The following is a 44,873-nucleotide window of genomic DNA, read 5'->3' as shown; positions in this document are numbered from 1 at the left end:
TATTTAGGTTCTTTTTTTCTGCTCATGTGAAGATAATGAAGCATAAAAAGGATCGTTCAATAGGCAATTGTAGATCAAGTGATGATCGTCACATTCGCCTGTCAATAGGGTGCTGGTGAACGCTTACAACGTTACACTCCAGAACAAATCGCCAAGCACATTAGCCGCCTATTTAAAGGTTATATCGAAATAGACGGTATGGGTAAGTTTGAGTTCGACAATGCCAAGTTAATGGTTCCAGCTCAGCCAGAAAATAAACACTACCAAACTGTCAAAGAAATTAATTTAGCCATCAACCGTATTCGCACCTTTGCGATGTAAGACCCATCACAGTAAGTTGCTGCTCAGGTATTGTGCATAAAAAAGGCTTGATCGTTTACCGATCAAGCCTTTTTTATGCCATTTTAATTCTATTTCTGATGTGGATATTCGCCCCATTCAAAGCGTTTAATCATAGATCAAAATTGGATACAGAGAAAAGTGTCAAAGGCCATGGATGGCCTTTTCTCAAGCGACCAAGGATGGATCAGCGTCTTTTCGGCGTATTCAAATTGATCAAAGATTAAATGATCTTATTTGACTAAGCTAGGTAACTTCCCAGTAATTCCTAATGCTCGCTTCATCATTTCTTCTTTCATGCCCGGCATATGACCAATAAATTGCATACCTAAGCCTCGAACTAACTTCTTAGCCGGATTGCCACCAGCAAACAAATCTTTAAAGCCTTGCATCGCAGCAATCATTTTGGCCGCTTCAGCTTTACGCCAACGCTCATAGCCACGCAAATTACGATGTAAACCTATATCCTCACCGCTTTGCCATAGAGAAAGCACTTCTTCCGCTAAGCTTGCTGCATCTAGAAAACCAAGGTTAACCCCTTGCCCCGCCAGTGGATGAATGGTGTGCGCGGCATCCCCGACTAACGCTACTCGATTTTGCACAAAATCACGCGCATAACGCATTTTTAATGGAAATGCGCTGCGAGTTCCTTCGACTTGGCATACACCCAAACGCACATCAAATTCAGTGGTTAAGCTTTGATTAAACGCCATTTCGGAACGCTCAACCAATGCATCGGCGCGATTAGGTTCGGTTGACCAGACTAATGAGCATAAATGAGGATCAGACAATGGCAGCAGCGCGATAGGTCCTTGCGGAGTAAAAACTTGGCGTGCAACACCTTGATGCGGTTCAGTGGTACGGATATTAGCTACAATCGCACTATGGCCATAATCCCAATGGGTCAGCGGAATGTCTTGTTGTTTTCTTACCCACGAATTCGCGCCATCTGCACCCACAACTAATTTTGCCGTAAGTGAATCACCAGTCTCTAACGTGATCCAAGCTTCGCTTTCACCAACCACCATCTTGCTACAACGATTAGGCATAAATAATGAGACGTTAGCAAGGTTTTTTACTCGCTCTAATAACGCTAATTGGATCACTCGGTTTTCAACAATATGGCCGATATTCGATTGGGATAATTCATCCGCATGGAATTCAAGGCGGGCAAAGCTGTCTTTTTCCCACACTTCCATTGCAACATAAGGCGCAAGACGGCGGGCAGCGATACCATCCCAAGCTTGTAGGTTCTTTAAAAATAGCTCGCTGGCACGACTTAATGCCGACACCCGTGTATCTGGCATACTGTCGAGTTCTTGATTGGGTTCAACACCTTCAATCACGGCGACTCGCAAGTTAGAGTCGGCAAAAGACGCCGCTAAGGCAAGTCCCACCATGCCGCCACCCACAATAGCAATATCAAAACTTTGCATGTTATCGCTCCACTAATCCCATAGTTCGTTTAACTATAGGCTGTTTAATACAAGATAGATTACCCATTGCCATTAAAGCAAGGTTGCGACCCACCCGCAGGCTAAGCCAATCATTAGAAAATATATTCACTAAACTGGATGTCAGTGACATGGTTTGATTTCGGTCCTGCTCGCGAGATTGACGATATTGCGACAACACAGTATATGCGCCAATATCTTGTCCTTGTTCAAATGCCTGAGTGATGCTCTCCGCTAGGCTCATCACATCGCGGATCCCTAAATTAAACCCTTGCCCTGCAATAGGGTGTAAGGTTTGCGCGGCATTTCCCACTACCGCAAAACGATGCGAGATCACCGACTCTCGATAGCGTAACAATAATGGATAACTGGCACGCACGCCAACTTTCGTGATCGCCCCTAAACGCCAACCAAATTGTTGCTGTAACGCTTGAGTGAATGCCAGCTCATCAAGCGCTAGTATTTGCTCTGCTTGTTGCGGTGGTAAGCACCACACCACTGAACTGCGCTGATCCGACATCGGCAAAAAGGCCAAAGGGCCAGATGAAGTAAAACGCTCAAATGCTTTACCATTGGGTGGCAGTTGAGTAGAAACATTCACGATCACGGCATGTTGTTCAAAATCAACTTCATTGAGTTCAATATCCAGTAACTGGCAACTTTGAGATAGTGCCCCATCCGCGGCAACCAATAGTTTTGCCTGGAGGTGATTGCCATCGTTAAGTTCAATCACTACTTGTTCAACACTACGCTCAATGCGTTTAACTTGAGCGGGACAAAAATAGTCAATGGCGGCATGATTTAATTCGGTGTTGTTTAATTCGGTATTGTTTAATTCAGCTTGATATAATCGCCCAACATCCGCCAGTTCGACCACATAACCAAGTGCATCCACCCCTTGTGATTTAGCATCAATATCAGTGAAACCAAGGTGTCCTCGATCTGAAACTTGAATATCCGTAATGGCGGTTTTGATTGCTGAAAACTTATCCCATAACCCGAGTATTTTTAAGATATTGGCGGTGCCATACGATAAAGCAATAGCTCTAGCATCAAAGCCTGGATGTTGCTCGCTATTAACTGGATGCGCTTCAATCACCGCAATAGAAAGATTGCCGTGACACAAACGATGTAAAGCTAAAGCCAAGGTTGAGCCCGCCATTCCCGCGCCCACAATCACAACATCATACTGCTTCATAAGTCTCTCTGGTTATTAAAAACACACTTTTGATTAACGACTATTGTGGCTGAAAGACCCTGTCGTTAACTTGAACCCGCAAGCATTAATGTAATGTTTTGCTGCTCGAAACTTCTGCGTTTATGGCCGGTTTTGCACCTAGATCAGAATGTATAGTTAAGACACACACTTTCACATGCTCAAGCACTTGCTCAAGTAAAATAGCTTGCTCTTGTAGATCGTCGTCTTCGTCGATACCCAATTTCGAAATTTCTTCTAGATCCGCTAAGGCTTCTTTGGTTTCAGTCGATAATTTGGTTAAAGTCGCGCCCGATAACCCAAGACCAGAAATAAAATGATTCACCCAGTCGGATGTACCGTCTGCGTACGCTAGTAAATCATCATCACTTGGTAATAGTAAATTGAATTCCATGTCAGTGCCGGTCAACTCTGCCACAGAAACCGCATAGACGAGCTCTGCCATTTGCATCGCTTTGCTGCCCCAACCCAAACCTTCATTGGTGTAATCTTGTAGTAAGACCTTCCAATTTTGTCCCTCTAAAGGCAAACCACCGCATAACATTCCGGCGATCAAACCTTGCAATTCAGCAGGAGTAACCGATAACGAGGCGGCAGTAAGTTCAGTTTGGGCTAAGGTGTATTCAGGCAGGCGAATTTGAGTCATGAAATATCTCACTTGGCTATAATGGTAATGAATGAATCAATAAAAAAGAAAGCGATACAAATAAGCAGGCATTCTTTAATGATAATGAGTTCGAGTATATCAATTCCCAGCGGCTACCGAAAACCATAATCGGAGTATAATTAAGTTACTTTATAATCGAATTGCTCAACAATCAGCAAAATCCCCCTTCTATGCACTGAAATGCTTGAACAATAGCAAGGGTTTAGCCTATAGTTTGCCTTTCAATGAGATCAAGTTCATTCACATTATGGATATTAACCATAATGTGAATGAGTTGATTATTTTATCATCAGCAATAAAGAGTACACCATAGTGGAAGTCGAAATATTAGGAAAACTCACTCGTGTCAACTGCCCTTCAGGACAAGAAAAATCCTTGCAGGCTGCCGCTGATGAGCTGAATCAACGCTTGAACAAGATGACTGAACGTACTAAGGTAAGCAACATTGAACAACTACTGATCATTGCCGCTCTTAATGCCTGTTATGAACTTAATGAACTGCAGCAACAAGTGCACAATTCGGCTCAAATCAATGAGCGCTTAGAGCATTTGACCTTAACATTAGAGCAAGCATTACCGAACAAGTCTTAAATCATTAATATTGCTTAATTTATAGTCACAACAAAAAAATTTGCATCCTATTGAATGTTTCCAATAACACTCAGTAAACGGTGCAACAAAATATACCCTGGTGTGTTTGTCAGAGGATTTAAGTCCCTGAGCCGATAAGCAACAAACCAGGATTAGTATTTGAAAGCTATTGTGCAAGCTCGGCTCGTATCGAGAAGCCTACGGTTAACATTACTGATCCGCCTTGAACTCGCTGGTTCATAGGTCCATCGATTCTCAACGGCACATTGGGGTATTCTCTTTTAGAGGTCAGCTATGAACGACGCTCTCTCGCGTGACCAAATCCGCACCTCTATTCGACAAAAACGACAAACTCTCTCTGCACAAGAGCAAACCCAAGCAGGATTAGATCTGCTTAGTCACATTCAACAACTCCCCCAAATAGATCAAGCTCAAGAAATCGCACTGTACCTGTCCGTTGATGGTGAAGTCGATACCATGCCAACCATCCAATGGCTATGGCAACAAAATAAAAAAGTGCTACTTCCGGTTATTCATCCTTTCTCTAAAGGCCAACTGCTTTTTCTTAATTACACCCCGACCACACCGATGATCGCCAATCAATATGGCATATTGGAACCCAAGCTCGATAAAACTCAAATATGTCCGCTTGCCAGTGTCGATATTATTTTCACCCCCTTAGTCGCGTTTGATGATAGCGGACAACGCTTAGGCATGGGCGGCGGTTATTATGATCGCACCTTAGAAAGAGGGTTTGAGACTGGCACAGGGGCAAGCGCCATTGGCTTAGCGCATGATTGCCAAAAAGTCGCTCAGCTGCCAATCCAACTGTGGGATATTCCGCTCGCCACAATTGTGACCCCAAAACAGATTTGGCACTGGGAAAATAATTTTAACGCGTTATAATCCTGCGCAAACGTTTATATCGATCAGACTTAATCCCCCCTCTATCCATAGCTAGGAGCTACGCATGACCCAAGATGAAATGAAAAAAGCCGCCGGTTGGGCTGCATTAGATTACGTAAAACCAGGCAGCATCGTTGGTGTTGGTACTGGTTCAACGGTTAATCACTTTATTGATGCTCTAGCGACAATGAAAGGTCAAATTGAAGGGGCGGTATCAAGCTCAGTTGCTTCAACGGAAAAATTAAAAGAATTAGGCATTGAAGTGTTTGATTCAAATGAAGTGGCAGGCTTAGATGTGTATGTCGATGGCGCAGATGAAATCAACGCCCAACGCGACATGATCAAAGGTGGCGGCGCGGCACTTACGCGTGAAAAAATTGTTGCGGCGATGTCTAAAACTTTTGTTTGTATCGTGGATGGCACTAAAGCGGTCGATGTTCTCGGTAAGTTCCCTCTGCCGGTTGAAGTTATCCCAATGGCTCGCGCTTACGTGGCACGTGAACTAGTCAAACTTGGTGGCACTCCTGAATATCGTCAAGGTGTGGTGACCGATAACGGCAACATCATTCTCGATGTGCATAACCTTGCAATTGTCGATCCTAAAGGATTAGAAACCACAATAAATGGTTTAGCTGGTGTGGTTACGGTCGGTTTATTCGCTCATCGTGGCGCTGATGTCGTGATCACAGGTACCGCTGAAGGCGCAAAAATTGAAGCATAATTAAAGCCAGTTAATTCTGATTATTTATCTCCAAACTTATAACGGCATCTCATTGATGCCGTTTTTTTATACTTTATATGCGAATAGTCTTACCCAAGTTCACATTTTTTTGATACTTTAATCTACACAGACGCACATGGATCACAAAAACTCTTATACTTGCCAATTTTTGTTGGCAGTTTTGGAAAGTGCGCATCTCTTCATTGATAATTAAGGACGACGTTAAATGAGCAAAAACTCTCTCGATAAAGACAAAATAAAAATTCTTCTATTGGAAGGCTTACATCCATCTTCCGTTGAGGTACTTCAAGCGGCTGGCTACACCAACATTGAATACCATAAGGGCTCGCTACCAGAAGATGAGCTGTTAGAAGCAATTAAAGATGCACACTTCGTTGGAATCCGCTCTCGTTCAAATCTGACTCAAGAAGTATTTGATGCGGCAGAAAAACTCGTTGCCGTTGGTTGTTTCTGTATTGGTACTAACCAAGTTAATTTAAATGCGGCAGCAAAGCGCGGCATTCCTGTTTTTAACGCCCCATTCTCCAACACTCGCAGTGTGGCAGAACTCGTGCTTGGACAACTGTTATTAATGCTGCGCGGCATTCCAGAGAAAAACGCACTTGCTCATCGTGGGATTTGGAAGAAAAGCGCTGATGCCTCTTATGAAGCTCGTGGCAAGCGTCTTGGTATTATTGGTTACGGTCATATTGGTACTCAACTCAGTATTTTAGCTGAAAACCTCGGTATGCGCGTTTACTATTACGATATTGAAAATAAGCTGTCATTAGGTAACGCCACCCAAGTTCCGACCATGAGTGAACTGCTTAATAAGTGTGATGTTATTTCTTTGCACGTTCCTGAAACTGCCAGCACTCAAGAGATGATGGGCGCACAAGAATTTGCTCAAATGAAACCAGGCGCAATTTTCATTAACGCTGCCCGCGGCACTGTGGTTGATATTCCTGCATTATGTGACGCGTTAGAATCAGGGCATTTAAGTGGCGCGGCGGTGGATGTATTCCCAACCGAACCTAAAACCAATAACGACCCATTTGAGTCACCGTTAATGAAGTTTGATAATGTGATCCTGACACCTCACATTGGTGGTTCAACCCATGAAGCGCAAGAAAACATTGGGGTTGAGGTTGCAGGCAAGCTCGCTAAATATTCTGATAATGGTTCAACATTATCTTGTGTTAACTTCCCTGAAGTATCACTTCCAGAGCATACTGGCACTTCTCGTTTGCTTCATATCCATGAGAACCGTCCTGGCATCCTAACTCAACTCAACACCATTTTTGCAGATGCAGGTATTAACATTGCCGGTCAATATCTGCAAACGAATGCCGAAATGGGTTATGTAGTGATCGATGTAGAAGCGGAACGCTCTGAAGAGGCACTACTGAAAATGAAAGCAGTACCAGGCACTATCCGTGCTCGACTTCTTCATTAATTTGTCCTAGCAGCATAATCAAACGACAGTCAAAAACAGCGACTATTTCAGTCGCTGTTTTTTTATCTCTATTCCACTTACGATCGGTTCAGTTTGAATACGCCGAAAAGATGCAGCCTCACCCTTGAGCGCTTAATAAAAGGTCACACTATTGTTTGATTTTATACACCACATCGACTTGATCGCGGATCAGCATACTTTGATCTTGATAACTTTGATCGCTGGTACGACTTTTCATCATCATCACTTTAGCGCCAACAGGAGCGGTCATATCACCACGATAATGGATAGAGCGAATACCAAGTAATTGGGTATCAAACCCTTTGGCTAAGTCTTTTGCTTTTTGCTTGGCATCTTCAATCGCTGCTTGTCTCGCTTGTTGCTTATACTTGGCTTCATTTTGAGTTTTTAGTTGGATCCCATCGACTCGGTTTATCCCAGATTTCAATGCAATATCTAAATACTGATTGAGCTTGTCGAGTTGATATACCGACACCGTAATATGTCGACTCGCTTGATAACCACTCAGCTCTGGCTTTTTATCTTTCTCATATTGATACTGTGGTGCTAAGCGTAAATTACCACTCGCAATATCAGCGCGCTTGATCCCTTGCTCATCTAAAGCAGCAACAAACTGAGTCACGATTTTATCGACTGCTTGCTTAGCCGTTTTTGCTTGGCTTCGCTGGGCTTGAATCGCCACCGTAAACTCTGCCATATCAGGCTTGGCAACCACTTGACCAAAACCTGTGGTCGATAAAATGGCATGCGATACCGCACCATCGGCTAAACTCATAGCCGAAAATACACTTAAACTCAGTAATAACACCACACGACGATACATTTTCATACCTACCTCTTTATTAACAATCGTAGTAATACCAACAACATAGCTATCTGGCCAGCTAACAATACTAATTCCCTTTAATATTTGATCAATTTAATACGCCGAAAAAATGCTAATCCGTCCTTGGCCGCTTGAGAAAAGGCCATCCATGATCTTTGACACTTTTCTCTGTACTCAATTTTGAACGATCATTAAATTTATGGAATTGGTAAAATAATAAAAACAGTGTAGCAACAAAAAAGGCGCACGAGGCGCCTTTTGGTATTTTGTTACATCATAAAGAGGAAATTACGCTTCCACTTTATTCATGTGCACATCCATTTGTGGGAATGGAATTTCGATACCCTCTGCATCAAGCGCCTCTTTAATCGCTTGTAAAGAATCAAAGTATACATCCCAATACGCTTCTGTTTTCACCCATGGACGAACCACAAAGTTAACTGAAGAATCTGCAAGTGCAACCACACCAATCGTAGGGGCTGGCGTTTGCAAAATACGACTATCTGCGGCTAATACTTTACTGATAACCTCTTTGGTTTTCTTAAGATCAGAGCCATAAGAAACACCAATTACATGGTCGATACGACGAGTTGCATGGCGAGAATAGTTGACAATTGGACCACCGATAACGCCACCATTTGGCACCACAATCATTTTGTTGTCTGGTGTGGTTAATACCGTTTGGAAGATTTGAATCGATTCAACACTACCTGAAACACCTGCAATTTCAACGTAATCACCAGATTTAAATGGACGGAAAGCAACAATCAATACACCGGCTGCAAAGTTAGCTAGTGAGCCTTGAAGAGCTAAACCAATGGCTAAACCTGCTGCACCAATAACCGCAACCACAGAAGCGGTTTCAACGCCTACACGGCCTAAAGCGGCAATCAAAACAATGACAAATAGAACATAACGTACAAGGGAGCTAACAAAGTCTACAACCGCTTGATCCATTTGTTTCTTTTCGAGCATTTTAGCAACACTGTTGCCGATCTTCTTAACGATAATATTACCGATAAAAAGAATAACAATTGCTGAAAGAATATTGACGCCATATTGCACCAATAAATCAGAATTGTGCGTCAACCAATCGGTTAATTTAGGGGCAATAGCAGAAGCTACTTCTGTCACATCTTGTTCATCCATCGTTACTTCCTTATTCCTGACTAAGTTGTTAAATATTCAATCTTTATGCTGCCTAATTAAGACAAATGCAAATACATTGAACATTCATTTAAATCCTAAAGCTACAACATAATATATCGACTTTTCAGTGCAATGAAAACACTTTGTTACGTCAAAGTGAAAAAACTTCACAACTTCACAATCAAGATCTCATGCTATAAAAAAAGCCTTACTGATTAAAGTAAGGCTTAAATATGTTTTAACGATTAACCGTTAAAGACAAATTATAATACGTCTTTTGCGTTAAGGTCTGAGAATGCTTTCTCAAGACGCGCAACCATAGACGCTTGACCAGCACGTAACCATACACGTGGATCGTAGTATTTTTTGTTTGGCGCAGCTTCGCCAGTTGGGTTACCGATTTGACCTTGTAGGAAATCACGGTTTTCAGCTTCGTATGCACGAACGCCATCCCAGTTTGCCCATTGTGTATCAGTATCGATGTTCATTTTGATAACACCGTAACCGATAGACTCTTGGATTTCTGCTTCAGAAGAACCAGAACCACCGTGGAATACGAAGTTTAGAGAGTTAGCTGGAAGGCCAAATTTCTCTGAAACGTATGCTTGAGAATCACGTAGGATAGTTGGAGTAAGAACAACGTTACCCGCTTGGTAAACACCGTGTACGTTACCGAAAGAAGCCGCGATAGTGAAACGCGGGCTTACTGCAATTAGTTTTTCGTAAGCGTAAGCAACATCTTCAGGAGAAGTGTAAAGCTCAGACTCGTCCATACCAGAGTTATCAACACCATCTTCTTCGCCACCAGTACAACCTAGTTCGATTTCGATAGTCATGTTCATTTTAGCCATGCGCTCAAGGTACTTAGCACAAGTTTCAACGTTCTCTTCTAGAGACTCTTCAGAAAGGTCTAGCATGTGTGAAGAGAATAGTGGCTTACCAGTTTGCGCGAAGTATTCTTCACCTGCGTCTAGTAGTCCGTCGATCCAAGGAAGAAGTTTCTTAGCTGCGTGGTCAGTATGAAGAATAACTGGAACGCCGTAAGTTTCAGCGATTGCGTGTACGTATTTTGCACCAGCAACTGCGCCAAGGATTTGTGCACCTTGACCTTCAAGTTTAATGCCTTTACCTGCGAAGAAAGCTGCGCCACCGTTAGAGAACTGAACGATTACTGGAGCTTTAACTTTAGAAGCCGCTTCTAATACTGCGTTAACAGAATCAGTGTTAACAACGTTTACCGCAGGAAGCGCAAACTTGTTTTCTTTTGCTACTGCGAAAACTTTTTGTACGTCATCACCAGAGATAACACCAGGTTTTACAAAATCAAAGATCTTAGACATGGGTTGAGTCCTATTTATTCTATCATTTAAATTATGTAGTAAACGTTTGCTTGATTAGCGCGCGGGATTGTAACAACAAGCTATCTAGACAACAAGGTATCTAAGAAAGAAGGTACGACAACAACCATAAACATCATCATAAATTGCGTAGCAAACGTAAAAAGCGAGAACACCTGTCCTCGCTTTATTCAATATTATGCTTTAGCACGCTCTTCTAGCATTGCTACTGCAGGTAACACTTTACCTTCAACAAACTCAAGGAAAGCACCGCCACCCGTTGAGATGTAAGATACGTCAGCTTTGATACCGAACTTGTCGATAGCCGCTAATGTGTCACCGCCGCCCGCAACAGAGAAACCTGCAGATTCAGCGATTGCTTTAGAAATACCTGCAGTACCTGCTTCAAAGTTTTTGAATTCAAATACGCCAACTGGGCCATTCCAAAGAATGGTTTTTGCACCCATGATGATATCAGCCAATACTTTCGTTGAATCTGGACCAAGGTCGAAGATCATGTCATCGTCTTGAACGTCAGCAACGTTTTTGATTTCAGCTTCTGCGTTTTCATCAAATGCTTTTGCACACGCAACATCAGTCGCAACGGGGATTGCACAATCGTTCATTAGTTTCTTAGCGGTTTCAACTAAGTCAGCTTCGTATAGAGATTTACCAACATTGTGGCCTTCAGCTGCGATGAAGGTATTTGCGATACCACCACCAACTACTAGCTGGTCAGCAATTTTAGATAGAGATTCAAGTACGGTTAGTTTAGTTGATACTTTAGAACCACCAACGATAGCGACTAGTGGACGCTCTGGGTTATCCATTGCTTTGCCAAGCGCTTCAAGCTCTGCAGCAAGAAGAGGACCAGCACAAGCGATTGGTGCGTTCATACCAACACCGTGAGTTGATGCTTGTGCACGGTGAGCCGTACCAAACGCATCCATCACGAAGATGTCACAAAGTGCTGCGTATTTTTTAGATAGCTCTTCTTCATTTTTCTTCTCGCCTTTGTTAAAGCGAACGTTTTCAAGAACAACCAACTCACCAGCGTTAAGCTCTAAACCGTCTAGGTAGTCTTTTGCTAGTTTAACGTCGCAGTCTAGTGCGTCGTTTAAGTAGTTAACAACAGGCGCAAGAGAAAACTCTTCGTTGTATTCACCTTCAGTAGGACGGCCAAGGTGAGAAGTAACCATCACTTTAGCACCTGCCGCTAGGCAAGTTTTAATCGTTGGAAGTGATGCAAGGATACGAGCATCAGAAGTTACTTTACCGTCTTTTACTGGCACATTTAGGTCAGCACGGATAAATACACGCTTACCTGCAAGTTCCAGGTCAGTCATCTTGATTACAGACATGTTTGTTCTCTCAATGTTAGTGAAGTTTAAATTATAAAAATAGTGAAGATTTTATCCCTTGGTTTTTACCATTTACTGCGGTAAGTAACCAAGCAATGATATTCGTACACGCTATAAAGTGCGCGTGATCTTGGCGGCCGGAGTGACTCAACGGCGGCAGAGCATTTCACTCTCATCTTCCTTTTCTGTCAGGAAGGCGTATTTAATCTACCTCTATACTGGGGTTTAACTTTTATTATTTCAAGGGTAAAAATAATAAACCGCCTAAAATATCAGCGCAAAGCTATTTCTCATTTAACGAAGGTGCTTTTTTGTCGCACCTTATTCAAATGATGTGCAATTTTACAAAAATCGCCCCATCGCGACACTGGTATCCAGCATACGATTAGCAAACCCCCACTCGTTATCACACCACACCAGCATTTTTACTAGCCGGTGATTACTGACGCGAGTTTGAGAACCATCCACAATTGAACTGTGGGCATCGTGATTAAAATCAATCGACACTAATGGCGCTTCGGTGTAATCCAATATGCCATCCAATGTACAACGAGATGCCTCAATAATAGATTGATTTACGTCATCAACTTTTACGTTTTTGTGAACTGTGACACTTAAATCCATCGCAGAGACATTAATTGTAGGAACTCGTACCGAAATTGCCTCAAATTTATCGACAAATTTTGGGTAAATTCTGGCAATGCCTAAATGTAACTTAGTATCGACCGGAATAATTGACTGACTGGCGGCGCGAGAACGGCGTAGATCGGGGTGGTAAGCATCGATAACTTGTTGATCATTCATTGATGAGTGAATCGTGGTGATGGTGCCGGACTCAATTCCAAACGCTTCATCTAATGCTTTAATCACAGGAATAATGCAATTAGTGGTACAAGAGCCATTCGATACCACGTTATGTTCAGCTAATAAGCTGTCGTGGTTAACGCCATAAATAATGGTATTGTCGAGATCGTTATCACCTGGATGTGAAAACAATACTTTTTTGGCCCCTGCTTGGATATGCAATTGACCATCACTTTGATTACCAAACTTTCCGGTACAATCTAATACGATATCGACGTTAAGATCTTTCCACGGTAATAATTTTATGTCTTTTAAATGCAGAATACGAATGGCATCGAATGACGCATCTTGATGATGAATAAAGAGATGTTCTTGTTCATGGGTCACTTTTTTAAAAAAACGCCCGTGGCTTGAATCGTATTGCAGCAAGTGCGCCATGCTTTCAGGTTCTGCCAGTTCATTGACCGCCACCACCTGAATATCTTGGTTTTTACCACTTTCATATAAAGCGCGCAGCACACTGCGACCAATTCGGCCAAACCCATTAATGGCGACTCTTAACATCCGTATTCACTCTTCTATATACAACTAGGGGATTCACGTGCGGCTAAGTTTACCCTATCTATGATGAAATACAAAAATCCCTTCAAACCATAATCTATTTCTAGTTAAAAGCTTAAAGGGATTTGTTCGGGTTTAATTTAGCGATGCAAGTCGCTTCGATTCACCGTGATTACAATTTAATAAACAACAAGTCACATGGCATTTCGCGAACTAGCGGCTCAGAGGGAGATAATAATACCTGACGTAGTAAGCTTGATTTATGGTGTCCCATCATCACTAAATCAATATTGTAAGCTGAGACGGCTTGAATGATTTCATCTTCAATCGCCCCTGTGCTGACTAAGTATTTATCTACCATCACATTCGATTCAGCTAACATGTTTTTGATTTCAACCACAGATTCATGGTGAACACGGTCTTGAAACTCATCGGTATTAATATCAATCACGCCGTCATAAGTATCTAAGAAGTTCGGATCGATATGGATCAGGTTCAACTTAGCTTGATGTAACATGGCGATCTCTTCGGCTCTTTTTACTAATTCTTTTGAATCAGAAGTAAGATCAACCGCTAACATAATATTTTGGTATTTCATCATAAACTCCTCAAATGGATTAGCTAAACAAGCTCAATACGCCAGTCGTAATACCGTAACCACCCACAATCAACCATGCGAATAAAATCACCGCCAAGATAATAGGTTTAATACCTACACCGCGAATTTTAGAAATATTGGTATCTACACCTAGTGCGCCCATTGCCATCGTTAGTAAGAAGACAGACGCTTTCGTTAGATACGGAATGTATTCAGCTGGAATGATATTCATTGAGTTAATACCGGCAACACCAACAAACATAACCGCAAACCATGGAATGGTGATTTTGGCTTTTTCTTCACTTGCTTGACCAGTACTTGAGACTTTTTTACCAAGATAAATACTCAATGCCACAAGGAATGGAGCCAGCATCATCACGCGGGTCAATTTAACAATCACAGAGGTTACCGCAATATCATGATTCATCGCGTTACCCGCGGCCACCACTTGTGCGACTTCGTGGATAGTCGCACCGGTATAGATACCCATGACTTTTGGATCGATATGGAATACATGGAAGATAAGTGGGTAAACGAACATTGCGGTCGTACCGAAGATCACTACGGTTGACACTGCCAATGCGGTTTGGTGAGGTTTCGCTTTTACCACTGGCTCTGCCGCCAAGATTGCCGCAGCACCACAAATAGAAGAACCTGTCGCGGTGAGCATTGCGATTTCACGGTCAAGACCTAACACTTTCATACCGATAAAAGTACCGCCAATGAAAGTCGTTGCAATGATAATGACATCGGTAACTAAGCCAGGTAAACCGACCGCAATAATTTGCTGGAAGGTAATAAAGAAACCATAAAAAATGATACCTAAACGAAGGAGTTTCTGTTGGCTAAATTTGATACCAGGCTCACTGCTTTTAGGTAAGTATTTAGGAAATACATTACCAATAATCATACCAAGCAAGATACAAATCGTTAACGAACTGATTTGATATTGCTTCATAAATTGTAAATCAGCGATTTGAAAAGACGCAATACTCATCACTAACATGATCAATAGACCTGTTGTGGATTGCTTTAATGTGGTGATGAATTTCATGACTTTACCTCTGTATGTATTTTGAATACATATTAAATATTTTCATTGTTTAGAACAATCTAATAAAACAGAACAAAGGTAAAGTTAAACTAAACGTAATTTTAGCAAGTCACTTTTAAAAAAACATCAAAAAAAAAGCCTCGTAACATGTACGAGGCCTTAAATAGCGTGATGAGTTCTACTGTGGAATACTTATTTATACTGAAACCTATTTATACTGAAACCTCGTTATACCGGCTCTTTTCTATGGATGAAATCCGCCAGTAAACCTAGAACCAACACCCCAACCGTTACCATTAGAATCGATTGAAAAACATGATGATATTGAGTTGCTGCCATAATTAAATCGACCGCATTATCACTTTGAGGGGTATCCGATGCGGTTAAAGAAGCAATATTGGCAGCCAAGAAATTCGCAATCGAACCACCAGCCAACATATAGATGCCCGCCAACGTTCCCGTTGCACCTTGTGGGTTTAAGCGAGTGATCGCCGACAACGCCACAGGATCGATAAATAACTCTGCCACCCCAATAAAGAACAAACCAATCAACAGCCAAAAGAAGGTGGTCTTACCGGTTACCATCGCAAGTTTGGCTGACAAAGTGATCAGGCTAAAACCGGCCGTTAATAATAGCAGCCCCATATTGAGCTTAGTTAAGGTTCGAACCGAAATGCTTTTACTGGCTAACATTTTCCATAACCAGGTCACTGCGACTCCGCCAACGATCACTGCGATGGGGTTAATCGACTGGAAAAATGCGGTTGGGATCTGATAACCACCAATATTGGTATTCATATTACGCTCGATAAATAAACTGATAGAACTACCACCTTGTTGATCAAACGCCCAAAACACCATTCCGAATACCATAAAGTACAAGATTGAATTCAAATTTTTACGATCTTGTGCGTTACTTTTTTTGTACAAGCCAACGATTTGAGTAAAAGATACCACCGAAATCGCGGCTAAAATGTAACCGGCCCATAAGTCTTTAAGTATAAAGATCAAGCCAACCACACTGGCGATTAAACCAACAAGCAACCATTGCCAATGTGAAATGCCAGCACTCTTTTTTAATAAAGCGGGCATGTTACCTTTTTTAACATGGGAAAAATTTTCGCTACCTGAAATGAAAAAGCATAAACCGATAAACATGCCAATACCAGCCAAACCAAAACCGACGTGCCACCCCCAACGACTGGCAGCATAGCCACACACTAATGGTGATACAGCAGAACCGATATTGCCACCAATATAAGAAATAGAAAAACCACTTTCACGCGCATCTTCATTTTCATGATACAACTCACCCAGCAAACAACTTGAGTTGGTTTTAAAGAAACCATAACCACAAATAATCAAAGCTAACGCAGTGTATAATGTCATGTGAGCATCACTCGGTACACTCAATACCGCATGACCGATAATCATCAGCACGCTGCCTACCACTACCGACCAAAAGTTACCTAAATAGCGATCGGCAATATAACCACCAATGATCGGGGTAACATAAACTAATGAGGTGTACGCACCATAAAGGGCATAAGCATGCTGATCGCTCATCAATAATTTTTCAGTTAAGAAAAGGATAAGTAACGAACGCATTCCGTAGTAACTGAAGAATTCCCACATTTGAATGGCTATAAGGTGAAAGAGCCCTTTAGGCTGTGAAGGTAACCGCATTGTATTCCTCATCTGATTCGAATTGAGCGACAAAAGTAAGCAAATGTAACAAGTAGTGAATACTTATACACTCTAATCGCTTAATCGCCAAGTCATTTGTTGGTCAATTCTTCATTATGAACACAGTTTATTACTCACTTTCAACATTTTGTTGCGATTTAAATCACAAGAAATCACTGTAAACAGCCCTTCCCTCCCCCCTACCTATCACGATATAGCGAGTAATTCACCATCAAATCTTATTCTATCTGTAAGATAAAACTGCATAAATATTCACACCATTGATTAATAATTAAGCAATCAGCATTTTTTTGATATGGAGACATAAAAAAACCGAGTCCCTTTGAAGGACTCGGTTTTCAATTTTCTAACTGTTTTAGCTAATTTATAATCATCTTAGCTAATCGCTACATCACGATATTAAGCCAGCAATTCTTGAGCTGTCTCAATCACGTTCTCAACCGTAAAACCAAACATTTTAAATAGCTCACCTGCTGGTGCAGATTCGCCAAATGTTGTCATACCGATGATACGACCATCTAGGCCAACGTACTTGAACCAGAAATCCGCAATGCCCGCTTCAATTGCGATACGCGCTGTTACGTCTGATGGTAATACAGACTCACGGTATGCCGCATCTTGCTTATCAAATGCATCGGTTGATGGCATTGATACAACACGTACTTGCTTGCCTTCCGCGGTGAGTTTCGCTGCCGCTTCTACTGCAAGTTCAACTTCAGAGCCAGTGGCAATCAAGATAAGCTCAGGAGTGCCTACACAATCGTTAAGGATGTAAGCACCTTTAGCGATGTTCGCAACTTGCTCATCAGTACGGGCTTGTTGTGCTAGGTTTTGACGCGAGAAGATAAGCGCAGATGGCGCATCTTTGCGTTCAATCGCCAGTTTCCAAGCAACCGCTGATTCTACTTGGTCACATGGACGCCATGTGCTCATGTTTGGTGTCATGCGCAGTGATGCAATTTGCTCAACCGGTTGGTGAGTTGGGCCATCTTCGCCCAGACCAATAGAATCGTGAGTGTACACTTGGATGTTTTGAATTTTCATCAACGCCGCCATGCGCATTGCGTTACGTGCGTATTCCATAAACATTAGGAATGTCGCGCCGTAAGGAACAAAACCGCCGTGTAGTGCGATACCGTTGATAATTGCTGTCATAGCAAACTCACGCACACCGTAGTGGATATAGTTGCCTGAAGCATCATCAGCAGTCAGTGATTTAGAACCCGACCACATGGTTAGGTTAGACGGTGCAAGGTCAGCCGAGCCGCCCATAAATTCAGGTAGCATTGCGCCAAACGCTTCTAGTGCATTTTGTGATGCTTTACGTGAAGCGATGTTGGCAGGGTTTGCTTGAAGATCAGCAATGATGGCGTTGGCTTTCGCTTCCCAATCATTTGGCAGATCACCAGCAGTACGACGTTTAAATTCAGAAGCAAGTTCTGGGTAAGCCGCGGCATATGCTGCAAACTTCTCATTCCATGCCGCTTCTTTCGCTGCGCCTGCTTCTTTTGCATCCCACTGCGCGTAAATATCAGTTGGGATCTCGAAAGGACCGTGTGCCCAACCAAGTTGTTCTTTGGTTGCTTTGATTTCATCTGCGCCTAGTGGTGCGCCGTGACAATCGTGGGTGCCTGCTTTATTAGGTGAACCAAAACCGATAACCGTTTTAGTACAAATTAAAGTAGGACGTGGATCCGCTTTCGCTGCCGCAATCGCCGCTTCGATAGCATCAGCATCGTGGCCATCAACGCCAGGAATAACATGCCAACCGTACGCTTCAAAACGCTTAGGGGTATCGTCTGCAAACCAGCCTTCAACGTGACCATCGATAGAAATACCGTTGTCATCCCAGAATGCAACCAGTTTACCAAGACCAAGAACGCCCGCTAAAGAACAAGCTTCGTGCGAGATCCCTTCCATCATACAACCGTCGCCAAGGAAGGTGTAAGTGAAGTGATCAACGATGTCGTGACCTTCTTTATTAAATTGTGCCGCTAGAGATTTTTCAGCCAACGCCATACCAACCGCGTTAGTGATACCTTGACCTAGAGGGCCGGTTGTTGTTTCAACGCCAGGTGCATAACCGTATTCTGGGTGACCTGGAGTTTTTGAATGCAATTGACGGAAGTTTTTCAGCTCAGAAATTGGTAGCTCGTAACCTGAAAGGTGAAGCAAAGAATAAATCAGCATAGAACCGTGGCCATTCGAAAGAATGAAACGGTCACGATCAGCCCACTCAGGGTTTTGTGGGTTGTGGTTTAAGTGTGAACGCCAAAGAACTTCAGCGATATCGGCCATCCCCATTGGGGCGCCTGGGTGACCCGAATTGGCTTGTTGAACACCATCCATGCTTAAAGCGCGGATTGCATTTGCTAGATCTTTACGAGACGTCATGTCTGCTCCTGAGTGCATAAGCGAAAATATTTAATATTTAAGGTTGGATAAGCGGGCTAGAATAACCTCAGCCCGCTTGGTCGCCGATATTGTCGCAAAGCCTTACTATGACTGCAAACGTTAAGATCTCGATCTGTTGATTCTGCGCTTTATTTTTTCGCTTTTTATACCTATCACACATTTCACCACATTCAACTGGATTGTAAGTAAAATATAGGGTTAGGCACGCAAACGTTGTCGTATTGGGTCTAAATTTATGCCGTAATTTTAATTTGAACTTTTTTATCGCTATGTCACTGATGTAATCGTTTTCGTAGCCTTGAATTAAAAAAAAGGCTTGTAATTCGAGCAATCAAAACTAGAATAGACGTCTAGATGTAGAAACACCTACAATTTTAACGTTTATTAAAAGACGCGAGCCCTTGTCGTTAACCTCTCTTGACATGTTAACTTTCAATCATGGACGCATCTTTTCTAACTCAATCACGCCATCAAATACTCAATGACGTGGTTTTAAGTGGAGCACACATACATGGCTAAGCATTTATTTACTTCAGAATCTGTATCTGAAGGTCATCCAGACAAAATTGCCGATCAAATTTCTGATGCGGTATTGGATGCAATCCTAGAGCAAGATCCTAAAGCACGTGTGGCGTGTGAAACTTACGTAAAAACCGGTATGGTTATGGTTGGCGGCGAAGTGACGACTTCTGCATGGGTTGATATCGAAGAAATCACTCGTGAAACCGTTCGTGAGATTGGTTACATCCATTCAGATATGGGTTTTGATGCCAACTCTTGCGCCGTATTAAATACCATTGGTAAGCAATCTCCAGACATCAACCAAGGTGTCGATAAAGCCGCTCCTAAAGATCAGGGCGCGGGCGACCAAGGTATTATGTTTGGTTACGCCACCAACGAAACGCCAATTCTAATGCCTGCTCCAATCACTTATTCTCACCTATTAGTGAAGAAGCAAGCTGAAGTTCGTAAAAGCGGCAAGTTGGATTTCTTACGTCCAGATGCGAAATCTCAAGTTACCTTCCAATACGATCAAGGCAAAATTGTCGGTATTGATGCAGTGGTACTTTCAACTCAGCACAGCGATTCAATCTCAACGCCGGATCTACGTGAAGCAGTAATGGAAGAAATCATCAAACCTGTTCTTCCTGAAGAATGGTTAAATAAAGACACTAAGTACTTTATCAATCCAACCGGTCGTTTTGTTATCGGTGGCCCAATGGGTGACTGTGGTTTAACCGGTCGTAAAATTATCGTTGATACCTACGGCGGCGCAGCGCGTCACGGTGGCGGCGCATTCTCTGGTAAAGATCCATCAAAAGTAGACCGTTCAGCGGCTTATGCAGCACGTTATGTAGCAAAAAACATTGTGGCTGCTGGTCTTGCTGATCGCTGTGAAATTCAATTGTCTTACGCGATTGGTGTTGCAGAGCCGACATCTATCATGGTTGAAACCTTTGGCACTGAAAAAGTACCAGCAGACATTATTGTTGAAGCAGTACGTCAACACTTCGACCTACGTCCATACGGCCTACAAGAAATGTTGAACTTGCTACAACCTATCTACAAGAAGACCGCCGCTTATGGTCACTTTGGTCGTGAAGAGTTCCCTTGGGAAGCTACCGACAAAGCCGCTTCATTACGCGCCTTTGCTGGCCTATAAAAGCCACTAAAAATAAAAACAAGCTTAATCAAGCCCTTGCCTTTTTGGTGAGGGCTTTTTGTTTACAGCTATAAAAATAACGGATAAATAATGAGTAATAAATTTGTAATTTAAGCGGATCATGCCAATAGTTAAAGCGTGACGAATCGAGAATCCATAGGAGGATTTATGCCTCGTACCGCCAAATCATCTGATTTCAAAGTGCCAGATAACCAATATGCTCGCACCATCCCATGCAATCATATCGCCACCTTTGCCCCGCTAGGTTGGCTTAAAAAAGGTGCCACCGATTTAATTCATGCCCCTATGGTCAGCCTATTTTACGGACTCTGTTTCGCCTTAGCCGCCGCAGGTATCGAATGGGTAGTTTTCTTACAAGGCTCGCACTTAGTGGTCTTCCCCAGTTTAATTGTTTATATGCTGATCGGTCCGTTTTTAGCATTAGGGCTTTACGATGCCAGTTGGCAAATGGAAAAAAATAACCCACCTAAACTACTGCATTCCATGTTTGCCATTCGGCGTAACTCCGTATCGCAATGGAGCTTTGCAGTGATGCTGTGCGTCGCGATGATCTTTTGGATGCGTATTGCCTCTTTGCTGCATGCCATATACCCCGAAATGCAAGGCGCGCCGCTATCACACTTTATGCCCTTCTTAGTCACAGGTTCGGTGGTCGGGATCATTTTTTCTTGTTTGATTTTTTCTATCTCGGCTTTTTCGATACCTTTAATGATGGAAAGACGGGTCGATGTGATGACCGCTGTCTTTACCAGTTTTAACGCAGTAAAGCACAACTTATCAGCCATGATGGTGTGGGCTGCACTTATTGTGGTGGGGCTCTTGATCGGATTTGCCACCGCAGGGATCGGCATGCTCATCACGATGCCAATCTTAGGTTTTGCCACTTGGCATGGTTATCGAGCCACCATTCAACGTAAACACTGATTTTTATATATCAGGTATAGCGCAACGCTTATATCTTCGATATTCTTCCCCTCCCTACTTTGATCATTAAAGTAGGGATTTTTTATTGGGTATCGTTCTAAACTTAAGGTCAATGATGGCAGGTCGTGATATTCCCGCAGCGTTACTGCAACAGATAAACCAAACCGTGCAACACTGCATGCATAAAGCCGAGCAAGTATTGGACGAGAAGTTTGATCCCCCAAGTGTTCACTATAATGTTCGCGGCAAAGTGGCAGGAAAAGCATATTTGCAGAGCTGGGAAATAAGGCTGAACCCGACTTTATTATTAGAAAATCAAAGCGCTTTTTTACACCAAGTGATCCCGCATGAAATCGCCCATTTACTGACTTACCATCAATTTGGTCGAGTGCGCCCGCATGGTAAAGAGTGGCAAGCGATCATGCTTAAGGTATTTCAACTTAATCCTGATACCCGTCACCAGTTTGATGTCAGTTCAGTACAAGGTAGAACTTTCTCTTATCAATGCCAGTGTCGCCAGTACGATTTATCAATTCGTCGCCATAATAAAGTGATGCGCAACCAAGCTCAATACCACTGCCTTGAATGTAAGCAACAGCTGCAATTAAAAAGCGAGTGCAACTAAAAAACGAATGTCATTAAAAACAACTGAGTGATAACAACATTCCCCACATGAATGAGTAACAATAAATACAAACAAAAATAGAATATAACACCTTGTTTATTTAATAATACAAAATAAATAAGATGAGTAAGCTTAAATATTATATGTAACGCCCTATCTTCATTTGTTTGAGACTACTAATATGTGCGCCTAATACCTTGTGAATTGAAATCATGACTGCTTATAAACATATCCTCGACATCCATCCTAACGCCTGTGTTGTGCATGTTAACTTCCGCCCTCTTTATGCGAATGACGCATTTGCCCGTTTTAGTGGTCTGGAAAGTGCTGAGCAAATTTTAAGCCTTGACTCATTAATGGTATTAATTGATTCAGAAGAACACGCTGACGCTCAAATTCGCTACCAACAAGCAATGGATGAAAAACAAGCCACCCCTGCCAAAATCATCCCCCATACCGATTTATTTGGTAACCCAGCCATCGTCGAAATCACCGATCGCGCAATAATATGGGACGGCCAACCGGCGCTGTGTACTTTCATTACGGTTGTGACCGATAAAATCAAAAAACAACGTCGTTTAAAGAAACTATCGGAGCAAGATGCGTTAACCAATATCCCCAATCGCCGTTACTTGATCAATACCATGAATGAGCATCAACAAAATGGTGTTGCTGAGCAATATTATATGGCGTTGATCGACATTGATTTCTTTAGACGTGTCAACGACCAATACAGTCACTTAGCAGGAGATGCGGTGTTGATCCAATTCTCTGAGTTGCTTGCCGGTTTTTGTGACGAGAGCGATCATCTGGCTCGTCTTGGCGGAGAAGAGTTTGTTTTACTCATAAAATCAAATAACTTAACCAGTGTAGAACAACGAATAGAAAACCTACGCTCTACTGTTGAAACCAATCATTTTATTATTGCCAGTAATGGTAACCATGAAGCGCCACGACTGCGTTGTACGGTTTCAATTGGCGTAACGGACATTGTGCAAGGTGAGCAAACCGACCTCCCTTATGGACGCGCCGATAAAGCCTTGTATCTGGTTAAAAATAGTGGCCGCAACCAAGTTAGAGTCCAACTGGCTCACGACCAAACCTAAACTTAACTTAACAAACCTAAGCTTAACACTGATACGCCCAATCGATTTATCACTTCTCAATCGTGCATTTTGCCCTTGTTTTTTCAGTTAAAAACACCCATGTTAAGGGGAGACTTTTAATCGAATACAGGTTACCGCATGAGAACCCCTAGAATTTACCATCCAGAAACCATTCTGGGACTGGGCGAACTCTCGCTTGCTGACGATGCCGCCGGTCATATTGGCCGCGTATTGCGCATGACAGCAGGACAAGAAATTCTTCTTTTTGATGGCAGTGGCGCAGAATTTCCAGCCATTATATCCGCTGTGTCTAAAAAAAATGTTACGGTTGAATTACACGAACGAATTGAACGCAGCTGTGAATCCCCCCTCAATTTGCATTTAGGGCAAGTGATTTCGCGTGGTGATAAAATGGAGTTCACCATTCAAAAAGCAGTTGAGCTTGGCGTCAATACCATCACCCCTTTAATCTCAGAGCGTTGCGGCGTCAAATTGAATGCCGAACGATTTGAGAAAAAATTACAACAATGGCAGAAAATTGCGATTGCCGCCTGTGAGCAATGTGGCCGTAATGTGGTGCCTGAAGTTCGACCATTAATGCAACTAGAACAATGGTGCGCAGAAGATTATGATGGTCTTAAGCTTAACTTACACCCAAGAGCCAAGTATTCGATCAACACCTTACCGACACCGGTGAGTAAAGTACGCTTATTGATTGGGCCGGAAGGTGGATTATCCGATCCAGAAATCCAAATGACACAAGTGTATCAATTTGAAGAAACCTTGTTAGGTCCGCGCGTTCTACGTACCGAAACGGCAGGTTTATCGGCCATCACCGCGTTACAAGTTCGTTTTGGCGATCTTGGTTAATTACATTCTTTAATTTCTACCGTTACCCTCATCGAGGTTTAAGTAACATTAGCAGGAGAAACACATGAAAATCGGCATCGTAATGGATCCTATCTCATCGATTAATATCAAAAAAGACTCTAGTTTTGCCATGATGTTAGAAGCACAGCGTCGCGGCTGGGAAATCCATTACATGGAAATGGCAGACCTACATCTAGAACAAGGCGTTGCCATTGCCGACACTAAGATTGTCACTTTGATCGACGATCCTGCCAACTGGTATCAATTTGACTCAGAGCAGACCATCGAACTGTCTGAACTTGACGCGGTATTAATGCGTAAAGATCCTCCTTTTGATACTGAGTTTATTTACGCGACTTACATTCTTGAGCGCGCCGAAAATCTTGGTACCTTGATCGTCAATAAACCGCAGAGCTTGCGTGACTGTAATGAAAAATTATTCACCGCTTGGTTCCCAGAGCTCACGCCGACCACACTGGTGACGCGTAAAGATCAAAAAATCAAAGCTTTCCATCAGCAGCATGGCGATGTGATCCTAAAACCACTTGATGGCATGGGCGGCGCGTCTATTTTCCGTGTGAAACAAGGCGATCCAAACGTTTCGGTGATCATTGAAACCTTAACCAACCACGGTCAAAACTACGCGATGGCACAAACGTTTGTACCCGATATTAGTAATGGTGATAAACGTATTTTAGTGGTCGACGGCGAACCTATGCCGTATTGCTTAGCTCGTATTCCAGCTAAAGGCGAAACCCGCGGCAACTTGGCGGCTGGTGGTCGTGGTGAAGCCCGTCCATTAAGTGAAACCGATCTTAAAATTGCTCAAGCGGTGGCGCCAACCCTAAAAGAGAAAGGCCTGATTTTTGTTGGTCTGGATGTTATCGGTGATAAGCTGACGGAAATTAATGTCACTAGTCCAACTTGTATTAAAGAAATTGAAGCGGCATTTGATATTTCAATTACCGGCAAGCTAATGGATGCGATTGAGCGTCGAGTAGCGAATAAATAAGTCGTATGGATGGGTATCATACCTGCTGGTGCTTTCTTTTGAGCTCGGCAGGTTCATTAACGACAGAGAGATACGGAGAAATAAGCGATGTCTGAAGCGAGTATCAATCAAGATAACAGCAATAATGAAATGATGGATTTAACCGATCATTTTCTTATTGCGATGCCAAGCATGGCCGATCCAAACTTCACTCGCACCGTGATCTATGTCTGCGAACATAATGATGAAGGCGCGATGGGGTTAGTCATTAATGCCCCTATTGGTATTGATGTCGGTAACATGCTAAAGCAAATTGAAGTGCAACCTGTACATCCACAAATTTGCACCAAAAGCTTACTCACACCGGTGTTAAATGGCGGCCCTGTTGCCACCGACCGCGGCTTTATTCTGCATAGTTTAAAAGATGAGTACCAATCGAGTATTGATATTAATGGTCAATTGGCGGTCACCACTTCAAAAGATATTTTAACCGTTCTCGGCACCGAAGCGGAGCCAAAACAATACTTAGTTACCTTAGGATACTCTGGTTGGGATGCCGGCCAATTAGAGCAAGAGCTATTGGATAATGTATGGCTTACCACTCCGGCAGACGCGAGTATTATCTTTGATACTCCGGCTCCTTTGCGCTGGAAAAAAGCGGTTCAGTCGCTCGGGATTGATGTTTCGCAACTTTCGATTGAATCGGGCCGCGCGTAAGCTAAACCGACAAAATTCATTTTACCTATTCATCAGAGACGTTTATGAGCAACCAAACCATTATGGCTTTTGATTACGGTACCAAAAGTATTGGCAGCGCCATCGGCCAGACCATTACAGGAACCGCCTCACCACTGAAAGCCTTTAAAGCGGTGGACGGTATTCCTAAATGGGATGAAATCGAAAAGTTGATCAAAGAATGGCAACCAAACTTAATTGTGGTTGGACTGCCGACCGATATGGAAGGTAAGGATCTGACGACTATCACCACTCGCGCTAAAAAGTTTGGTAATCGTTTATTTGGCCGCTTTGGCGTCACCGTTGAAATGCATGATGAACGTTTATCGACTCAAGAAGCGCGCGCTGAGTTATTTTCTATGGGCGGTTATAAAGCATTAACCAAGGGGAATGTCGATTGCCAATCTGCGGTGGTGATTTTAGAGAGTTGGTTTGAAGCGCAATATGGGTAACTGCTCCCATCAGGCTTTAATCTCTTAAAGCCTGATTAACCGGGTTAAAAACAAAGCGAGATTCCCTGTCTATTCGCTTAGGCTCATGCATGGAATGACGTGGTGAACGCACAGCCTCACGCATGGAATGATGATTGATTTAGTAGCAATTTAACCCATATCGATTTTAATGCCTTTGAGTTTCTCACTTTCACCAATCGGTGAATCCACCATAGTTTTTAGCATCATGCGCAGGTCATTGGCAGAATCGGCGCTGTGCATGGCATCATCAAGCGTGATTTTATCTTCTTGCAGCAATTGAAATAAGGCTTGGTCAAAGGTTTGCATCCCAGCATCTTTGGAGTTGAGCATCGTGGTTTTCAATTCGTGCATTTCACCACGGCGGATCAAATCCGACATCCGCGGCGTATTGATCAAAACTTCAAACACCCCATGACGACCTTTTCCATCTTTATCACGTACTAATTGCTGCGCCACCACACCTTTTAGGTTCAAGGATAAATCATATAAGAATTGCTCTTTTTGATCTTTGGGCACTAAATGCAATATCCGTTCAAGCGCTTGGTTGGCGTTATTGGCGTGCAATGTTGCCATACAAAGATGCCCCGTTTCCGCAAAGGTCATGGCATATTCCATCGTTTCTCGGCTACGGATCTCACCAATCAATATCATATCAGGCGCTTGGCGTAATGAGTTTTTAAGGGCGATTTCATAGCTGTCGGTATCAAGCCCAACTTCACGCTGAGTCACAATGCATTTTTTATGTTCATGCACAAACTCAATCGGATCTTCCACCGCTAAAATATGCCCCGTCATGGTGACATTTCGATGGCCGGTCATGGCCGCCATCGAGGTCGATTTACCCGAACCGGTCGCACCAACCACCAGCACCAAGCCACGTTTAGCCGTGCATAAATCTTTCAATATTTCGGGTAAGTGTAAATCGTCCATCGTCGGGATTTTGGTTTCAATCCGGCGGATCACCGCGCCAGGTAATTCACGTTGGAAAAAAGCACTGACACGGAAGCGTCCACTGTCACGCATTATGGCAAAGTTGGACTCGTGTTCACGTTGAAAATCACGCTGGCGATCGCTATCCATCATTTCAAACAATAAAGCCTCTACTGCGCCTTTATCGAGTGCGCCGCCGTGGGCTTTTAATTCACCATCAATCCGAAATAAACACGGCGCTCCGACGGTAAGATAAATATCCGAGGCTTTTGATCCCACCATCATTTCTAAAACTTGATCCAATTGCATCTCGATTAAATCCTTTACTGTTGCATATGAAATTATTGCTGTTGTCTGTGTCTTATAAAATCTCAGCCAACTTAATACGGTGAATCCATACCTTCAATTTTTTGTCTTACTTCATCAGGGTCAACATCGCCTTGCGCCATCAATTGTCGCGCCGCTTGCTCCATAGTTTGCATCCCAGTCGCCGATCCGGTTTGGATCATCGACATCATTTGCGCCACTTTATCTTCACGAATAAGATTTCGAATCGCTGGCGTCGCGATCATAATTTCATGACAAGCTACTCGGCCACCGCCGGTACGCTTAAGCAGTTTTTGCGCCACAACAGCTCGCATTGATTCAGACAACATAGAGCGCACCATATTTTTGTCTGCGCCGGGAAACACATCAATAATACGGTCAATGGTTTTAGCGGCAGAGCTGGTGTGCAAAGTACCAAACACTAAGTGGCCAGTTTCCGCTGCGGTTAACGCTAAACTAATGGTTTCTTTATCACGCAACTCACCCACCAAAATAACATCGGGATCTTCACGTAATGCAGAGCGTAATGCTTCATTAAAGCCATGAGTATCGCGATGCACTTCACGTTGGTTAATTAAGCATTTATGATTGGAGTGAGTAAATTCAATTGGATCTTCAATGGTGAGAATATGTTTTTTCTGATTACGGTTAATATGATCGACCATCGCCGCCAGTGTCGTCGATTTACCCGAACCGGTAGGGCCTGTAACTAATACTAGTCCCTTTTCATAGTTCACCATTTGATGGAAGATCTCTGGTGCGCCAATATCTTCTAAGGTTGGAATTTTCATCGGAATAGTACGAAACACCGCCGCACAACCGCGCGCTTGGTTAAAAGCATTAACACGAAAACGTCCTACGTTCGGCAATTCAAAAGAAAAATCAATTTCGAGCTTTTCTTCATATTCACTGCGCTGAGCATCATTCATAATATCAAACACTAAAGTGTGCACTTCTGAATGTGAAAAAGCATCCATTTCGAGCTTTCTCATATCACCATCAATGCGCAACATCGGCGGAACGCCAGCAGAAAGATGTAGATCTGATGCATTATGCTTTACACTAAAATCCAATAACTCAGCGATATTCATTACTATTCCTTACCGAAACCAAAATTATGTATACTATTCAAAACAATATAGAACACATTAATGGGCTAATACGCACCGCAGAAGAAAAATTCTCACGCCAACCACATTCGGTGCAATTGCTTGCGGTCAGCAAAACCAAACCAATTGAAGCATTGGAACAGGCAATTGCATCAGGGCAGCGTCAGTTTGGCGAAAACTATGTTCAAGAGGGAGTGGATAAAATTCACCACTTCAATGAGCACTATAACCAGACTGAGCTTGAATGGCACTTTATTGGACCAATTCAATCCAATAAAACTCGACTCATCGCAGAAAACTTTGATTGGGTTCACTCAATTGACCGTGAAAAAATAGCGCAGCGTCTCAACGATCAGCGAATCAACCTCGCACCTTTGCAAGTCTTAATTCAAGTCAACACCAGTGGTGAAGCCTCTAAATCAGGGATTGACCATGCCCAAACTTTTGCACTAGCACAGTTGATAAATGACCTGCCTAACCTCACATTAAGAGGATTGATGTCGATTCCTGAAAATGTATCGGATTATGCTTCTCAATTGGCCGCTTTTGAGCATTTGAAAAACCTGCAATTACAACTGCAGCAGCATTACCCTCAAGTCGATACTTTATCAATGGGCATGAGCGGTGATATGCAAGCGGCGATTGAAGCTGGCAGCACCATGGTCAGAATTGGTACCGCTATTTTTGGTGAGCGTCATTACCCGACGGCTAAAGAATGAGTCTGCTTCTAAATTATGAACTAACGTCTACATAATGGGTTAGCCTTTAAATAATTGGTTCGCTTAATGTAACAATATTAGTCGCTAAAAATGGCATTTATCAGGCATAATTACCGTTATAAACCGAACAGCATTATCAGCAAAAAGGATGATTTTACATGGAACAACGCAAAATTAGCTTTATTGGCTCGGGCAACATGGCTCGTTCTATTTTCGCCGGTATGCTATCGAGTGGTTACAAAGCCAAAAACATTACCGCTACTGGCCGTGATGAGGCTAAATTAAACGATCTCAGCGATTGTTATGGTATTCATACTACGACAGATAATATTAGCGCGGTTGAAACCGCAGATGTGATTATTTTAGCGGTAAAACCACAAATGATGGCCGATGTTTGCGCTGCGTTTAGCGGCATAAATTTAAGCAACAAGCTGATAATCTCGATTGCTGCTGGCATTTCAGCGCAACGATTAAATCAAATGCTTGGTCAAAGCGTTAATTTAGTACGAGTGATGCCCAATACACCATCATTAGTTGGTAAAGGTATGAGTGGTCTTTATGCTACTCCGCAAGTATCCAGTGCCGATAAGCAATTTTCTGGCGATTTAATGTCGAAGGTGGGTGAGATTTGTTGGGTAGAACAAGAGTCTGGTATTAATAATATTATTGCTGCTGCGGGTAGCGCTCCGGCATACTTCTTCTTGTTTATGGAAGCGATGCAGCAAGAAGCGATTGCCCAAGGTTTTGATCAAGATACCGCGCGCCTTTTAGTACAGCAAGCTGCATTGGGCGCCGCTGAAATGGTGGTGGCAAATCCTGAGTTAGAACTATCGACCCTGCGCGAACAAGTGACCTCTAAAGGCGGCACCACGGCCGAAGCGCTGCGCACCTTTAATGACTGTCACCTTTCGACCATTGTGGCCAAAGCGATGCAAGCGGCAGTCCGTCGCGCTGAAGAAATGGAAAAACAAATTTAAGATCGTTATTGAAAAACAGATAAAAGCGAGATCCCCTATCTGCTCGCGTTACTCGCGTATCGGATGATGGCGTTCTGTTTACAATGCTCAAATATTCATCCTGGTTTAGCAACAACAAAATCAGCTAGGAAAAAAGAGAGTGCGTCATCTCGGAAACGACGAAGGAGTTATCCGTGATCTCGCTGTTAATTTTAATCTCAACCAAGGTTTTACATAAATGAACTCAGTTAACTTTTTAGTCTCAACGGCTTTTGATATTTATATCATGGTGGTGATCTTACGTGTGTGGCTACAACTGGCTCGCGCCGATTTTTATAACCCGTTCTCACAATCAATCGTCAAGGCGACTCAACCTATCATCGCCCCACTGCGCCGCATTATTCCATCGATTGGTAATGTAGACTTAGCGACGGTGATCTTTGCCTATGTTTTAAGCGTCCTCAAATTTGTAATTTTAACCATGATTGGCAGTGGTCAATTTATGTTTGATGTTGGCTTCCTTATCTTCGGCGCTATCGCATTAGTCAAAGCCGTGGGTGGATTATTATTCTGGATCTTATTATTGCGCGCAATTTTAAGCTGGGTCAGCCAAGGTCGCAGCCCAGTTGAATATGTGATGATGCAATTAACCGAACCACTATTGGCACCAATCCGCCGCATTCTTCCTCCTATGGGCGGTTTTGATCTGAGCTTACTGGTATTGTTCTTAGTTCTGCAATTTGCTAACTACTTGATGGGCGACCTTATTGGCGCTATTTGGTATCAACTATAGTGAATGCCGTTTATTACGTACAAGATGACCTTATTGTGCGTATTTACGTTCAACCCAAAGCCAGCCGCGATCAAATCGTCGGCTTGCATGGGGAAGAATTAAAAATTGCCATCACCGCGCCGCCGGTTGATGGCAAAGCAAACGCACACTTATCGAAGTATTTAGCCAAGCAATTTAAAGTATCAAAAGGCTCGATCTGTATCGAAAAAGGTGAACTCGGTCGACATAAACAAGTTCGAGTATGCTCACCAAAGCTTATACCCGACACCATTGCCGAGTTACTCAAGCAAGAAGAGTCTTAAATTTGAAATCAAAGGAAAGCACAATGAAAAAATGGATGTTATTACACAAATGGATGCTATTAACCTTATGCGCTTTGTTTTCACTTCCAAGTCATGCCGAACAATTTAAAACCATCAAGAATAGCGAAATTCATTATTCTGCGTTTAATTCGACCTTGATCACTGCCGATGTGGCAACTCAATATCAACTCAAGCGTAATGGTCACTCCGCAATTTTAAATATCAGTGTGTTAGATAAATCTAAACTGGGCAAACCTGCCGTCGATGCTAAAATTTCTGGCAGCGCTAAAAACCTACTTGGGCAAACCAAGACACTTGAATTTAAACAAATCAAAGAAGGTAAGGCGATTTATTACTTGGCGCAGTTTGCCATTTCCGATCAAGAAAACTTAACCTTTAATATCAATATTGATGCGGGTGCTACCGGCAGCGGCCCGATTAGCTTCACGCAAAAATTTTATGTGGAAGAGTAATTCTATACCCAAAGTAATTGAAGTTGCAGTGAGTTAGCGCAGCTAACAAAGCTGCAGCTTCAAGTAAGACGGGTATAATCATATTTGGCATCACTATGGTCGATAAAACAGACTCAGATGGCATAGATATTAACAATTAGATATTAACGGTTAAATACTTAACCCCGTTTAATCACCACATTTATTCCATCAAATTTAATAATACGATGCAGGATCTCTCATGAAAAAACTCGTACTCGCCACTGGCAACCAAGGCAAAGTGAAAGAAATGGCCAGTTTATTAGCCGACTTTGGATTTGATGTACACGCTCAAAGCGAATTCAATCTTATCGAAGCGGAAGAGACAGGCACCACTTTTATTGAAAACGCCATTATCAAAGCGCGTCATGCCGCCAAAGAAACAGGTTTACCTGCGATTGCCGATGACTCAGGCTTAGAAGTTGATTACCTACAAGGGGCGCCAGGTATTTATTCAGCCCGTTATGCCGGAGCCGATGCCAGCGATCAGCAAAACCTTGAAAAACTATTAGCCGCGATGAAAGATGTCCCCGCCCAGCAACGCAGCGCACGTTTTCATTGTGTCTTAGTGGTAATGAAACATGCCGATGATCCAACCCCGTTGGTTTGTCATGGGGTATGGGAAGGAAAAATCTTAACTGAAGCGATGGGCGAACACGGCTTTGGCTACGATCCAATCTTTTGGGTGCCAGAGGATCAATGCTCCTCTGCCGAACTTGAACCTATGCGTAAAAAACAATTATCCCATCGCGGAAAAGCGTTAAAATCACTCTTTACTCAAATGGCCGATCAGCCGTTTTTTAACTCATAATATCTTCTATCAAATCAACACATCCTAAAGTCATTGACGTTGTCGAGAGAAACAAACGACAACGTCAATAACCCCAAATTAAGGCGACAACGTGCTAACACCTCCTCCATTGAGCTTATATGTCCACATTCCTTGGTGTGTACAAAAATGCCCATATTGCGACTTTAACTCTCACGCCCAAAAAGGTGAGATCCCAGAAAGTCAGTACATCGACGCCTTATTAGAAGATTTACAGCTCGATATTGAGCATTATCAATTAGCGCAAGCATCGACTGCGCCGCGACGGTTGCATTCAATATTTATTGGAGGCGGCACGCCAAGTCTGATCTCGCCACCAGGCATCGGCCGATTATTACAAGGGATCGAAGCACAGATCGGTTTTGAAGATAATATAGAGATCACTATGGAAGCCAACCCCGGCACGATTGAAGCTGAGCGTTTTGCTCAATTTCAGTTACAAGGGGTGAATCGGATATCAATTGGGGTGCAAAGTTTCGAAGATGAAAAACTGCAAGCTTTAGGTCGAATTCATGGTAAGCAAGAAGCGATCAATGCCGCGCATCTCGCGCATAAAATTGGCTTAAACAGTTTTAACCTCGATTTAATGCATGGCCTTCCTAATCAAAGCCAGCAACAAGCTTTAGATGATCTCGACAAAGCGATTGAGCTCAATCCGTATCATTTGTCTTGGTATCAATTAACGATTGAACCGAACACCTTGTTTTATTCAAAGCCACCAACATTGCCCGATGATGATGATTTATGGGATATTTTTGAACAAGGCCACCAGCGCTTAACTAATGCCGGTTATGTTCAATATGAAATATCAGGCTACAGCAAGCCTGGCTATCAATGCCGTCATAACTTAAATTATTGGCACTTTGGTGACTACCTTGGTATTGGTTGTGGCTCGCACGGTAAACTCAGTTTTGCCGATGGACGCATTATTCGCACGACCAAAATTAAACACCCAAAAGGCTATTTAGCGGCTTATCAAAACTTAGTGAAACCTTACCGAGACACTGAAATTTTGGTCGAGCCCGTTGATCGCCCGTTCGAATATTTTATGAATCGTTTTCGCTTAATTGAAAGTTGCCCGAAAGCCGAATTTATTGCACGCACCGGAATGGCACTGGCGGAGATTGAAAGCGACATATCCACAGCCATTGAGCAAGGTTATCTAACTCAAACCGACACGGACTGGCAAGTGACTCAAAAAGGAAAGCTTTTCTTTAATGACTTAGTTGCGCTGTTTGTAGAAGATGAAGAATAAAAAAGCACTGAATCTCTTGGTTTAAGATAAAGAGATCCAGCGCTATTTAAATTAAAGAGAATCGCTATCTAAAAAATTGAACGACCTAATTGGTTTGATAACATTTCTAAAGCCGCGGTTCCTGCCAGTGAATTACCGGATTTATCCAACTCTGGTGACCAAACTGCGATGCTCATTTCGCCAGGGATCACCGCAACGATCCCACCGCCTACACCCGATTTACCCGGCATGCCAACCCGAAAAGCAAATTCACCTGCGCCATCGTATAAACCACAAGTGGCTAATAGTGCATTTAAGCGTTTGGTTTGATTGGGTTGAATAATTTGTTTACCGGTTTGTACCGATTGACCTTTATTGGCTAGATAACTAAAAGTTTTGGCTAAATCGACACAACTCATTTTTAACGCACAGGCATGAAAATAATTATTGAGTACAGGGATCACTTCATTATCAAAATTACCAAATGAACGCATTAAATAGGCGATTGCCGCATTACGATCACTGTGCTGCATTTCAGAGAACGCCACGACTTTGTCGTACACAATATCAGTATCACCGGACAGCTTACGGGTAAAATCCAATAAGCGCTGACGCGGCGCGGCAAGACGGGTTTGCAGCATATCCGCCACCACAATCGCGCCAGCATTAATAAACGGATTGCGCGGAATACCTTGCTCAACTTCAAGCTGGATCATCGAATTAAACGCCTGCCCCGATGGCTCTTTTCCTACTCGTGACCAGATCTCTTCTGGCTGATATAACTGCATGGCAAGCGTCAAGCTCAGCGCTTTAGAAATCGATTGAATCGAGAAAGCTTCATCGGCATCACCAGCTTTGATCACTTCTCCATCGTTGGTATAGATAGCAATACCAAGCTTATCATTGGGAATACAAGCCAACGCAGGGATGTAATTGGCGACCTTTCCCTTGCCAATAAGAGGACGAACTTGATAGAGAATATTTGATAATAATTCAGGGGTGGCTTGAGGCATGGAACTCTCCTTTAAGGGCAAAAAAGCCAGCATTAGAGGCTGGCTTTTGGTTTTATTCTATATGACTTCAACTAACTGATATCAATAAGCCATTAAGCCGTGTGGCGGTATTTAATATCCCACACGCCGTGACCTAAACGATGGCCGCGAGCTTCAAACTTAGTCAGTGGTCGCTCATCTGGACGAGCAATAAAATCACCATCGCTCGCGATATTTTCAAAACCTGGCGCCGCGTTCATCACTTCAACCATGTGTTCGGCGTAATTTTCCCAATCTGTCGCCATATGGAAAATGCCTTCATTCAACACTAGCTTATTGCGGATCATCTCAGCAAAGCTTAATTGAACGATGCGACGTTTATGATGACGCGCTTTATGCCAAGGATCTGGGAAGAATAGCTGCAAGGTTAGCACGCTATTATCAGGGATCATGTGTTCAAACACTTCGACTGCATCATGGCACATCACGCGTAAATTGGTGACGCCGGCTTCTTGCGCAGAAGCTAAACAAGCGCCAACACCAGGGCTGTGCACTTCAATACCTAAGAAGTTTTTCTCAGGGGCATTTTTTGCCATTTCAACCAATGATGCGCCCATACCAAAACCGATTTCAAGCACAACAGGGTTATTGTTGCCAAACACTTCATTCCAATCAAGACGTTGCTCGATAAAGTCGATGCCCATAGTTGGCCAGCAATCATTAATCGCGTTTTCTTGACCTTTGGTTAAGCGCCCTTCACGGCGAACAAAACTGCGAATTCGTCTTACAATTTTGCCATCTTCGGTTAATTGGGGTTTGGTTACTTCTGTCATGATTTCGCCTGAAGGTTTAAGTTTAAAAAAGAGAATAAAAGATGATTCAAGATAATTGGCGTTGCCGCGGCAAGTATCAAGAATATAAGTGGCGAATTATCCCAAGATACGCCCAAGGTGCAAGCTTTTATCCACAATATTGGTGATTTTATTTACATCCGGTTTACTTAATAACCTAGGTATGATGCAATCGGCGCTCAAGAATAAAACCATATAGAGCATGTTGTGACCCAATTCTCCCAAGCCATTTTGCAGTGGTATAAAAACTATGGCCGTAAAACCCTACCTTGGCAACAACACAAAACCGCTTATAAGGTCTGGTTATCGGAAATCATGTTGCAACAAACTCAAGTGACTACGGTTATTCCCTACTTTCATCGCTTTCTCGAGCGCTTCCCAACAGTAAACGATTTAGCCAACGCCCATCAAGATGAAGTATTGCACCTTTGGACTGGTCTGGGTTATTACGCTCGCGCGCGCAACTTACATAAAGCGGCAAAGATGGTACAACAGCAATATCAAGGCGAATTCCCACTCGATATTGAGCAAATGAATGCCCTACCCGGTATTGGTCGTTCGACTGCGGCAGCTATCTTATCTTCCGTTTATAAGCAGCCCCACGCAATTTTAGACGGTAATGTAAAACGCACCTTAGCGCGTTGTTTTGCGATTGAAGGTTGGCCAGGGCAAAAAATAGTTGAGAATCAATTATGGCAAATAGCGGAGCAACACACGCCAGCATTAGATGTCGACAAATACAATCAAGCCATGATGGATATGGGTGCGATAGTGTGTACTCGCTCTAAGCCTAAGTGTGACTTATGCCCTGTGGCTAATATGTGTCAAGCCAAAGCTCAATTACGCCAAACTGACTTTCCGGGTAAAAAACCTAAAAAAGTCAAACCAATCAAAGAAACTTGGTTTGTAATGTTGCATTACCAAGGAAAGGTATGGCTGGAACAAAGGCCACAATCTGGTATTTGGGGCGGATTATTTTGTTTCCCTCAACATGACACTGCCGAGGTTGAACATCAATTAGACTTGCGTTCTATTACAGAACCTATGATTAACAGTAAGCAAGTACTTACCGCATTTCGTCATACTTTTAGTCATTATCACCTCGATATTACTCCTATCTTGATTAATTTAACCCGTGAACCGAGTTTGGTGATGGAAGATAAGCAAGGTCTTTGGTATAACTTACCACAACAAAATAATGCTCCCGTGCAAGAGATCGGTTTAGCGGCACCAGTCAAGCAACTGCTGCATCTACTTTCTTTTGAATGTAACACCGCTATCTTTTGAATTTAAGATGGTTATGTCATTAAGCGAGCGCCCCCTTTATTCTATTCAAGAGGACTCATTATGAGCCGCACTGTATTTTGTAGTTTCTTAAAAAAAGACGCTGATGGTCTAGATTTTCAATTGTATCCTGGTGATTTAGGTAAACGTATTTTTGATAACATCAGTAAAGAAGCGTGGGGACAATGGCAACATAAGCAAACCATGCTGATCAATGAAAAGAAATTGAACATGATGGATCCTGAACATCGTAAATTACTTGAAACTGAAATGGTGAATTTCTTGTTTGAAGGTAAAGACATCATCATTGAAGGTTACACGCCACCAAGCGAATAGCTGATAAATATTAAGTAAGGCAAATAATGATGAGGCAAAAGTTATCGCCTCATTTTCGCTTATACCGCCCGCATCCATTTAAAATCATAAAATTAAAAATACAATGAATATTAAAACGTCGTTATTCATCTTAGTCTGCCTGATTTTATCTGGTTGTAGCCGTGAGTTTGTTGAAGGGATGTACGATGTGGATTACACCCCCTCAAATCGCTTTGCTAAAAACCTTGCTCCATTACCCGGTCAGTATCAAAAAGATACCGATGCATTAGATAATTTAATGACCCAGTTCTCAGGCGATATCGCCAAACGCTGGGGTAATGATGATATTAAAATGGCTGGGGCTAAAAATTACGTCAAATATACCGATGATTACTTAAACCGCTCAAATATTGATTTCGATAACGGCACCGTCACCATCGAGACCATTGCATCAACCGATCCCAAGCAACACTTACGCCACGCGATTGTGACCACACTGCTAACCCCAGACAAGCCAGGTAATGTCGATCTATTCTCATCTAAAGAGATCGCATTAGGGGGCAAACCTTTTCTTACCGGTCAAGTAGTAGATCAAAACGGAAAATCAATAGAATGGTCATGGCGAGCCAGTCAGTTTGCCGACTATTTGATTGACCATAAATTACAAAAACGCCAAGTTGATTTTAAAACCTCTTATTACGTCACCATTCCAATGGTAAAAAATCACTCCAAGTTACGCAGTTATCAATATGCTGACATCGTGCGTAAGGCGTCGAAAAAATACGATATTCCTGAAGATTTAATTTACGCCATCATCAAAACCGAAAGTAACTTTAATCCGTATGCAGTGAGTTGGGCTAAGGCTTATGGTTTGATGCAGATTATTCCAAGAACCGCCGGACATGATGTTTTCAATATTGTAAAAGGCAAATCTGGCATGCCAAGTCCAGAATATTTATACAATCCAGCCAATAATATTGATACCGGTACCGCTTACTTCTACCTTCTTGAAAAGCGTTACTTGAAAGGGATTAGTAACCCGACTTCATTACAGTACAGTATGATTTCAGCTTATAACGGTGGCGCAGGTGGTGTGTTTAATACTTTTGGTGGCGGGAAAACCAGTGCCATTAATAGCATTAACCATAATCAACCGAGTCAAGTTTACTGGGCATTGACGAAAAAACACCCGAATGCAGAGTCGAGACATTACTTAGAAAAAGTGACACGCTATAAAAAAGAATTCCATGCAATGAAGTAAAGCGTTCAAAAAACCGACCAAACGCTCAAATGCGCAGCAAACAAACACTTTTTTTAGGTTTTTTACAAAAAATAGTTGACGGTTTGGGCTAAAACTCGTTTAATAGCGCCCGTTGCCCGGATAGCTCAGTCGGTAGAGCAGAGGATTGAAAATCCTCGTGTCGGTGGTTCGATTCCGCCTCCGGGCACCACAATTTAAAATTGTTGGTGTTTGATTTTTAAAATTAAAACGGTAACATAGCAACACAGTAAAAGGTATAGTGTGCCGACTTAGCTCAGTAGGTAGAGCAACTGACTTGTAATCAGTAGGTCACCAGTTCGACTCCGGTAGTCGGCACCATCTTTTGCCTCGATAGCTCAGTCGGTAGAGCAGAGGATTGAAAATCCTCGTGTCGGTGGTTCGATTCCGCCTCGAGGCACCATATATTGAATGTTGGTGTAAATCAGCATTGTAAAAGAGTAATTCCCCTTTAGTTCAGTTGGTAGAACGGCGGACTGTTAATCCGTATGTCGCAAGTTCAAGTCTTGCAAGGGGAGCCAATTTCGAAAGAAGCAATAAGCCTCATCCTTGGATGAGGCTTTTTTGTCTCTATCGCCCCAGCTCTCAGAAAAGTATAAAAAACAAAATCCTCAATTCAGCAAGAAACCGATTGTTATTTTTTTGTTGGTTATAGGTTAACTTCGATCAACACCTCAAAACCCTACGTTACTGTGCAACATTTGAACAATTAGTTCGAGCTCACTTTAAAAGTCAGCAAACTGTATTCCACATTTTTATTATTCCACTCCAGACTCAATGACTTTACGGTCAATTAGCACTATTTCTATCTAGCAAAACAATGTACTCAAGCAATATTGTTGAACCTAGTGGATATCTTTTTTATATGGAGATAAAAATGAAAACAACCCCTCTTTCAATAAGCGCCCTATTGGGTGTTATTGGTTTATCGGCACTATCGAGTAATGTGCAAGCTCATGGTTATATGGACTATCCACCTGCCAGACAGCAGATCTGTGATATAGATGGTGGCTATTGGGATTCTAGCGATGGCCATACCATTCCAAATGCAGCTTGCCGTGCGGCATTTATTGAATCAAGCTGGACACCGTTTGTGCAAAAGCCGGAATTTGCCACTTTAGTCTCTAATTACAACAATCAAACAGCGGTTGAGACGGCGATCACCGACGGCAATCTTTGTTCGGCGGGTGATAAAGCCAAACATGGTATTGACCTCCCATCGCCAGATTGGCAAAAAACAAAAGTGGATTTAACCAATAATGGTAAGATCACTCTGCAATATCGCGCTAACACACCCCACAACCCAAGTTTCTGGAAAATCTACCTAAGCAAGCCAAGTTACGACTCTGCCACTATGCCGCTTGCATGGACCGATCTAGAGCTAATAGCCGATTTTGGCAACTTACCTATCGTCACCTTAAACGGTTTAAAGTATTACCAAATGGAAGTCACCCTACCAAGCGATCGCAGCGGCGATGCGGTTTTGTATAGTCGCTGGCAGCGTCAAGATCCCGCCGGTGAAGGTTTTTATAACTGTAGTGACATTTCATTTAGCGGTAATGACAACGGCGATGGCGGCAATGATAACCCATTAGATAAATGGATAACCTCGGGGAATTATTTGGCTTCGACCGTAGATGCTAGTGTCGGCGATAGCGTATGGTTCCGCGTATTTGATGAGAATGGCAATGAAACCGTATTCGAAAAATTCACTGTCACCAATGATGATGAGCATGTATGGGGACAAGATCTAGCCAACGTGATCAATCAAAAATATGCTCAGCAAGTCCAAATTGGTTTAAAAAACAATTCAACCACAACAATTGAATATCAAACTAATGATTTATATAGCAATTTAGTTTATTTAACCCATAGCAACCACACCCAACGTCTTGAAGTCAAAACCGGCAATAATGCGCCTGTAATTAGCGCTCCAACCCAATTGAGTGTTGAAAGTGGTAAAAGTATCATCTTTGATGTTTCGGTGAGCGATGCTGATAACGATCCACTGATGTTTAGCGTCGATAAAGGCACTATCCTATCTCAAACCGCAACCAGCGTTACCATTAACTACCAAGCGGCTGTAACGGACGTTGATAGCAGTGATAGCCTTACGGTCTCCGTGGGCGACCCAGCATCAACCACTACAGCGGTCGTGACTATCGCGATTAGTGCTGAAAAAAATGATGACGGCGGTAATGGCGGTGAGACAACATGGAACGCCGATACTATCTACAACACCGGCGACACGGTTTTATTTGCAGGGATTACTTATACAGCAAAATGGTGGATTAAAGGCGAAACACCCAATACCTCTGCCGCGTGGGAAGCACAGCGTAATGCGAATGATACCCAGTGGCAATCCAACTTGGTCTACACCTCTGACGATGTAGTGAGTTATAACGGTTCAAATTATAAAGCTCAGTGGTGGACGAAAGGCAATCAACCCGATCAAGGTGGGCCTTGGAAAAAACAGTAACAGTAACAGTAATGCTTTAAAATACGATAAATGATATTTCAAGTATCGTAAAGTGTGCATTAAGGGGTCTAACATTCTGTGTTAAGACCTCTTTTTTTATCCATTTATCGCCTTATTCATCGATAATTTAACCTTTCTTTTTTATCATTAATAAGCCACTTTTCATTCCAACTGACCATTTATTGGGTTTTACTGAAGTTCCTCTCATTAATAACAAGTTGATTTTTTCAATCTAAAGGCAAAAAAATGCACTTTTTATCAGCAAAGGTGGCAATAAACGCACAGCGGCGATTATAAAATCAGCAAACGAATGTTTTTTTGCATTTTACTGTTGACGGCAACCTCGAAAAACCGTTTAATACCCCCCGTCGCCCGGATAGCTCAGTCGGTAGAGCAGAGGATTGAAAATCCTCGTGTCGGTGGTTCGATTCCGCCTCCGGGCACCACTATTTATAGTTGGTGTCCACGACAAGTAGACATCAATTAAAAGAAAAGAAGAAAATTTGTGCCGACTTAGCTCAGTAGGTAGAGCAACTGACTTGTAATCAGTAGGTCACCAGTTCGACTCCGGTAGTCGGCACCATTCTTTTCTCGTTTATATTGCGACAACGCATATAAAACGAAAAATAAAAAGTATAATTCCCCTTTAGTTCAGTTGGTAGAACGGCGGACTGTTAATCCGTATGTCGCAAGTTCAAGTCTTGCAAGGGGAGCCACTTTCTGAAACTTTGATGTATATTGAAGTTTTATAAAGCCGACTTAGCTCAGTAGGTAGAGCAACTGACTTGTAATCAGTAGGTCACCAGTTCGATTCCGGTAGTCGGCACCATTCTTCTGTTTTAATAAGCAGTAAGAATAAAAAAGAATAATTCCCCTTTAGTTCAGTTGGTAGAACGGCGGACTGTTAATCCGTATGTCGCAAGTTCAAGTCTTGCAAGGGGAGCCAATTTCGAAAGAAGCAATAAGCCTCATCTTTGGATGAGGCTTTTTTGTATCTGCGCTATTTCTCTTATCTATCGCTAGCTGACGACATCCGCTTAGCTCAATAGTTTTGTTCGAATCCAAATTACACATTCACCTCATCAATGAAAAATAACTTTCCATAAAAAAAAGCCCGCCTTTGATTTACCTTCATATAAAACGCTGTATTATTAAAAGTAACTTTAAGAGAGAGCTATCATGAAAAAAATATTACCAGTTATTACATTAGGCTTGTTAACGGCTTCAGGCGCATCATTCGCAGCAGACACATCCGGCCCATACATTGGGGCGGGTATTGGGGTAGGGATCTTTAGCGCAGGTGATTACGCTGACGACCTCGGTAGCGGTGATCCTAAATCAAGTGGTGTAGCGTATAACGTTTATACCGGCTATATGTTTAACCGTATTGTTGGGGTCGAACTTGGCTACAATGATTACTCAACCTCGACTTACGACAAAAATGATATAAAAACCAAGCCAACCTCGATTTCACTCGCGGCGAATTTAGGCTATACCTTTGATAATGGCTTGCGTCCCTTTGCATTGATTGGCTTAAGTTCAACGAACCTACATCAAACAGGTAATGCTTTAATACTAGATAAAGACAATACTGCCGCTCTGCATTACGGTCTAGGGCTTGATTACACCCCAGCTAGCCTATCGGGCGTTGGCTTCCGAATTGCCTACCAAATTGATGCTTTCAGTGTAGACAGCGATATAAATATTAAAAATGGTAAGTTAAAAAAGACTTCCTACACCATGGGGGCTGGAATGGCTTACGCTGCGGTAAGTTACCATTTCTAATAACCTAAACAACTATAATGAGTTCAGACTGAGGTTTCCCCCTGCCTCACCCTATACAAGGAAGTATAATCTAAAGGGGACTCGCTCAATTTGGAGCCTCCCCTTTAGATCTGAACTTTATTTTTAAGTCGCTATTTTTCCAAGCGTGCTTATCGAAAATTCGGCTAGTTAGTCAAACCACCAATACAAACATATTTGGTTTCTAGATACTCTTCTAGCCCTTCTTTACCGCCTTCTCGACCCTTGCCTGATTGCTTAACACCGCCAAAAGGAGCCACTTCCGTTGAAATGATCCCTTCATTAACGCCAACCATGCCATATTCAAGGTTATGCGCCACTCGCCAAATACGGTTCATATTTTGACTATAAAAATAGGCGGCTAAACCATAAATCGTATCATTGGCCATCTTGATCATTTCATCTTCATCGCTAAAACGAATTATCGGCAATACAGGACCAAAGATTTCCCCCTGCACTAATGGACGATCATGTTCAACATCGACCAAAACGGTAGGCGCAACAAATTGTCCATCTAACTGCACTTCTTTATTAATTTGCTTGGCCCCTCGCCCTTTCGCTTCACGGATCAGATCCGACACTCTTTGCTTGGCTTGTAGGGTAATAAGTGGGCCTATATCCGTACTGTCATCTAAACCGTTACCCACGGTCAGTTTATCAACCGCAGTGACCAGTTTTTCAACAAATTCATCATAAACGCTGTCTTGTACATAGAACCGATTGGAGCAGACACAGGTTTGCCCAGCATTACGAAATTTACTCGCGATGGCACCTTGTACCGCACTATCAATATCGGCATCATCAAACACCACAAAAGGCGCATTACCGCCAAGCTCCATCGAGGTTCGTTTAATGGTTGAAGCACATTGCATTTGCAGTTTACGCCCAACTAACGTCGACCCCGTAAACGAAAATTTTCGAACCGAAGAGTGATAAGTAAACGCTTCGCCAATATCATGTGCATCGCCAATCACCATGCGCAGTACGTCTTTCGGAATGCCCGCTTGATAAGCCAATTCCGTCACCGCAATCGCCGTTAATGGTGTTAATTCAGACGGCTTACAAATAAAGCTGCAACCAGCGGCTAATGCAGGGGCAGCCTTACGGGTGATCATCGCTAATGGGAAATTCCAGGGTGTAATCGCCGCAGCGACACCAATCGCTTGTTTAACCGTCAGCAAGGTTCGGTCACTAGAGGGCGAAGGAATGGTCGAACCATAAGCACGGCGTCCTTCTTCAGCAAACCATTCAATAAATGATGCGCCGTATCGAACTTCCCCTAATGCTTCTTTTAGTGGTTTGCCACCTTCAAGCGTAATAATGCGCGCTAAGTCGTCTATATTTTCAAGAATTAACTGATGCCAACGCTTAAGCAAATTTGAGCGATCTTGAGCGGAACGTTTTTGCCATTCAACCTGGCCGACTTCAAGCTCTAAAACTTCATCTTCAACTTGGGCTTGATTGACCGTTTTGACGATAGCCAGCAAACTATCATCAAATGGGTTGAATACTGATAGCCCTTTCCCTTCTGTTAGCATTGCAGCCAGAAGTGTTTTATTTTTTATGTGATTCATACTATTCCTTATTCT

Annotated in this window: 41 protein-coding genes, 9 tRNA genes, 1 other RNA gene and 1 pseudogene; 35 read left to right on the top strand and 17 right to left on the bottom strand. The window is 42.7% G+C overall.

The annotated features are described in order from the left end of the window. Nucleotides 1–126 precede the first annotated feature (126 nt). A pseudogene (locus HC723_RS07430) lies at nucleotides 127–321 on the top strand (DUF1107 family protein); the annotation flags it as partial. Nucleotides 322–572: 251 nt separating this feature from the next. On the opposite strand, the gene HC723_RS07425 reads toward HC723_RS07430, so the two are convergent. From HC723_RS07425 to HC723_RS07415, 3 genes are all read right to left on the bottom strand, one after another. Continuing rightward, a complete protein-coding gene (locus tag HC723_RS07425) occupies nucleotides 573–1,775 on the bottom strand; it encodes an FAD-dependent 2-octaprenylphenol hydroxylase (protein ID WP_153446284.1) in 1,203 nt (400 codons plus the stop codon). 1 nt (nucleotide 1,776) lies between these two features. Further along, the gene (gene ubiH, locus HC723_RS07420) at nucleotides 1,777–2,991 is read right to left on the bottom strand and encodes a 2-octaprenyl-6-methoxyphenyl hydroxylase (protein ID WP_190338645.1); all 1,215 of its coding nucleotides are present in this window, start codon (nucleotides 2,989–2,991) and stop codon (nucleotides 1,777–1,779) included. 85 nt (nucleotides 2,992–3,076) lie between these two features. After that, a complete protein-coding gene (locus HC723_RS07415; RefSeq protein ID WP_153446281.1) occupies nucleotides 3,077–3,655 on the bottom strand; it encodes a UPF0149 family protein in 579 nt (192 codons plus the stop codon). A 333-nt stretch (nucleotides 3,656–3,988) separates the two neighbouring features. Between HC723_RS07415 and zapA the strand changes: the two genes are divergently transcribed. From zapA to serA, 5 genes are all read left to right on the top strand, one after another. Further along, nucleotides 3,989–4,267: a cell division protein ZapA gene (gene zapA / locus HC723_RS07410; protein WP_407701686.1), complete on the top strand. Its 279-nt coding sequence runs from the start codon at nucleotides 3,989–3,991 to the stop codon at nucleotides 4,265–4,267. Nucleotides 4,268–4,358: 91 nt separating this feature from the next. Beyond that, nucleotides 4,359–4,544, top strand: a non-coding RNA gene (gene ssrS, locus HC723_RS07405) — 6S RNA. A 17-nt stretch (nucleotides 4,545–4,561) separates the two neighbouring features. Further along, nucleotides 4,562–5,173 carry a 5-formyltetrahydrofolate cyclo-ligase gene (locus HC723_RS07400; protein WP_190338644.1) on the top strand — a complete coding sequence of 204 codons (612 nt, stop codon included), beginning with the start codon at nucleotides 4,562–4,564 and terminating at the stop codon, nucleotides 5,171–5,173. 64 nt (nucleotides 5,174–5,237) lie between these two features. Continuing rightward, nucleotides 5,238–5,894 (top strand): ribose-5-phosphate isomerase RpiA, encoded by a 657-nt coding sequence (rpiA, locus tag HC723_RS07395; RefSeq protein ID WP_153446276.1) that lies wholly within the window; start codon nucleotides 5,238–5,240, stop codon nucleotides 5,892–5,894. Nucleotides 5,895–6,120: 226 nt separating this feature from the next. Continuing rightward, nucleotides 6,121–7,350, top strand: a complete 1,230-nt coding sequence (serA, locus tag HC723_RS07390; protein WP_153446274.1) for a phosphoglycerate dehydrogenase — start codon at nucleotides 6,121–6,123, stop codon at nucleotides 7,348–7,350. Nucleotides 7,351–7,498: 148 nt separating this feature from the next. On the opposite strand, the gene HC723_RS07385 is transcribed toward serA, so the two are convergent. The 9 genes from HC723_RS07385 to tkt form a co-directional block, all read right to left on the bottom strand. Then, complete coding sequence (locus HC723_RS07385; RefSeq protein WP_153446272.1) at nucleotides 7,499–8,200, bottom strand: oxidative stress defense protein; 702 nt, start codon at nucleotides 8,198–8,200, stop codon at nucleotides 7,499–7,501. A 285-nt stretch (nucleotides 8,201–8,485) separates the two neighbouring features. Further along, complete coding sequence (gene mscS / locus HC723_RS07380; RefSeq protein ID WP_190338643.1) at nucleotides 8,486–9,346, bottom strand: small-conductance mechanosensitive channel MscS; 861 nt, start codon at nucleotides 9,344–9,346, stop codon at nucleotides 8,486–8,488. Nucleotides 9,347–9,609: 263 nt separating this feature from the next. Further along, nucleotides 9,610–10,686 carry a class II fructose-bisphosphate aldolase gene (gene fbaA, locus HC723_RS07375; protein ID WP_153446269.1) on the bottom strand — a complete coding sequence of 359 codons (1,077 nt, stop codon included), beginning with the start codon at nucleotides 10,684–10,686 and terminating at the stop codon, nucleotides 9,610–9,612. A 194-nt stretch (nucleotides 10,687–10,880) separates the two neighbouring features. After that, complete coding sequence (locus HC723_RS07370; protein WP_153446267.1) at nucleotides 10,881–12,044, bottom strand: phosphoglycerate kinase; 1,164 nt, start codon at nucleotides 12,042–12,044, stop codon at nucleotides 10,881–10,883. 342 nt (nucleotides 12,045–12,386) lie between these two features. Beyond that, nucleotides 12,387–13,412: an erythrose-4-phosphate dehydrogenase gene (gene epd, locus HC723_RS07365; RefSeq protein WP_190338642.1), complete on the bottom strand. Its 1,026-nt coding sequence runs from the start codon at nucleotides 13,410–13,412 to the stop codon at nucleotides 12,387–12,389. A 169-nt stretch (nucleotides 13,413–13,581) separates the two neighbouring features. Next, nucleotides 13,582–14,010, bottom strand: coding sequence for a universal stress protein (locus HC723_RS07360; RefSeq protein WP_153446264.1), 429 nt, complete (start codon nucleotides 14,008–14,010; stop codon nucleotides 13,582–13,584). 16 nt (nucleotides 14,011–14,026) lie between these two features. Then, nucleotides 14,027–15,061, bottom strand: a complete 1,035-nt coding sequence (locus HC723_RS07355) for a YeiH family protein (RefSeq protein WP_190338641.1) — start codon at nucleotides 15,059–15,061, stop codon at nucleotides 14,027–14,029. A 228-nt stretch (nucleotides 15,062–15,289) separates the two neighbouring features. After that, a complete protein-coding gene (locus tag HC723_RS07350) occupies nucleotides 15,290–16,747 on the bottom strand; it encodes a peptide MFS transporter (RefSeq protein WP_153446260.1) in 1,458 nt (485 codons plus the stop codon). 420 nt (nucleotides 16,748–17,167) lie between these two features. Next, nucleotides 17,168–19,162 carry a transketolase gene (tkt, locus tag HC723_RS07345; RefSeq protein ID WP_153446258.1) on the bottom strand — a complete coding sequence of 665 codons (1,995 nt, stop codon included), beginning with the start codon at nucleotides 19,160–19,162 and terminating at the stop codon, nucleotides 17,168–17,170. Nucleotides 19,163–19,694: 532 nt separating this feature from the next. Here tkt and metK point away from each other — a divergent pair. The 8 genes from metK to ruvX all read left to right on the top strand — a co-directional run bounded on the left by metK (nucleotide 19,695) and on the right by ruvX (nucleotide 26,570). Further along, the gene (metK, locus tag HC723_RS07340; protein WP_190338640.1) at nucleotides 19,695–20,846 is read left to right on the top strand and encodes a methionine adenosyltransferase; all 1,152 of its coding nucleotides are present in this window, start codon (nucleotides 19,695–19,697) and stop codon (nucleotides 20,844–20,846) included. A gap of 168 nt (nucleotides 20,847–21,014) precedes the next feature. Next, nucleotides 21,015–21,791 carry a DUF2189 domain-containing protein gene (locus tag HC723_RS07335; RefSeq protein ID WP_190338639.1) on the top strand — a complete coding sequence of 259 codons (777 nt, stop codon included), beginning with the start codon at nucleotides 21,015–21,017 and terminating at the stop codon, nucleotides 21,789–21,791. A gap of 115 nt (nucleotides 21,792–21,906) precedes the next feature. Beyond that, nucleotides 21,907–22,416 (top strand): SprT family zinc-dependent metalloprotease, encoded by a 510-nt coding sequence (locus tag HC723_RS07330; RefSeq protein WP_153448118.1) that lies wholly within the window; start codon nucleotides 21,907–21,909, stop codon nucleotides 22,414–22,416. 212 nt (nucleotides 22,417–22,628) lie between these two features. Further along, nucleotides 22,629–23,522, top strand: a complete 894-nt coding sequence (locus HC723_RS07325) for a GGDEF domain-containing protein (protein WP_190338638.1) — start codon at nucleotides 22,629–22,631, stop codon at nucleotides 23,520–23,522. 138 nt (nucleotides 23,523–23,660) lie between these two features. Then, a complete protein-coding gene (gene rsmE, locus HC723_RS07320; protein ID WP_190338637.1) occupies nucleotides 23,661–24,392 on the top strand; it encodes a 16S rRNA (uracil(1498)-N(3))-methyltransferase in 732 nt (243 codons plus the stop codon). A gap of 64 nt (nucleotides 24,393–24,456) precedes the next feature. Then, complete coding sequence (gshB, locus tag HC723_RS07315; protein WP_153446250.1) at nucleotides 24,457–25,404, top strand: glutathione synthase; 948 nt, start codon at nucleotides 24,457–24,459, stop codon at nucleotides 25,402–25,404. Between the two features lie 132 nt (nucleotides 25,405–25,536). Continuing rightward, complete coding sequence (locus tag HC723_RS07310; protein ID WP_190338649.1) at nucleotides 25,537–26,100, top strand: YqgE/AlgH family protein; 564 nt, start codon at nucleotides 25,537–25,539, stop codon at nucleotides 26,098–26,100. 44 nt (nucleotides 26,101–26,144) lie between these two features. Then, the gene (gene ruvX, locus HC723_RS07305) at nucleotides 26,145–26,570 is read left to right on the top strand and encodes a Holliday junction resolvase RuvX (protein WP_153446249.1); all 426 of its coding nucleotides are present in this window, start codon (nucleotides 26,145–26,147) and stop codon (nucleotides 26,568–26,570) included. Nucleotides 26,571–26,720: 150 nt separating this feature from the next. Here the strand turns inward: ruvX and HC723_RS07300 are convergent, their stop codons facing one another. After that, on the bottom strand, nucleotides 26,721–27,830 hold the full coding sequence (locus HC723_RS07300; protein WP_190338636.1) for a PilT/PilU family type 4a pilus ATPase: 1,110 nt from the start codon (nucleotides 27,828–27,830) through the stop codon (nucleotides 26,721–26,723). Between the two features lie 71 nt (nucleotides 27,831–27,901). After that, complete coding sequence (locus HC723_RS07295) at nucleotides 27,902–28,939, bottom strand: type IV pilus twitching motility protein PilT (protein ID WP_153446246.1); 1,038 nt, start codon at nucleotides 28,937–28,939, stop codon at nucleotides 27,902–27,904. A gap of 26 nt (nucleotides 28,940–28,965) precedes the next feature. On the opposite strand from HC723_RS07295, the gene HC723_RS07290 reads away from it, so the two are divergent. The 7 genes from HC723_RS07290 to hemW all read left to right on the top strand — a co-directional run bounded on the left by HC723_RS07290 (nucleotide 28,966) and on the right by hemW (nucleotide 34,302). Further along, nucleotides 28,966–29,676 carry a YggS family pyridoxal phosphate-dependent enzyme gene (locus tag HC723_RS07290; RefSeq protein WP_190338635.1) on the top strand — a complete coding sequence of 237 codons (711 nt, stop codon included), beginning with the start codon at nucleotides 28,966–28,968 and terminating at the stop codon, nucleotides 29,674–29,676. Nucleotides 29,677–29,834: 158 nt separating this feature from the next. Next, the gene (gene proC, locus HC723_RS07285) at nucleotides 29,835–30,653 is read left to right on the top strand and encodes a pyrroline-5-carboxylate reductase (protein WP_153446242.1); all 819 of its coding nucleotides are present in this window, start codon (nucleotides 29,835–29,837) and stop codon (nucleotides 30,651–30,653) included. A 217-nt stretch (nucleotides 30,654–30,870) separates the two neighbouring features. Continuing rightward, nucleotides 30,871–31,425 (top strand): YggT family protein, encoded by a 555-nt coding sequence (locus HC723_RS07280; protein WP_153446241.1) that lies wholly within the window; start codon nucleotides 30,871–30,873, stop codon nucleotides 31,423–31,425. Then, nucleotides 31,425–31,727, top strand: a complete 303-nt coding sequence (gene yggU, locus HC723_RS07275) for a DUF167 family protein YggU (protein WP_407701685.1) — start codon at nucleotides 31,425–31,427, stop codon at nucleotides 31,725–31,727. Before HC723_RS07280 ends, yggU begins: the two co-directional genes overlap by 1 nt. Nucleotides 31,728–31,780: 53 nt before the next feature. Further along, complete coding sequence (locus HC723_RS07270; RefSeq protein WP_446751393.1) at nucleotides 31,781–32,200, top strand: DUF4426 domain-containing protein; 420 nt, start codon at nucleotides 31,781–31,783, stop codon at nucleotides 32,198–32,200. 220 nt (nucleotides 32,201–32,420) lie between these two features. Then, nucleotides 32,421–33,029, top strand: a complete 609-nt coding sequence (locus HC723_RS07265) for an XTP/dITP diphosphatase (RefSeq protein ID WP_153446239.1) — start codon at nucleotides 32,421–32,423, stop codon at nucleotides 33,027–33,029. Nucleotides 33,030–33,120: 91 nt separating this feature from the next. Further along, the gene (gene hemW, locus HC723_RS07260) at nucleotides 33,121–34,302 is read left to right on the top strand and encodes a radical SAM family heme chaperone HemW (protein ID WP_153446237.1); all 1,182 of its coding nucleotides are present in this window, start codon (nucleotides 33,121–33,123) and stop codon (nucleotides 34,300–34,302) included. Between the two features lie 68 nt (nucleotides 34,303–34,370). Here the strand turns inward: hemW and glsB are convergent, their stop codons facing one another. Beyond that, nucleotides 34,371–35,294 carry a glutaminase B gene (glsB, locus tag HC723_RS07255; protein ID WP_190338634.1) on the bottom strand — a complete coding sequence of 308 codons (924 nt, stop codon included), beginning with the start codon at nucleotides 35,292–35,294 and terminating at the stop codon, nucleotides 34,371–34,373. Nucleotides 35,295–35,386: 92 nt separating this feature from the next. Further along, on the bottom strand, nucleotides 35,387–36,106 hold the full coding sequence (gene trmB / locus HC723_RS07250) for a tRNA (guanosine(46)-N7)-methyltransferase TrmB (protein ID WP_153446234.1): 720 nt from the start codon (nucleotides 36,104–36,106) through the stop codon (nucleotides 35,387–35,389). A 225-nt stretch (nucleotides 36,107–36,331) separates the two neighbouring features. Here trmB and mutY point away from each other — a divergent pair, with 225 nt between their 5' ends. From mutY to HC723_RS07180, 14 genes are all read left to right on the top strand, one after another. After that, entirely contained in the window at nucleotides 36,332–37,411 is a 1,080-nt protein-coding gene (gene mutY / locus HC723_RS07245) for an A/G-specific adenine glycosylase (protein ID WP_190338633.1), read from the top strand. A 60-nt stretch (nucleotides 37,412–37,471) separates the two neighbouring features. Beyond that, nucleotides 37,472–37,744, top strand: a complete 273-nt coding sequence (locus tag HC723_RS07240; protein WP_153446231.1) for an oxidative damage protection protein — start codon at nucleotides 37,472–37,474, stop codon at nucleotides 37,742–37,744. 103 nt (nucleotides 37,745–37,847) lie between these two features. Beyond that, the gene (gene mltC, locus HC723_RS07235) at nucleotides 37,848–38,984 is read left to right on the top strand and encodes a membrane-bound lytic murein transglycosylase MltC (protein ID WP_190338632.1); all 1,137 of its coding nucleotides are present in this window, start codon (nucleotides 37,848–37,850) and stop codon (nucleotides 38,982–38,984) included. Between the two features lie 114 nt (nucleotides 38,985–39,098). Further along, a tRNA-Phe gene (locus HC723_RS07230) sits at nucleotides 39,099–39,174 on the top strand. Between the two features lie 73 nt (nucleotides 39,175–39,247). Further along, nucleotides 39,248–39,323 (top strand) — tRNA-Thr (locus tag HC723_RS07225). A 6-nt stretch (nucleotides 39,324–39,329) separates the two neighbouring features. After that, nucleotides 39,330–39,405 (top strand) — tRNA-Phe (locus HC723_RS07220). 42 nt (nucleotides 39,406–39,447) lie between these two features. Beyond that, nucleotides 39,448–39,523: transfer RNA gene (locus HC723_RS07215), tRNA-Asn, on the top strand. Nucleotides 39,524–39,879: 356 nt separating this feature from the next. Further along, a complete protein-coding gene (locus tag HC723_RS07210; RefSeq protein WP_190338631.1) occupies nucleotides 39,880–41,481 on the top strand; it encodes a lytic polysaccharide monooxygenase in 1,602 nt (533 codons plus the stop codon). 370 nt (nucleotides 41,482–41,851) lie between these two features. After that, a tRNA-Phe gene (locus tag HC723_RS07205) sits at nucleotides 41,852–41,927 on the top strand. Nucleotides 41,928–41,988: 61 nt separating this feature from the next. Further along, a tRNA-Thr gene (locus HC723_RS07200) sits at nucleotides 41,989–42,064 on the top strand. 57 nt (nucleotides 42,065–42,121) lie between these two features. Next, nucleotides 42,122–42,197: transfer RNA gene (locus HC723_RS07195), tRNA-Asn, on the top strand. A 37-nt stretch (nucleotides 42,198–42,234) separates the two neighbouring features. Continuing rightward, a tRNA-Thr gene (locus HC723_RS07190) sits at nucleotides 42,235–42,310 on the top strand. Between the two features lie 41 nt (nucleotides 42,311–42,351). After that, nucleotides 42,352–42,427, top strand: a tRNA-Asn gene (locus tag HC723_RS07185). A gap of 233 nt (nucleotides 42,428–42,660) precedes the next feature. Then, nucleotides 42,661–43,266: a porin family protein gene (locus HC723_RS07180; protein WP_153446228.1), complete on the top strand. Its 606-nt coding sequence runs from the start codon at nucleotides 42,661–42,663 to the stop codon at nucleotides 43,264–43,266. Nucleotides 43,267–43,430: 164 nt separating this feature from the next. Here HC723_RS07180 and HC723_RS07175 read toward each other — a convergent pair whose 3' ends face one another. After that, nucleotides 43,431–44,858 carry an NAD-dependent succinate-semialdehyde dehydrogenase gene (locus HC723_RS07175; RefSeq protein WP_153446226.1) on the bottom strand — a complete coding sequence of 476 codons (1,428 nt, stop codon included), beginning with the start codon at nucleotides 44,856–44,858 and terminating at the stop codon, nucleotides 43,431–43,433. Nucleotides 44,859–44,873: the final 15 nt, after the last annotated feature.

Source organism: Vibrio sp. S11_S32, assembly GCF_014694465.1.
GTDB classification, from domain to species: Bacteria; Pseudomonadota; Gammaproteobacteria; order Enterobacterales; family Vibrionaceae; genus Vibrio; species Vibrio algicola.
The sequence above is the reverse complement of the archived record's forward strand: the minus strand, read 5'-3'. Positions and strand labels throughout refer to the sequence as shown.

Bases quoted from the DNA above. Each gene is read 5' to 3' on its own strand.
- HC723_RS07415 (WP_153446281.1), bottom strand. From the start codon at position 3,655: ATGACTCAAATTCGCCTGCCTGAATACACCTTAGCCCAAACTGAACTT.
- HC723_RS07370 (WP_153446267.1), bottom strand. From the start codon at position 12,044: ATGTCTGTAATCAAGATGACTGACCTGGAACTTGCAGGTAAGCGTGTA.
- mscS (WP_190338643.1), bottom strand. From the start codon at position 9,346: ATGGATGAACAAGATGTGACAGAAGTAGCTTCTGCTATTGCCCCTAAA.
- HC723_RS07330 (WP_153448118.1), top strand. From the start codon at position 21,907: ATGGCAGGTCGTGATATTCCCGCAGCGTTACTGCAACAGATAAACCAA.
- HC723_RS07335 (WP_190338639.1), top strand. From the start codon at position 21,015: ATGCCTCGTACCGCCAAATCATCTGATTTCAAAGTGCCAGATAACCAA.
- HC723_RS07290 (WP_190338635.1), top strand. From the start codon at position 28,966: ATGTATACTATTCAAAACAATATAGAACACATTAATGGGCTAATACGC.
- HC723_RS07385 (WP_153446272.1), bottom strand. From the start codon at position 8,200: ATGAAAATGTATCGTCGTGTGGTGTTATTACTGAGTTTAAGTGTATTT.
- HC723_RS07355 (WP_190338641.1), bottom strand. From the start codon at position 15,061: ATGAAATTCATCACCACATTAAAGCAATCCACAACAGGTCTATTGATC.
- HC723_RS07210 (WP_190338631.1), top strand. From the start codon at position 39,880: ATGAAAACAACCCCTCTTTCAATAAGCGCCCTATTGGGTGTTATTGGT.
- metK (WP_190338640.1), top strand. From the start codon at position 19,695: ATGGCTAAGCATTTATTTACTTCAGAATCTGTATCTGAAGGTCATCCA.
- HC723_RS07240 (WP_153446231.1), top strand. From the start codon at position 37,472: ATGAGCCGCACTGTATTTTGTAGTTTCTTAAAAAAAGACGCTGATGGT.
- HC723_RS07280 (WP_153446241.1), top strand. From the start codon at position 30,871: ATGAACTCAGTTAACTTTTTAGTCTCAACGGCTTTTGATATTTATATC.
- tkt (WP_153446258.1), bottom strand. From the start codon at position 19,162: ATGACGTCTCGTAAAGATCTAGCAAATGCAATCCGCGCTTTAAGCATG.
- trmB (WP_153446234.1), bottom strand. From the start codon at position 36,106: ATGACAGAAGTAACCAAACCCCAATTAACCGAAGATGGCAAAATTGTA.
- HC723_RS07350 (WP_153446260.1), bottom strand. From the start codon at position 16,747: ATGCGGTTACCTTCACAGCCTAAAGGGCTCTTTCACCTTATAGCCATT.
- mltC (WP_190338632.1), top strand. From the start codon at position 37,848: ATGAATATTAAAACGTCGTTATTCATCTTAGTCTGCCTGATTTTATCT.
- HC723_RS07175 (WP_153446226.1), bottom strand. From the start codon at position 44,858: ATGAATCACATAAAAAATAAAACACTTCTGGCTGCAATGCTAACAGAA.
- ruvX (WP_153446249.1), top strand. From the start codon at position 26,145: ATGAGCAACCAAACCATTATGGCTTTTGATTACGGTACCAAAAGTATT.
- fbaA (WP_153446269.1), bottom strand. From the start codon at position 10,686: ATGTCTAAGATCTTTGATTTTGTAAAACCTGGTGTTATCTCTGGTGAT.
- HC723_RS07400 (WP_190338644.1), top strand. From the start codon at position 4,562: ATGAACGACGCTCTCTCGCGTGACCAAATCCGCACCTCTATTCGACAA.
- HC723_RS07270 (WP_446751393.1), top strand. From the start codon at position 31,781: ATGCTATTAACCTTATGCGCTTTGTTTTCACTTCCAAGTCATGCCGAA.
- HC723_RS07425 (WP_153446284.1), bottom strand. From the start codon at position 1,775: ATGCAAAGTTTTGATATTGCTATTGTGGGTGGCGGCATGGTGGGACTT.
- epd (WP_190338642.1), bottom strand. From the start codon at position 13,412: ATGTTAAGAGTCGCCATTAATGGGTTTGGCCGAATTGGTCGCAGTGTG.
- serA (WP_153446274.1), top strand. From the start codon at position 6,121: ATGAGCAAAAACTCTCTCGATAAAGACAAAATAAAAATTCTTCTATTG.
- rsmE (WP_190338637.1), top strand. From the start codon at position 23,661: ATGAGAACCCCTAGAATTTACCATCCAGAAACCATTCTGGGACTGGGC.
- proC (WP_153446242.1), top strand. From the start codon at position 29,835: ATGGAACAACGCAAAATTAGCTTTATTGGCTCGGGCAACATGGCTCGT.
- HC723_RS07310 (WP_190338649.1), top strand. From the start codon at position 25,537: ATGGATTTAACCGATCATTTTCTTATTGCGATGCCAAGCATGGCCGAT.
- HC723_RS07325 (WP_190338638.1), top strand. From the start codon at position 22,629: ATGACTGCTTATAAACATATCCTCGACATCCATCCTAACGCCTGTGTT.
- rpiA (WP_153446276.1), top strand. From the start codon at position 5,238: ATGACCCAAGATGAAATGAAAAAAGCCGCCGGTTGGGCTGCATTAGAT.
- HC723_RS07300 (WP_190338636.1), bottom strand. From the start codon at position 27,830: ATGCAATTGGATCAAGTTTTAGAAATGATGGTGGGATCAAAAGCCTCG.
- glsB (WP_190338634.1), bottom strand. From the start codon at position 35,294: ATGCCTCAAGCCACCCCTGAATTATTATCAAATATTCTCTATCAAGTT.
- HC723_RS07180 (WP_153446228.1), top strand. From the start codon at position 42,661: ATGAAAAAAATATTACCAGTTATTACATTAGGCTTGTTAACGGCTTCA.
- HC723_RS07265 (WP_153446239.1), top strand. From the start codon at position 32,421: ATGAAAAAACTCGTACTCGCCACTGGCAACCAAGGCAAAGTGAAAGAA.
- gshB (WP_153446250.1), top strand. From the start codon at position 24,457: ATGAAAATCGGCATCGTAATGGATCCTATCTCATCGATTAATATCAAA.
- HC723_RS07295 (WP_153446246.1), bottom strand. From the start codon at position 28,939: ATGAATATCGCTGAGTTATTGGATTTTAGTGTAAAGCATAATGCATCA.
- HC723_RS07360 (WP_153446264.1), bottom strand. From the start codon at position 14,010: ATGATGAAATACCAAAATATTATGTTAGCGGTTGATCTTACTTCTGAT.
- ubiH (WP_190338645.1), bottom strand. From the start codon at position 2,991: ATGAAGCAGTATGATGTTGTGATTGTGGGCGCGGGAATGGCGGGCTCA.